The 54,652-nt window shown below is 71.8% G+C and carries 58 protein-coding genes and 1 rRNA gene (1 of these 59 cut by a window edge); 31 read left to right on the plus strand and 28 right to left on the minus strand.

What is annotated here, in order from left to right:
- Positions 1-81 (plus strand): 5S ribosomal RNA (rrf, locus tag ACZ6IM_RS33485); the annotation flags it as partial.
- Positions 82-165: 84 nt separating this feature from the next.
- Here rrf and ACZ6IM_RS33490 read toward each other — a convergent pair.
- Together ACZ6IM_RS33490 and ACZ6IM_RS33495 are read right to left on the minus strand one after the other, a co-directional pair.
- Positions 166-834 (minus strand): response regulator, encoded by a 669-nt coding sequence (locus ACZ6IM_RS33490; RefSeq protein WP_052842990.1) that lies wholly within the window; start codon positions 832-834, stop codon positions 166-168.
- Entirely contained in the window at positions 831-2,105 is a 1,275-nt protein-coding gene (locus ACZ6IM_RS33495; protein ID WP_469561827.1) for a sensor histidine kinase, read from the minus strand. The genes ACZ6IM_RS33490 and ACZ6IM_RS33495 overlap by 4 nt, the downstream gene beginning before the upstream one ends.
- A 94-nt stretch (positions 2,106-2,199) precedes the next feature.
- On the opposite strand from ACZ6IM_RS33495, the gene ACZ6IM_RS33500 reads away from it, so the two are divergent.
- Positions 2,200-2,760 (plus strand): GNAT family N-acetyltransferase, encoded by a 561-nt coding sequence (locus ACZ6IM_RS33500; protein WP_469561830.1) that lies wholly within the window; start codon positions 2,200-2,202, stop codon positions 2,758-2,760.
- 17 nt (positions 2,761-2,777) lie between these two features.
- Here ACZ6IM_RS33500 and ACZ6IM_RS33505 read toward each other — a convergent pair whose 3' ends face one another.
- The 6 genes from ACZ6IM_RS33505 to ACZ6IM_RS33530 all read right to left on the minus strand — a co-directional run bounded on the left by ACZ6IM_RS33505 (position 2,778) and on the right by ACZ6IM_RS33530 (position 9,915).
- On the minus strand, positions 2,778-4,298 hold the full coding sequence (locus tag ACZ6IM_RS33505; RefSeq protein WP_469561833.1) for a type IV secretory system conjugative DNA transfer family protein: 1,521 nt from the start codon (positions 4,296-4,298) through the stop codon (positions 2,778-2,780).
- Positions 4,299-4,325: 27 nt separating this feature from the next.
- On the minus strand, positions 4,326-5,738 hold the full coding sequence (locus tag ACZ6IM_RS33510) for an ATP-binding protein (protein WP_052842987.1): 1,413 nt from the start codon (positions 5,736-5,738) through the stop codon (positions 4,326-4,328).
- A 12-nt stretch (positions 5,739-5,750) separates the two neighbouring features.
- The gene (locus ACZ6IM_RS33515) at positions 5,751-7,310 is read right to left on the minus strand and encodes an SCO6880 family protein (protein WP_052842986.1); all 1,560 of its coding nucleotides are present in this window, start codon (positions 7,308-7,310) and stop codon (positions 5,751-5,753) included.
- Positions 7,307-8,650, minus strand: coding sequence for an energy-coupling factor transporter transmembrane component T family protein (locus tag ACZ6IM_RS33520; protein WP_469561837.1), 1,344 nt, complete (start codon positions 8,648-8,650; stop codon positions 7,307-7,309). Before ACZ6IM_RS33520 ends, ACZ6IM_RS33515 begins: the two co-directional genes overlap by 4 nt.
- Positions 8,640-9,440, minus strand: coding sequence for a DUF8175 domain-containg protein (locus ACZ6IM_RS33525; protein ID WP_469561840.1), 801 nt, complete (start codon positions 9,438-9,440; stop codon positions 8,640-8,642). The genes ACZ6IM_RS33520 and ACZ6IM_RS33525 overlap by 11 nt, the downstream gene beginning before the upstream one ends.
- 166 nt (positions 9,441-9,606) lie before the next feature.
- On the minus strand, positions 9,607-9,915 hold the full coding sequence (locus ACZ6IM_RS33530; RefSeq protein WP_019526682.1) for a hypothetical protein: 309 nt from the start codon (positions 9,913-9,915) through the stop codon (positions 9,607-9,609).
- A gap of 362 nt (positions 9,916-10,277) precedes the next feature.
- Between ACZ6IM_RS33530 and ACZ6IM_RS33535 the strand changes: the two genes are divergently transcribed.
- Together ACZ6IM_RS33535 and ACZ6IM_RS33540 are read left to right on the plus strand one after the other, a co-directional pair.
- Positions 10,278-11,300, plus strand: a complete 1,023-nt coding sequence (locus tag ACZ6IM_RS33535) for a C40 family peptidase (protein WP_469561844.1) — start codon at positions 10,278-10,280, stop codon at positions 11,298-11,300.
- A gap of 206 nt (positions 11,301-11,506) precedes the next feature.
- Positions 11,507-12,223 (plus strand): phosphatase PAP2 family protein, encoded by a 717-nt coding sequence (locus tag ACZ6IM_RS33540; RefSeq protein ID WP_052842983.1) that lies wholly within the window; start codon positions 11,507-11,509, stop codon positions 12,221-12,223.
- A gap of 3 nt (positions 12,224-12,226) precedes the next feature.
- Here the strand turns inward: ACZ6IM_RS33540 and ACZ6IM_RS33545 are convergent, their stop codons facing one another.
- Positions 12,227-13,813 (minus strand): FAD-binding oxidoreductase, encoded by a 1,587-nt coding sequence (locus ACZ6IM_RS33545; protein ID WP_469561847.1) that lies wholly within the window; start codon positions 13,811-13,813, stop codon positions 12,227-12,229.
- A gap of 395 nt (positions 13,814-14,208) precedes the next feature.
- Between ACZ6IM_RS33545 and ACZ6IM_RS33550 the strand changes: the two genes are divergently transcribed.
- Complete coding sequence (locus ACZ6IM_RS33550) at positions 14,209-15,123, plus strand: SCO4651 family lipoprotein (protein WP_052842981.1); 915 nt, start codon at positions 14,209-14,211, stop codon at positions 15,121-15,123.
- Between the two features lie 77 nt (positions 15,124-15,200).
- The gene (locus ACZ6IM_RS33555) at positions 15,201-15,365 is read left to right on the plus strand and encodes a hypothetical protein (RefSeq protein WP_171987290.1); all 165 of its coding nucleotides are present in this window, start codon (positions 15,201-15,203) and stop codon (positions 15,363-15,365) included.
- Here ACZ6IM_RS33555 and ACZ6IM_RS33560 read toward each other — a convergent pair.
- Entirely contained in the window at positions 15,351-15,740 is a 390-nt protein-coding gene (locus tag ACZ6IM_RS33560) for a metal-sensitive transcriptional regulator (RefSeq protein ID WP_052842980.1), read from the minus strand. The genes ACZ6IM_RS33555 and ACZ6IM_RS33560 overlap by 15 nt on opposite strands.
- Before the next feature lie 206 nt (positions 15,741-15,946).
- Between ACZ6IM_RS33560 and ACZ6IM_RS33565 the strand changes: the two genes are divergently transcribed.
- Positions 15,947-16,567, plus strand: coding sequence for a DUF47 domain-containing protein (locus ACZ6IM_RS33565; protein ID WP_003974832.1), 621 nt, complete (start codon positions 15,947-15,949; stop codon positions 16,565-16,567).
- 7 nt (positions 16,568-16,574) lie between these two features.
- Positions 16,575-17,573 (plus strand): low-affinity phosphate transporter PitH, encoded by a 999-nt coding sequence (gene pitH / locus ACZ6IM_RS33570; protein ID WP_052842979.1) that lies wholly within the window; start codon positions 16,575-16,577, stop codon positions 17,571-17,573.
- Between the two features lie 115 nt (positions 17,574-17,688).
- On the opposite strand, the gene pstB is transcribed toward pitH, so the two are convergent.
- From pstB to ACZ6IM_RS33605, 7 genes are all read right to left on the minus strand, one after another.
- Entirely contained in the window at positions 17,689-18,465 is a 777-nt protein-coding gene (gene pstB, locus ACZ6IM_RS33575; RefSeq protein ID WP_003974830.1) for a phosphate ABC transporter ATP-binding protein PstB, read from the minus strand.
- Between the two features lie 54 nt (positions 18,466-18,519).
- Complete coding sequence (pstA, locus tag ACZ6IM_RS33580; RefSeq protein ID WP_052842978.1) at positions 18,520-19,584, minus strand: phosphate ABC transporter permease PstA; 1,065 nt, start codon at positions 19,582-19,584, stop codon at positions 18,520-18,522.
- A complete protein-coding gene (pstC, locus tag ACZ6IM_RS33585) occupies positions 19,581-20,591 on the minus strand; it encodes a phosphate ABC transporter permease subunit PstC (RefSeq protein WP_052842977.1) in 1,011 nt (336 codons plus the stop codon). The genes pstA and pstC overlap by 4 nt, the downstream gene beginning before the upstream one ends.
- Positions 20,592-20,716: 125 nt before the next feature.
- Positions 20,717-21,844, minus strand: a complete 1,128-nt coding sequence (pstS, locus tag ACZ6IM_RS33590) for a phosphate ABC transporter substrate-binding protein PstS (protein ID WP_469561853.1) — start codon at positions 21,842-21,844, stop codon at positions 20,717-20,719.
- A gap of 234 nt (positions 21,845-22,078) precedes the next feature.
- A complete protein-coding gene (locus ACZ6IM_RS33595; RefSeq protein WP_469561856.1) occupies positions 22,079-22,567 on the minus strand; it encodes an NUDIX hydrolase in 489 nt (162 codons plus the stop codon).
- 21 nt (positions 22,568-22,588) lie between these two features.
- Entirely contained in the window at positions 22,589-23,887 is a 1,299-nt protein-coding gene (locus tag ACZ6IM_RS33600; protein ID WP_469561858.1) for a CHAD domain-containing protein, read from the minus strand.
- Positions 23,868-26,108 carry an RNA degradosome polyphosphate kinase gene (locus ACZ6IM_RS33605; RefSeq protein ID WP_052842974.1) on the minus strand — a complete coding sequence of 747 codons (2,241 nt, stop codon included), beginning with the start codon at positions 26,106-26,108 and terminating at the stop codon, positions 23,868-23,870. The genes ACZ6IM_RS33600 and ACZ6IM_RS33605 overlap by 20 nt, the downstream gene beginning before the upstream one ends.
- A gap of 752 nt (positions 26,109-26,860) precedes the next feature.
- Between ACZ6IM_RS33605 and ACZ6IM_RS33610 the strand changes: the two genes are divergently transcribed.
- From ACZ6IM_RS33610 to ACZ6IM_RS33630, 5 genes are read left to right on the plus strand one after another with little or no spacing between them, the layout of a single operon-like run.
- The gene (locus tag ACZ6IM_RS33610) at positions 26,861-27,403 is read left to right on the plus strand and encodes an RNA polymerase sigma factor (protein ID WP_011029464.1); all 543 of its coding nucleotides are present in this window, start codon (positions 26,861-26,863) and stop codon (positions 27,401-27,403) included.
- Positions 27,400-28,263 (plus strand): cupin domain-containing protein, encoded by an 864-nt coding sequence (locus ACZ6IM_RS33615; RefSeq protein ID WP_052842973.1) that lies wholly within the window; start codon positions 27,400-27,402, stop codon positions 28,261-28,263. The genes ACZ6IM_RS33610 and ACZ6IM_RS33615 overlap by 4 nt, the downstream gene beginning before the upstream one ends.
- A 55-nt stretch (positions 28,264-28,318) precedes the next feature.
- Positions 28,319-29,188, plus strand: coding sequence for an ABC transporter ATP-binding protein (locus ACZ6IM_RS33620; protein ID WP_469562020.1), 870 nt, complete (start codon positions 28,319-28,321; stop codon positions 29,186-29,188).
- Positions 29,185-30,714 carry an ABC transporter permease gene (locus tag ACZ6IM_RS33625; RefSeq protein WP_469561863.1) on the plus strand — a complete coding sequence of 510 codons (1,530 nt, stop codon included), beginning with the start codon at positions 29,185-29,187 and terminating at the stop codon, positions 30,712-30,714. The genes ACZ6IM_RS33620 and ACZ6IM_RS33625 overlap by 4 nt, the downstream gene beginning before the upstream one ends.
- Complete coding sequence (locus ACZ6IM_RS33630) at positions 30,702-31,379, plus strand: ABC transporter (protein ID WP_469561865.1); 678 nt, start codon at positions 30,702-30,704, stop codon at positions 31,377-31,379. The genes ACZ6IM_RS33625 and ACZ6IM_RS33630 overlap by 13 nt, the downstream gene beginning before the upstream one ends.
- A gap of 34 nt (positions 31,380-31,413) precedes the next feature.
- On the opposite strand, the gene mshD is transcribed toward ACZ6IM_RS33630, so the two are convergent.
- Positions 31,414-32,340, minus strand: coding sequence for a mycothiol synthase (mshD, locus tag ACZ6IM_RS33635; RefSeq protein WP_052842970.1), 927 nt, complete (start codon positions 32,338-32,340; stop codon positions 31,414-31,416).
- Positions 32,341-32,548: 208 nt separating this feature from the next.
- On the opposite strand from mshD, the gene ACZ6IM_RS33640 reads away from it, so the two are divergent.
- A complete protein-coding gene (locus ACZ6IM_RS33640; RefSeq protein ID WP_052842969.1) occupies positions 32,549-34,375 on the plus strand; it encodes a bifunctional metallophosphatase/5'-nucleotidase in 1,827 nt (608 codons plus the stop codon).
- Here the strand turns inward: ACZ6IM_RS33640 and ACZ6IM_RS33645 are convergent.
- The 5 genes from ACZ6IM_RS33645 to ACZ6IM_RS33665 form a co-directional block, all read right to left on the minus strand.
- Positions 34,369-35,826 (minus strand): sensor histidine kinase, encoded by a 1,458-nt coding sequence (locus ACZ6IM_RS33645; RefSeq protein WP_052842968.1) that lies wholly within the window; start codon positions 35,824-35,826, stop codon positions 34,369-34,371. The two genes, ACZ6IM_RS33640 and ACZ6IM_RS33645, sit on opposite strands and share 7 nt — an antisense overlap.
- Positions 35,823-36,563: a response regulator transcription factor gene (locus ACZ6IM_RS33650; RefSeq protein ID WP_052842967.1), complete on the minus strand. Its 741-nt coding sequence runs from the start codon at positions 36,561-36,563 to the stop codon at positions 35,823-35,825. The genes ACZ6IM_RS33645 and ACZ6IM_RS33650 overlap by 4 nt, the downstream gene beginning before the upstream one ends.
- A gap of 77 nt (positions 36,564-36,640) precedes the next feature.
- Complete coding sequence (locus ACZ6IM_RS33655) at positions 36,641-37,714, minus strand: S1C family serine protease (protein ID WP_052842966.1); 1,074 nt, start codon at positions 37,712-37,714, stop codon at positions 36,641-36,643.
- A gap of 96 nt (positions 37,715-37,810) precedes the next feature.
- Positions 37,811-38,833, minus strand: coding sequence for a LacI family DNA-binding transcriptional regulator (locus ACZ6IM_RS33660; RefSeq protein ID WP_087808575.1), 1,023 nt, complete (start codon positions 38,831-38,833; stop codon positions 37,811-37,813).
- 42 nt (positions 38,834-38,875) lie between these two features.
- Positions 38,876-39,706, minus strand: coding sequence for a winged helix-turn-helix transcriptional regulator (locus ACZ6IM_RS33665; protein WP_052842964.1), 831 nt, complete (start codon positions 39,704-39,706; stop codon positions 38,876-38,878).
- 255 nt (positions 39,707-39,961) lie between these two features.
- Here ACZ6IM_RS33665 and ACZ6IM_RS33670 point away from each other — a divergent pair, with 255 nt between their 5' ends.
- The 7 genes from ACZ6IM_RS33670 (at position 39,962) to ACZ6IM_RS33700 (ending at position 45,217) form a co-directional block, all read left to right on the plus strand.
- Positions 39,962-40,822 carry an alpha/beta hydrolase gene (locus tag ACZ6IM_RS33670; protein WP_469561872.1) on the plus strand — a complete coding sequence of 287 codons (861 nt, stop codon included), beginning with the start codon at positions 39,962-39,964 and terminating at the stop codon, positions 40,820-40,822.
- Positions 40,823-40,858: 36 nt separating this feature from the next.
- Positions 40,859-41,113, plus strand: a complete 255-nt coding sequence (locus ACZ6IM_RS33675; RefSeq protein ID WP_052842962.1) for a MoaD/ThiS family protein — start codon at positions 40,859-40,861, stop codon at positions 41,111-41,113.
- A 3-nt stretch (positions 41,114-41,116) separates the two neighbouring features.
- The gene (locus tag ACZ6IM_RS33680) at positions 41,117-42,343 is read left to right on the plus strand and encodes a hypothetical protein (protein WP_469561876.1); all 1,227 of its coding nucleotides are present in this window, start codon (positions 41,117-41,119) and stop codon (positions 42,341-42,343) included.
- 151 nt (positions 42,344-42,494) lie between these two features.
- Positions 42,495-43,232 carry an LmeA family phospholipid-binding protein gene (locus ACZ6IM_RS33685; protein WP_052842960.1) on the plus strand — a complete coding sequence of 246 codons (738 nt, stop codon included), beginning with the start codon at positions 42,495-42,497 and terminating at the stop codon, positions 43,230-43,232.
- 435 nt (positions 43,233-43,667) lie between these two features.
- Positions 43,668-44,513 (plus strand): sulfurtransferase, encoded by an 846-nt coding sequence (locus tag ACZ6IM_RS33690; RefSeq protein WP_052842959.1) that lies wholly within the window; start codon positions 43,668-43,670, stop codon positions 44,511-44,513.
- A 34-nt stretch (positions 44,514-44,547) separates the two neighbouring features.
- On the plus strand, positions 44,548-44,835 hold the full coding sequence (locus ACZ6IM_RS33695) for a DUF1416 domain-containing protein (protein WP_030187974.1): 288 nt from the start codon (positions 44,548-44,550) through the stop codon (positions 44,833-44,835).
- A gap of 124 nt (positions 44,836-44,959) precedes the next feature.
- Positions 44,960-45,217 carry a DUF3099 domain-containing protein gene (locus tag ACZ6IM_RS33700; protein ID WP_052842958.1) on the plus strand — a complete coding sequence of 86 codons (258 nt, stop codon included), beginning with the start codon at positions 44,960-44,962 and terminating at the stop codon, positions 45,215-45,217.
- A gap of 16 nt (positions 45,218-45,233) precedes the next feature.
- Here ACZ6IM_RS33700 and ACZ6IM_RS33705 read toward each other — a convergent pair whose 3' ends face one another.
- The gene (locus ACZ6IM_RS33705) at positions 45,234-45,890 is read right to left on the minus strand and encodes a TetR family transcriptional regulator (RefSeq protein WP_469561881.1); all 657 of its coding nucleotides are present in this window, start codon (positions 45,888-45,890) and stop codon (positions 45,234-45,236) included.
- A gap of 84 nt (positions 45,891-45,974) precedes the next feature.
- Here ACZ6IM_RS33705 and ACZ6IM_RS33710 point away from each other — a divergent pair, with 84 nt between their 5' ends.
- A complete protein-coding gene (locus ACZ6IM_RS33710) occupies positions 45,975-46,769 on the plus strand; it encodes an SDR family NAD(P)-dependent oxidoreductase (protein WP_052842956.1) in 795 nt (264 codons plus the stop codon).
- A gap of 42 nt (positions 46,770-46,811) precedes the next feature.
- A complete protein-coding gene (locus tag ACZ6IM_RS33715; RefSeq protein WP_469561885.1) occupies positions 46,812-47,576 on the plus strand; it encodes a glucose 1-dehydrogenase in 765 nt (254 codons plus the stop codon).
- A gap of 12 nt (positions 47,577-47,588) precedes the next feature.
- Here ACZ6IM_RS33715 and ACZ6IM_RS33720 read toward each other — a convergent pair whose 3' ends face one another.
- Genes ACZ6IM_RS33720 through ACZ6IM_RS33730 form a run of 3 tightly spaced genes read right to left on the minus strand, consistent with a single transcriptional unit; the run spans position 47,589 to position 48,623 of the window.
- Positions 47,589-47,951 (minus strand): DsrE family protein, encoded by a 363-nt coding sequence (locus ACZ6IM_RS33720; RefSeq protein ID WP_073729730.1) that lies wholly within the window; start codon positions 47,949-47,951, stop codon positions 47,589-47,591.
- Between the two features lie 28 nt (positions 47,952-47,979).
- Complete coding sequence (locus ACZ6IM_RS33725) at positions 47,980-48,234, minus strand: hypothetical protein (RefSeq protein ID WP_052842953.1); 255 nt, start codon at positions 48,232-48,234, stop codon at positions 47,980-47,982.
- Positions 48,231-48,623, minus strand: a complete 393-nt coding sequence (locus ACZ6IM_RS33730) for a hypothetical protein (RefSeq protein WP_052842952.1) — start codon at positions 48,621-48,623, stop codon at positions 48,231-48,233. Before ACZ6IM_RS33730 ends, ACZ6IM_RS33725 begins: the two co-directional genes overlap by 4 nt.
- 172 nt (positions 48,624-48,795) lie before the next feature.
- On the opposite strand from ACZ6IM_RS33730, the gene ACZ6IM_RS33735 reads away from it, so the two are divergent.
- From ACZ6IM_RS33735 to ygfZ, 5 genes are all read left to right on the plus strand, one after another.
- Positions 48,796-49,638 carry a helix-turn-helix domain-containing protein gene (locus tag ACZ6IM_RS33735; RefSeq protein WP_052842950.1) on the plus strand — a complete coding sequence of 281 codons (843 nt, stop codon included), beginning with the start codon at positions 48,796-48,798 and terminating at the stop codon, positions 49,636-49,638.
- The gene (locus ACZ6IM_RS33740; protein WP_052842949.1) at positions 49,620-49,913 is read left to right on the plus strand and encodes a DUF397 domain-containing protein; all 294 of its coding nucleotides are present in this window, start codon (positions 49,620-49,622) and stop codon (positions 49,911-49,913) included. Before ACZ6IM_RS33735 ends, ACZ6IM_RS33740 begins: the two co-directional genes overlap by 19 nt.
- Before the next feature lie 168 nt (positions 49,914-50,081).
- Positions 50,082-50,657 (plus strand): heme-binding beta-barrel domain-containing protein, encoded by a 576-nt coding sequence (locus tag ACZ6IM_RS33745; protein ID WP_052842948.1) that lies wholly within the window; start codon positions 50,082-50,084, stop codon positions 50,655-50,657.
- 15 nt (positions 50,658-50,672) lie between these two features.
- Entirely contained in the window at positions 50,673-51,110 is a 438-nt protein-coding gene (locus ACZ6IM_RS33750) for a Fur family transcriptional regulator (protein WP_052842947.1), read from the plus strand.
- Between the two features lie 21 nt (positions 51,111-51,131).
- Entirely contained in the window at positions 51,132-52,097 is a 966-nt protein-coding gene (gene ygfZ, locus ACZ6IM_RS33755) for a CAF17-like 4Fe-4S cluster assembly/insertion protein YgfZ (protein ID WP_469561892.1), read from the plus strand.
- Between the two features lie 30 nt (positions 52,098-52,127).
- Here ygfZ and dtd read toward each other — a convergent pair whose 3' ends face one another.
- Entirely contained in the window at positions 52,128-52,553 is a 426-nt protein-coding gene (gene dtd / locus ACZ6IM_RS33760; protein ID WP_052842945.1) for a D-aminoacyl-tRNA deacylase, read from the minus strand.
- A 179-nt stretch (positions 52,554-52,732) separates the two neighbouring features.
- On the opposite strand from dtd, the gene ACZ6IM_RS33765 reads away from it, so the two are divergent.
- The 3 genes from ACZ6IM_RS33765 to ACZ6IM_RS33775 all read left to right on the plus strand — a co-directional run.
- Positions 52,733-53,386: an RsiG family protein gene (locus tag ACZ6IM_RS33765; RefSeq protein ID WP_469561897.1), complete on the plus strand. Its 654-nt coding sequence runs from the start codon at positions 52,733-52,735 to the stop codon at positions 53,384-53,386.
- Between the two features lie 89 nt (positions 53,387-53,475).
- The gene (locus tag ACZ6IM_RS33770) at positions 53,476-54,486 is read left to right on the plus strand and encodes an asparaginase (protein WP_469561900.1); all 1,011 of its coding nucleotides are present in this window, start codon (positions 53,476-53,478) and stop codon (positions 54,484-54,486) included.
- A gap of 67 nt (positions 54,487-54,553) precedes the next feature.
- Positions 54,554-54,652 carry the beginning of a GNAT family N-acetyltransferase gene (locus ACZ6IM_RS33775; protein ID WP_469561903.1) on the plus strand. 1,152 nt of this gene lie beyond the right edge of the window, so 99 of the gene's 1,251 nt are visible here — the first part of the coding sequence; its start codon is at positions 54,554-54,556; the stop codon falls past the right edge of the window.

Raw genomic sequence — 54,652 nt, forward strand, 5'->3', positions numbered from 1 at the left:
ATTTCGAACCCGGAAGCTAAGCCTTACAGCGCCGATGGTACTGCAGGGGGGACCCTGTGGGAGAGTAGGACGCCGCCGAACAATTATTACGGGAATGCCCCGCACCGGGAACGGTGCGGGGCTTTCTGCGTTTACGGTGCCGAGGTCGATCACACCCTCAAGTCCTTAACCCACCAGCTTTGTCTCGTAGGCCAGGATGACGGCCTGGACACGGTCCCTCGACCCCGTCTTGGCCAGGATGCGGCCCACGTGCGTCTTCACCGTCGACTCGGCGAGGTGGAGGCGCTCGGCTATCTCCGTGTTGGTCCAGCCCTGGCCCATCACCCGCAGGATCTCGGTCTCGCGTTCGGTGAGTGCGCTCAGGCGCGGATCGGGTGATCCGGGCGCGTCGGCGGCTGCGGCGCCGACCGGCAGGTGGTGGACGTATGCGTCGAGCAGCCGGCGGGTCAGGCTCGGGGCGACCACCGCGTCGCCCGTGGCCACCGCACGGATGCCGGAGAGGAGTTCCTCCGGCTGGGCGTCCTTGACGAGGAAGCCGGAGGCGCCGGCGCGCAGGCCGGAGTAGGCGTACTCGTCCAGGTCGAAGGTGGTGAGGATGAGGACGCGGGTGCGGGCGCCGCCCGCGACGATGCGGCGGGTGGCCTCGATGCCGTCCAGGCCGGGCATGCGGACGTCCATGAGGACGACGTCGGGGCGGAGTTCGCCCGTCATCCGGGTCGCTTCGGCGCCGTTGGCCGCCTCGCCCACGACCGTCATGTCCTCCTGGCTCTCCAGAAGCATGCGGAAGCCGAAGCGCTGGAGTGGCTGGTCGTCGGCGATGAGGACGGTGGTCACTGCGGGGATTCCTCCGGTAGGTGCAGATGGACGCGCCAGCCGTGCTCGGGGGCCGGGCGTGGGCCGGCCTCAAGTGTGCCCCCGTACAGGGAGGTTCGCTCGCGCATCCCGGGCAGGCCGCGGCCGCCGGAGAGAGCGGGGAACGGTACCTGGGCGGCTCGGCCCGTGTCGGTGACGGTGAGGGTGACGGCACCGCCCGCCTCGTAGGACAGCTCGATGTGGGCCGTGGCGTCCGGGCCGGCGTGCTTGAGGGTGTTGGTGAGGGCTTCCTGGATGACGCGGTAGAGCGTGAGCTGGCGACCCTCGGGGAGCGCCGGCTCGCCCTTGATGCTGGTGCGGACGGGGAGACCGGCCCGGCGTACGCCGTCGAGGAGGCGGTCGAGGTCGGTGAGGGCGGGCTGCGGGGCCAGTTCGAGGGTCGGGCCGGTGCCGTCGTGGGTGTCGTCGCGCAGGACGTCCAGGAGGCGGCGTAGTTCGCCCAGGGCCTGGCGGCTGGTGGTGCCGATGGCGTCCAGGGCCTGGGCGGCCCGGTCGGGGGTCTTGGCGGCGGCGTACCGGCCGCCGTCCGCGAGGCCGGTGATGACGGAGAGGTTGTGACCGATGATGTCGTGCATCTCCCGGGCTATGCGCGCACGTTCGGCCGCGGCGGCGAGCCGGACCTGCTGGTCGCGTTCGGTCTCCAGGCGGCGGGCGCGGTCCTCCAGGGCGGCGGTGTAGTCGCGACGGGTGCGCACGGTGATGCCGATGAGGGCGGCCACGCCGATGGAGACGAGTTGTGAGCCCAGCTGTTGGTTCCAGGGGCCCGCGCTGTCTCCGTAGCGGGCGATCGTGACGCCGGCCGGGGCCAGCGTCAGGGGCACCGCCCACCATAGGTTGCGCAGCGGCGTGCGCAGGGCGATGTGGTGGACGAGCAGGAGCTGGAGGAGGGCGGCCTGGAGGGCGGCGCCGGACCAGGCGCTCACCAGTGCCGGAGGCAGAGTGGCGAGGAGGGCGGTTCCGGGGTGGCTGCGGCGCCAGAGGACGGGGACGGAGAGGGCGAGGCTGAGCACGAGGACGAGGCCGATGGGAACGTCGGGGTCGTGGGCGATGGTGCGCCAGCCGCCGCCGGTGGCGTCGATCAAGGCGGCCAGGACCCAGAAGCCCGTGAGATTGAGGTCCCACACGAGCGGATGGCGGTGGTCGAAGGACCGGATCCGCCGGTTGACGCGCTGGACGTACTCGGTGAGGGGTTCGGCGGCTCGGTCTTCCGGCACCGGCTTCACGGGCTCCATCCGACCATGGTCGGGCGTCGGGGCGCGACGGGCGTCCGCCCGGGGGCCGTATATGAGGTGAGGGGCGTAGTACCCGGGTATTACGGTGACCGGCATGAGTGCCTCGGTCCCCGGTGACTACGTGATTCGCTCCATACGCGCCGACGAGTGGCCCGCGGTGAAGGAGCTGCGGCTGCGGGCCCTGCGGGATCCGGTCGCGGACCTCGCGTACCTGGAGACGTACGACGACGCGGCCGCGCGGCCGGACTCCTTCTGGCGGGAGCGGGCGGCCAGGGGTGCCGAGGGGGCCTCCGGGGCCCAGCAGCTCGTTGCCGTGGGGCCCGGCGGGCTGTGGCTCGGCACGCTGACCGTGTTCGTGGAGGAGGCCGGGACGACGGACTGGGCCGGGTTCCCGGTGGAGCGGCGGCAGGGGCACGTCGTCGGGGTGTTCGTGCGGCCCGAGTGGCGGGGGAGCGGGCTGACCAAGGCGCTGTTCGACGCCGGTCTCGAGTGGGCCCGGGCGAACGGCCTGGAACGGATGCGGCTCATCGTGCATCCGGACAACGGGCGGGCGCAGGGCGCCTATCGCAAGGCCGGGTTCGTGCCGAGCGGGCGGACGGTGCCGCTGGTGGGCGGGCCCGGCGACCACGAGTTGGAGTACGTGCTCGAGCGCTGACCCGCCCCGCGCTCCGGTCAGACGGGCAGCTCGTCGTGGGGCCAGCGGGCGCGGCCCTGTTCCCGGGAGCGGAGCAGGGCCAGGGTCGGCATCCCGAGGTCCGAGCCGGCGGCCAGCAGCTCCGGGAGCTGGGGGAGCGGGGCCACGGCCGCGACGTCGTCCAGGACGAGCGTCATTGGTGGGTCGAGGCGACCGGAGGATGACCGTTCGGCCATGCGCCGGCCGCGCTCGACCACGCTGGAGACGAGCGCCGTCAGCAGCGGCATCGCGCCCGGGCTCGTGCGGGGGTCCTCAATGGATTCACCCACCACGTAAAGCGTGCCCTGTTCGTGGACGAAGGAATCCAAGGCGAGGGCATCACTTCGGTTGGGAGTGCACGCCTCGCGGATATTGACCGTGGAGAGTGCGGCCAGGGCCCGGGCGGTCAGCTGCTGGGCCATGTCCCGGCGCTCGGGGTGGGCGGTGAGGGACCCTTCGAGTTCTCCCGCGGAACCGGGGGCGGCCTTGGGATGGGTGCGCAGGATGCGGACGGCGTCCTGGACCTGGAGCCCCTGTGACCAGCGGTGCACGTGGCGTACGGTGCGGCCGTCGATGGCGGCGGCGTGGAGGTAGCTGCGCAGCAGCAGTTCCGCCGTGTCACCGACCGCCTGGTCGAGCCGGGCGGTGGGGCGGACCGGTGTGAGCAGGGCGGCGGCTCTGGCGGTGGCCGTCTCCCTGTCCTCGCAGCCCGCGGTGGGGGACCAGTGGAAGCGGGCGGGGGTGTCGCAGAGGTGGTTCGGGTCGTAGAGGTGGGTGGGGCCGAGTTTCGCGCGGGCGTCCTTGGTCTCCGACCAGAGGGCGGGGTTGGAGGTGATGACGAGGGCGGCGGCCTCCGCGTCGCGCAGGGCGGCGGTTGCGGTTTCGTGGCGGCTGTCCCGAGGGCCGTAGTGCACCGCGCCTTCGACGCGGTGGGTTTCCCACCCGCCCACCCGTTTGCCATTGGCTGCGGGCGCTGAAGGGTCGGCCTGCTGGGACGTGGCCAGGGGAGCGGGCGTGGCCGGCGTGGTGGGTGGGGCCTGTTGCGGGGTCCTCGGGGTGGGGACCTCGTGCACCGGTACGTCTTGGACCCGGGTCTCCTGGACCGGCGTCTCCTGCGCCGTCGGAGCCGGTGCCGGTGCCGGCTCCTCGCGGCGGCGCTGCCGTACGGCTCGCCATCGCGCCACCGTGCCCATCACGAACACCGTCAGCACCACCAGCACCATCAGCTGACCGATGAACAGCCCCCAGAACAGCCCGTATCCGGAGAGTGCCGTCTCGGGGGTGTCCGGCCAGGCGCCGGGGATGTCGTGAGGCTCGGCGATCAGGTGGCGCATGGCCTGCGGGGTGCCGGTGAAGCTGACGCCGTGCGGCCAGGAGCCGTGGGCGAACAGGGCGGACAGGCCGGTCGCCGTCCACACCAGCAGGGTCATGCCGAGGAGGAAGGCCAGCATGCCGATCAGCAGGCCGTCGGGAATGCCGCCCTGGGCCGGCCGCTGATCGCGGCGGTCGTCCGGTGTCATGCGTCCGGTGCCTCTCCGTTTCGCGTCCTACGCCACCGTCGATTCCGACGAGTCGCCGATGTGCTGCTCCATGAACGCCGCCGCCCTCTCCTCCGCCTCCAGCTCCGCGGCGCGCAGGGCGTCGTCGGTGACGTCGGTGGAGGACTCGGTCATCGCGCGGTCGGTGAAGACCAGGGGGCGTTCGGTCTCGGTGATCAGGTGTTTGACCACCTGGACGTTGCCGTTGACGTCCCACACCGCGATGCCGGGGGTGAGGGAGGGGATGATCTCCACCGCCCAGCGGGGCAGGCCGAGGACGCGTCCGGTGGCCCGTGCCTCGTCGGCCTTCTGGGCGTAGATGGTGCGGGTGGAGGCCATCTTGAGGATGGCCGCGGCCTCTCTGGCGGCCGCACCGTCGACGACGTCCGACAGGTGGTGCACCACCGCCACGAACGACAGACCCAGCCGGCGCCCGAACTTCAGCAGCCGCTGGAACAGCTGCGCCACGAACGGGCTGTTGATGATGTGCCAGGCCTCTTCGACCAGGAAGATGCGCTTCTTCCGGTCCGGCCGGATCCAGGTGTGCTCCAGCCACACGCCCACGATGGCCATGAGGATGGGCATCGCGATGGAGTTGCGGTCGATGTGGGAGAGGTCGAAGACGATGAGCGGGGCGTCGAGGTCGATGCCGACGGTCGTCGGACCGTCGAACATGCCGCGCAGGTCGCCGTCGACGAGCCGGTCCAGGACCAGCGCCACGTCGAGGCCCCAGGCCCGTACGTCGTCTATGGCGACGTTCATCGCCTCGGCCGACTCCGGCTCGGGGTGGCGGAGCCGCTCGACGATGTCCGTGAGGACCGGCTGGCGTTCGACGATCGTCTCGTTGACGTAGGCGTGCGCGACCTTGAGCGCGAAGCCGGAGCGCTCGTCCAGACCGTGCCCCATGGCGACCTCGATGATGGTCCGCAGCAGCGCCAGCTGGCCCGTCGTCGTGATCGCCGGGTCGAGCGGGTTGAGGCGGATGCCGTGGTCCAGGGCGGCCATCGGGTCGAGGCGGATGGGAGTTATGCCCAGCTCCTCGGCGATGAGGTTCCACTCGCCGACGCCGTCCTCGCCCTGGGCGTCCAGGACGACGACCTGGCGGTCGCGGAAGCGGAGCTGGCGCAGGACGTACGTCTTCTCCAGCGCCGACTTGCCGTTGCCCGACTCGCCGAGGACCAGCCAGTGCGGGGCCGGGAGCTGCTGGCCGTACAACTGGAAGGGGTCGTAGATGTAGCCCTTGCCGGAGTAGACCTCGCGGCCGATGATCACGCCGGAGTCGCCGAGGCCGGGGGCGGCCGTGGGCAGGTAGACGGCCTGGGCCTGGCCGGTGGACGTGCGGACGGGGAGGCGGGTCGTCTCCACCTTCCCGAAGAGGAAGGACGTGAAGGCGTCGGTGAGGACGGACAGCGGGTCCCGCATCAGGCTCAGCCCCTACCTTCGGATGCCGGTGGCGAACGGAAGAGTGTTCACGAAGGCGCGATGGTGCTCACGGTCGCACCACTCCAGTTTCAGGTACGACTTTCCGGCCGAGGCCCTTATCGTCCGCTTGTCGCGGGCCAGCGCCTCGGGGTTGCGGGAGGAGACGGTGATGTAGCCGACCAGGTTGACGCCGGCCGCGCCGCTGGCGAGGTCCTCGCCGCGCTGGTCGAGGCGGCCGTGGGCGGCGATGTCGCGGGGGTCCACGGTGCGGTTCATCTTGGCGGCCCGGGACGCCTCGGCGTCGTCGTTCGTCTTCTCGGTCAGCATGCGCTCGATGGCGACCTCGGTGGGTTCGAGGTCCATGGTGACGGCGACCGTGCGGATCACGTCCGGGGTGTGGACGAGGAGGGGTGCCAGGAAGTTGACGCCCACCGGGGTCATCGGCCACTCCTTGATCCACGCGGTGGCGTGGCACCAGGGGGCGCGGGTGGCGGACTCGCGGGTCTTGGCCTGGAGGTAGGTGGGCTCCATGGCGTCCAGCTCGGCCGGCCAGGCGTTGCGCTTGGTCATCGCCTGGATGTGGTCGATCGGGTGGTCCGGGTCGTACATGGCGTGGATCAGGGAGGCGAGGCGGCCCTGGCCCAGCGGCTGGCGTACGCGGATGTCGGCTTCCTGGAGGCGCGAGCAGATGTCGGTCAGCTCGCGCGCCATCACGACCGCGAGACCGGCGTCCCGGTCCAGCTTACGTCCGCTGTGGGGGCGGGCGGCGCGGGCCATGGTGTGCGCCTCGGCGGCCAGCTCGCGGTTGTAGTGCATGCAGGCGATCAGATAGGCGCGGTGCTGCTCGCTGCTGGTGGACACCATCGACTGCAACTGGTCGTACGACTGCCGCAGCCACGCCGGTGACCGGTCGTCGCCGCGCTGGGCGACGTCCTTGGCGTGCGCGTCCGGGTCGGCAGGGAGGGTGCGGGCGAGCATCTGGATGCGGGTGACGAAGCCGTCGCCGTTGGCCACGTGCTTGAGCAGGGTGCCGAAGCGGTCGACGAGGGCTTCCTGGTCCTCGGAGTCGCGCAGGCCGACGCCGGGCCCCTCGATCTCGATGGCGGCCGTCACCGTCTTGCGGTCGGCATGCAGCAGTACGGCGATCTCGTCGGGCCCGAAGGGCGCCGCCAGCCAGGAGATGCGGCCGATGCCGGGCGGCGGGCCGACCTCGATCTCCCGGCCGTCGAGCCTGGTACCGGCCTCGATGGCGCCGGAACGGTAGGTGGTGCCCCTGCGGAGCGTGCGCTTGTAGCTGCGGTTGATCTCGAACCAGCGGTAGAAGGTCCGGTGGTTGTACGGCACGTAGACCGCCGCCAGCGCGAGCATCGGGAAGCCGACGAGCAGCACGATGCGCAGGGACAGGACGGGGACGAGGAGCCCGCACATCATGCCGAGGAACGCGCCCGCGACGATCAGCGCGATCTCTCCGGTCTCGCGGTTGCGGCCGACGATCGCGTTCGGCCGGGCGCGGCCGATCAGATACGTACGGCGGGGCGTGACCGTATGGGACACGTGGGACTCGGTCGTCAACGCCCGTCACCTCCTGTGCTCTGGCTGTTACGAGTGTTGCGGGTGTTGCTTGCGTGGGGCGTGTTCACCGGGCTGCCCGAGCGCGGTGCGGGTGCGGCGGAGGGGACATTTCCGCTGCCGCCGTTCGAGGGGCGCGAGCTGTGCGCGGCGACTCCGCCGGAGGCGGGGTTCGAGGGGCGGGCCGCGGCGGACGAGGACTGTCCGCCGCCGCTGTCGCCGTTGTGGCGGGTGCTGTGGGTCCTGATGCCCTGGGCGACCAGGTTCGCCGGGGAGCTGATCACGGCGGCGGCCTTGCCCTCGGCGCCCTGCATGATGCGGTTGTTGCGGCCGTTGGCGATCTCGTCGCCGAAGCCGGGGACGAAGCGGTAGATCATCGCCGAGGCGAAGATCGCGAGCAGGATGATGGCGAGGCCGGACACGATCGCGGCCACGGAGTCGGGCCCGTCCTCCGTGGTCAGCGCGCCCGCGAGGCCCAGCACGATCACGATCACGGGCTTGACCATGATCACCGCGATCATGATGCCGGCCCAGCGGCGGACGTGGCCCCACAGGTTCTTGTCCACCAGGCCCGCGTAGACGACGACGCCGAGCAGGGCGCCGACGTAGAGCAGGACGGCGCGCAGGTACAGCTCCAGGTAGAGGACGCCCGCGGCGACGATCGACACGAACGACACCAGGATCAGCATGATCGGGCCGCCGCCGATGTCGTTGCCCTGTTTCAACGCCTGGGAGAACGTGCCGAAGAACGTGTCCGTCTGGTCGCCGGTGCCCTTGGCCAGGACATCGGTCACGGCGTCGGTGGCCGACACGACCGTGTACAGGATCAACGGCGTGAAGGCCGACGCCAGGACGGTGAGCCAGAGGAACCCGACCGCCTCGGAGAGCGCGGTGGTGAGCGGGACGCCGCGGACGGCACGCTTGGCCACCGCGAGCAGCCAGAGGACCAGGGTCAGGAAGGCGGACGCGGCGAAGACGACGGCGTACTGCTTGAGGAACGTGTCGTTCGTGAAGTCCACGTCGGCGGTGTTCTTCACAGCGTCGCTCAGCGTGTCGACGGTCCAGGCGGCGGCGTCGGCACAGCCCTTGGCGAGGGAGGAGAGGGGGTCGAGGGTGCTGGGGAGGGTGTCGGGGGTGCTTCCCCCACCACCCCCGGAGCCACCGCCTTCGCCTCGTTCGCAGTAGTCCTTGGCGGGGCCGACGATGAGATCGCAGTTGTCGTCCGCCGGGGTCGGCGACGGTGTGGGTGCGGCGGCGGCGCGCGTGGCGAGCAACACGAGCATGGTCTGTACGGCGGTCAAGGCAGCGGCGGCCTTGAGTACGCGGCGCTGGTCAGCGGGCATACGTGAACCCTCCGTACTCCTGGACGGCCTTGGACATCTCGTCGGCGCTGGAGGCCTTGTTGTCGCCCGGCACTGGCGCCGGGCCGTCCTTCTGTGAGAAGGACTCGACCTTCCAGTCGCTGTCCACCCAGCGCAGCTGCAGGGTCATGGTGAACCAGTCGCTGCTGACGGGGGTGGTGGTCTTCTCACCCGCTGTGCCGAACACACCCGTGCACCAGACGTCCACGGTCGTGCTCGTGTCGGAGTACCGCGTGGCCTTGGTCCCGATCGGCATGGTGCGCGAGACGTAGGTGTTGCCACCTGTGGCATTGCCGTTCTTGTCCAGGCCGATGGTGCTGAGGAACTTTTCGCTGTAGACCTTGTCGAACTTGTCGGCGAGAGCGGCCTGTTTGTCAGTCACGAAGACTTGCTGCACGATCTCGGCTCGTCGGGCCGGCTTGAGGATGTCGGCCGAGACGAGCGCCACCGCGTAGTTCGCCGCCGCGCTCTGTGCTCCCTGCTCGTCATGGGCGAAGCCCGACCGTACCGGGCGCGTCCCCGAAGGTGCCGTCGACGACGTCTTCGGCTTGTCCCCGTCGCCGCCCTCCGCGGATGCGGAATCGTCTCCTCCACGGTTCGCGAAGGCGATCGCCGCGATGAGGAGGACGACGACGCCGACCACGGTGACCAGGCTCCGCGAGGAGGAGCGGCCGCCGCGCCGGGGGCCGCCTTCCTCCTCCGGCAGCCGGAGCCGCGTCTGACCGGCGCCGCCGTAATCGCCGGACGAGTGGTGATCGTCTCCGAGACTCATGCCGCGTACGCCCCCTCGACGTCGGGTCGGCCGTGTACGTACGACGGTAGCCGTGCTGGTTCCCGCTCGGGCGCGGTGTTATGACTCGACATCAGGGAAACGCAACCTCAGCCGGTTGGCACGACGGGCGGGTGGGATGGAGGGGGAGGACGGTCGCTGTGCCGGGCTACACGGCCATCCCGTACACGATGGTGAAGAGCGTGCCGAGCGAGCCGATGATGAACACGCCCGTCAGCCCCGCGATGATCAGGCCCTTGCCCTGCTCCGCGCTGAAGGTGTCCCGGAGCGCGGTGGCACCGATGCGCTGCTTGGCGGCGCCCCAGATGGCGATGCCGAGGCAGAGCAGGATGGCGACGGCCATCACCACCTCGATCATCACCTTGGCCTCGTTGCCCAGGCTGCCGAAGGGGCCCCAGTCCGGAGCGATCCCCCCGATGATGGTGTTGATGTCTCCCTCGTCGGCCGCAAAGAGCATGTAAGTCACCGCCCCTGTTGGGTAGTTCCGCACCCTCTGCGGACATGCAGAGGTCAGGCCTCATTGTCGCCGACAATGGCACCGTCGCATGTCGACTTGGCGTCATTGATTGGCGGGTTTCGTACGAATAGCTTGCCACCGGTCCGCGCCGGGCCCTGGCCGGGTGGTGCGGACCGGTGTGCAAAAGAGTCGTATGGTCACTCTGTGTATCACGTGAGGTTACACCGGGCAATGACGCGGGGGCGCAACCTGTCGAGTGGTTGCGTCGTTGGACCCCTCTCGGGTGTTCGCGGCCGTGTCGGGCTGAGGCACAGTCAGGTGCGCTGCGACATGGCCGGGAAACGTCACTGAACGGTGCGCCCATGGGGGATGGTTGGACCATGCGCAAGATGTGGGTCGGTGCCGGTGTGGCGGTTGCCCTGGGGATGGGCTTCGTGATGCTGCTCGTCGTGGGGGTCTACCTCGTCGCGGGGAACCTGGCCGGCGGTGCGGGGGGCGGCGGTGCCAAGAAGCTCGCCAAGGGGAGCGTGCCCGCGGCGTACCAGCCGATCGTGCAGAAGTGGGGCAATCTCTGCCCCGCCATCAACCCCGCGCTGCTCGCCGCCCAGTTGTACCAGGAGAGCGGGTTCAATCCGCAGGCACGGAGCGCGGCGGCGGCGCAGGGGATAGCGCAGTTCATCCCCGGGACGTGGGCCACCCACGGCATCGACGGGGACGGGGACGGGGACCGGGACGTGTGGGACCCGGCGGACGCGATTCCGTCGGCGGCGTCGTACGACTGCTCCCTCGCCTCGTACGTGAAGGACGTGCCCGGCGATCCGACCGAGAACATGCTGGCCTCCTACAACGCGGGGGCCTATGCGGTGATCAAGTACCAGGGCGTGCCGCCGTACAAGGAGACGCAGAACTACGTCAAGGTGATCACGACCCTGGAGAAGAGCTTCGCCGCGCCCACCACCCGTGTCGATCCGTCGGAGCAGGCCGCCGGGGCCATCGCCTACGCGCAGAAGAAGCTCGGGACGCCGTATCTGTGGGGTGGGAACGGGACGGCCGATCAGGGCGGGCGGTTCGACTGTTCGGGGCTGACCAAGGCGGCGTACGAGAGCGTGGGGATCACGCTGCCGCGGGTCGCCAACGACCAGTACAACGCGGGGGCGCATCCCGCGCGGGACGAACTGCTGCCGGGGGACCTGGTGTTCTTCTCGGACGACCTCACCAACTCGCGGGCGATTCGGCACGTGGGCATCTACGTGGGCGGCGGGTACATGATCGACGCGCCGCGGACGGGAGCCGTGATCCGGTTCGACCCGATCGACACCCCCGACTATTTCGGGGCCACCCGGGTCACCGAGGATGGCGCGAAAGCGCTGCCCACCACGGTGTGAATGGGAGGGTGTGAACCCAGCGTGAAACCCTGCCCTGAGCTGCGGCGACGTGTCTCTCTTCGATAACGTCTGCGTGATCATTCAGTGGAGTGTGGAACGTATCAACGGGGGACGTGCGTTCCTGTTGACGTACAGCTGACCACGGGGGTGGCAGAAGAGGCGTGCGCTCGGTGCGCCGGAGGACATGACGAAGGGGCCGCAGCACCATGGCTGGACTCGCCGAATCCGGGTCGAACCCCGACGTCGAGCTGCTCTACGACATCAACGGCCTGGCCAAGGACGCGCCGCACTGGTTCGACCGGGTCATGGAGTTCGTCGGTGAGTACGGACTGCTGTTCGCGATCGTGCTGCTGGTGCTGTGGTGCTGGTGGGGTGTGCGGCGCCGGGGCGGCGAGGACGCGGCCTCGAACGTGGCCGCTCTGGTGTGGGCGCCGCTCGCGGCCGGGGTCGCGGTGCTGGTCAACGTGCCGATACGGGGATTCGTGGAGCGGCCCCGGCCCTTCAAGTCCCATGACGGGCTCGAAGTGCTCGTGGAGGGGAAGAACGACTTCTCCTTCGTGAGCGACCACGCCACGCTCTGCATGGCCCTGGCGGTCGGACTGTTCGTCGCCAACCGGAAGTTCGGGATCGCCGCGATTGTGCTGGCCCTGTTCGGCGGCTTCGCCCGGGTCTACATGGGCGTGCACTACCCGACGGACGTCGTCGGCGGCTTCGCCCTCGGTACGGCCGTCGCGCTGCTGCTGTCGCCGGTCGCCATGGCCCTGCTGACGCCGCTGACCCGGGCCGTCGAGCGCTCGCCCCGGGTGGGCTGGCTGATCAGCGCGCGAGGGCGGTCGGGTGCCGCCGGGCGCGGCGCCGTGATTCCGGGCGCGCGCAAGGAGAGTGCCTCCGAGGCGTCGGGCGAGCGTGATCTCGCCGCCTGACGCTCACAGTGCCTGCGGGAAGGTGAAGACGCGGTCCGGGTCGTACTGGTGCTTGAGACGCGCCAGGCGCGGGGCCGCGTCTTGGTAGTAGGCCTTCCGCCAGTCCTTCAGGGTCGGGTCCGTGTAGTTCTGGTAGGCGGCGCCCGAGGCGTACGGGCGCATCGCGCCGTGAGTGGTTTTCAGCCAGGACTGGGCTGCCGTACCGCTCGTGCCCGGCCGCCACGAGACGATGTACTGGGCCAGCGTCCGGGAGCGCCGGTGCACGAACGCGGTGGCCGTCGGGGAGACGCGGTTCACCGCCCCGCCGAGCGCCGTGAAGGCGATGCTGCCGGCGCCGCCGCGCACCGGGGTCAGGTGGGAGAGCAGGGCCTTGATCCCGGCCTGAGGGATGGGGCGGTCGAAGAAGTCCGAGCGGGCCGCGTAGGTCTCGCGGCCGAGTGAGCCCTCCGGCGAGCGGCCGGGCGCGGAGCCCGGGAGGTGGCAGCGGGCGTCGGTCGGAAACGATGAGCAGCCCGCGTACATCTCCATCGACTCCTCGTACGTACGGCGCTTGAGGGAGACGTGGCTCGCGGGCGAGCCGACGCGGTCGGCGAGACGGTCCACGGCGTTCTGGAGCCCGCTGTAGGTGCCGAGGGAGAAGGCGGCGACCGAGACGGTGGGGGTGCGGCCGGGGGCGGTGGCGAGGTGGAGGGAGGACCAGATCTCGTCGGGCTGGTCCGGGCCCCACTCCTGCCAGGCACGGAGGACCGCGGCCGCCTTTCGCCAGGGCCAGGTCAGGTACGCCGACACCGCCCGGGGTGCCGGGTGGGTGCGGAAGCGGAACTCCGTGACGATGCCGAAGTTGCCGTTGCCCGCGCCGCGCAGGGCCCAGAAGAGGTCCTTGTGCTCGCCTGCCGCGTCGGCGGTGATCTCCTTGCCGTCCGCCGTGATCAGGGTGGCCCGGGTGAGGCTGTCGCAGGTCAGCCCGTATGCGCGGGAGACGACGCCGTGGCCGCCGCCGAGGGTGAGGCCGGAGATGCCGACGGTGGGGCAGGAACCGGCCGGGACGGTCACGCCCTTCCTGGCCAGGGCGCGGTAGACGTCGATCAGCTTGGCGCCGGCGCCGACGACCGCCTCGCCGGAGGAGGCCCGGACGCGGTTCAGCTCCGAGACGTCGATGATCAGGCGGCCGTCGCCCGAGGACCAGCCGGCGTAGGAGTGGCCGCCGTTGCGGATCGCCACGGGGATGTGGTGGGCGCGGGCGTAGGAGAGGGCGGTGCGGATGTCGTCGGGGTGGGCGGCGTAGGCGACGGCGGCGGGCTTCAGGGTGTCGAAGCGGGTGTTGTAGAGCTGATGGGCCGTCTTCCAGGTGCCGTCGCCGGGGCGGATCAGCCGGCCGTCCAGGGACTTGGCGAGGGCGGTCCAGGTGGCGGGGGTGGGGGTTCTGGAGGTGGGGGTGCGAGCGGCGCTGTGGCCGACTGTGGTGGTGGCTCCGGTGGCTCCGGTGGCTTTGGAGTCGGTGCCTGAGGACTGGTCCTCGCCCGTGCAGGCGGTGGTGGTGGCCGCCAGGGCGGCGGCAGTGGTGGTGGTGAGGAATGTGCGCCGGTGCATGTCGCCTCCGCGTCCCGTGGGGGGTCGTGGAGTCAGACGGGGGTGTGGGGGTGCGGGTTCCCGGGACGGGACGGGTGCGGGTGTGTACCGGTGCACAGGTGTACGGGGCCGAGGCCGGCCGGGGTGGGCGCAGCTACGTGGCGGTGTGGGACTGGGCGTCGGTTCGGGCCTGGCTTCTGGCCCTGCGGGCGGGCCCTCGCCAGCCGCAGGTGCAGCGGGCCAGGCAGAAGGGGCCTTGTTCGACCGTTGTCGTGAGGTGTTCCGGGGCGTCCCCGGGGGCTTCGAGACCGTCCTGCTGCGCCACGCCCACAACGTTACCGGGGTCGCCTGCCCCTCGTTAAGCGGGACGGCAGGGCGTCCGGAACGGGCGTGACGGCGTGGGACAGCGGGTGGCGATGGACGGGCGGGAGCGGGAGCTGCGGAGCGGGGGGCCGGGCGGCGGTCTCGCCCTCGCGGGCGGTGTGGTCTGCGTGTGTCTGGCCGCTGCCGGGTGCTCCGGTCCCGGGCAGGGGGCCTCCGTCCAGGGAGCCGGTGGCGGCGAGCCGGTCGCCGTGCTGCACGGGGCAGCCGACCGGCTGGTGGCCGCCGGGAGTGCCAAGGCGCGTACCGCGATGCAGATGGCCAGCGGCGGGACGCGGGTGACCATCCGGGGCGAGGGCGTGTACGACTTCGAGGAGCGCCTCGGCCGGTTGAAGGTGCGGCTGCCCCAGGACCCGGCGGGGTCGAGCGAGCACCGGCCGATCACCGAGCTGCTCGCCCCGGGGGCCCTGTTCATGAAGAACCGGGGCGCCGGTGTCCCCGACGACAAGTGGGTGCGGGTGGAGACCGAGTCGCTGTCCGACGGGAACCTGGTGACCGGCGGGGCGACGGACCCGTTCGCCGCCGCCGAGGTGCTGCGGGGTACCCGTACGGCCACGTTCGTGGGGCGCACGGAGCTGGCCGGCACCGAGGTGCGGCACTACCGCGGGACCGCCGATCTGGCGCGGGCGGCCCGCGGTGCCTCGGAGGGCAACAGGAAGGCGCTGGCCGCGGCGGCCGAGGGGTTCGCCACCGCCGAGGTGCCGTTCGACGCGTACCTCGACGACGAGGGCCGTATCCGCAAGGTCCGGCACCGCTTCAGTTTCGCCAACGGGCGGGAGGACGGCACCGGCATCGTGGACGTCGCCTCGACGACGCTGCTCTACGACTTCGGCGCAGCCGTGCGCGTACGGCTGCCCGAGGAGCAGGACATCTACGCCGGCAAGATCGCCGCGGAGCCGGGCGAGGGCTCGGGTGGGGGCTCGGGTGGGGCGGTCGACGGCAAGAACTAGCCCTTCCGTGCCATGCGCGGTGTGTAGGCCGCTCCCTACTCTAGGAAGTCGGTGACGGCAGAGACGAGGTGACGCGTGTGGCTCCGGTCGGCGGTACGGCGGTTCAGGACCACGTGGCCCTCGCCGAGATCGAGCTGTGCGGTGAGCTGATCATCGCGGCGTCGGCCGCCCGGGAGCGGCTCAGCCTGGAGAGCATCGACGAGGTGCTGCGGGTGGCCGAGGAGCGCTCACGTACGCAGTAGGCGGCCGATGGCCTTCGTCGCCTCTTCCACCTTCGCGTCGATCTCGGTGCCGCCCTTGAGGGCCGCGTCGGCGACGCAGTGCCGCAGGTGCTCCTCCAGCAGTTGCAGCGCGAAGGACTGCAGGGCCTTCGTGGAGGCGGAGACCTGGGTCAGTATGTCGATGCAGTAGACGTCCTCGTCGACCATCCGCTGCAGGCCGCGGATCTGCCCCTCGATGCGGCGCAGGCGCTTGAGGTGCTCGTCCTTCTGCTTGTGGTACCCGTGCACGCCGCGGTCGTGGTCGGTCACGATGTCCGTGCCGTCCGTCTCCACCTGGTCCGCCACCTGGTCCACGGCGGAGGAGGGCGCACCCGCGCCGGCCTCGGTGGTCGTCATCGCGTCCTCCAATAACGGACATATACCCCTGGTGGGTATATGGTAACGAACTTTCCCGGGTAGGGGGGCCTTGCCGGAGCGCCGACGTCGCCCCCCTGCTCATCACTCTGCCTGATGGGCGACACTGGGGGACGGCCCGTTAGCAGTGGCCGGATGATGCGCCTAGCATCAGCCTGACCGAAACCGATGCACCCCGAGGACCCCACGTGCGCTTTCGTCTGACCCCCAGGGAGACGAGCTTCTACGACATGTTCGCCGCCTCCGCGGACAACATCGTCACGGGCTCCAAGCTCCTGATGGAACTGCTCGGGGCGGACGCATCCGCCCGGGCCGAGATCGCAGAGCGTATGCGGGCCGCCGAACACGCGGGTGACGACGCCACGCACGCGATCTTCCACCAGCTGAACTCCTCGTTCATCACGCCCTTCGACCGCGAGGACATCTACAACCTCGCCTCCTCCCTCGACGACATCATGGACTTCATGGAGGAGGCCGTCGACCTCGTCGTCCTCTACAACGTGGAGGAGCTGCCCAAGGGCGTCGAGCAGCAGATCGAGGTGCTGGCACGGGCCGCCGAGCTGACCGCCGAGGCCATGCCGAACCTGCGCACCATGGACAACCTCACCGAGTACTGGATCGAGGTCAACCGGCTGGAGAACCAGGCCGACCAGATCCACCGCAAGCTGCTCGCCCACCTCTTCAACGGCAAGTACGAGGCCATCGAGGTGCTGAAGCTGAAGCAGATCGTGGACGTGCTGGAGGAAGCGGCGGACGCGTTCGAGCACGTGGCGAACACGGTGGAGACCATCGCCGTCAAGGAGTCCTGAGCCGTTCATGGACACCTTTGCTCTGGTCGTGACCATCGGGGTCGCGCTCTTCTTCACCTACACCAACGGCTTCCACGATTCGGCCAACGCGATCGCCACCTCGGTGTCGACGCGTGCGCTGACGCCCCGGGCGGCGCTCGCCATGGCGGCGGTCATGAACCTGGCAGGCGCGTTCATGGGATCCGGGGTCGCCAAGACCGTCAGTGAGGGGGTGATCCAGACCCCCGAGGGTTCGAAGGGGATGGGGATCCTCTTCGCGGCGCTCGTGGGCGCCATCGTCTGGAACCTCATCACCTGGTACTTCGGGCTGCCGTCCTCGTCCTCGCACGCCTTGTTCGGCGGCATGGTCGGCGCCGCGCTGGCCGGGAGCACGACCGTGTACTGGCACGGGGTCGTCGACAAGATCGTCATCCCCATGTTCGTGTCGCCGGTGATCGGTCTGCTCGCCGGTTACCTGGTGATGACCGCGATCATGTGGATCTTCCGGCGGGCCAACCCGCACAAGGCGAAGCGCGGCTTCCGCATCGCGCAGACCGTGTCGGCGGCGGGCATGGCGCTGGGGCACGGCCTGCAGGACGCGCAGAAGACGATGGGCATCGTGGTGATGGCGCTGGTCATCGCCGACGTCGAGGACTACGGCGACCCGATCCCGGTGTGGGTGAAGCTCGCCTGCGCGCTGATGCTGTCCGCGGGGACGTACGCCGGTGGCTGGCGGATCATGCGGACGCTGGGGCGGAAGATCATCGAGCTGGATCCGCCGCAGGGGTTCGCCGCGGAGACGACGGGGGCGTCGATCATGTTCGGCTCGGCGTTCCTGTTCCACGCGCCGATCTCCACGACGCATGTGATCACCTCGGCGATCATGGGTGTGGGGGCCACGAAGCGGGTCAACGCCGTGCGGTGGGGGGTCGCGAAGAACATCATCATGGGGTGGTTCATCACGATGCCGGCTGCCGCGCTGGTGGCCGCGGTGTCGTTCTGGATCGTGAATCTCGCGGTCCTGTAGCGGCGATCCCGTACGGCGATGGGCCCGCCCCCCGGTTCCGGGGGGCGGGCCCTTGTGCTCCTCGCGGTGGCACCGCCATGCAGCACCGCGAGGGGTTCGGTGGGGCGGGGCCGGTCTAGCCGAAGCGGCCGGAGATGTAGTCCTCCGTGGCCTGGACCGACGGGTTGGAGAAGATGCGCTCCGTCTCGTCGATCTCGATCAGCTTGCCGGGCTGCCCGACCGCCGCCAGGTTGAAGAACGCCGTACGGTCCGAGACGCGCGCCGCCTGCTGCATGTTGTGCGTCACGATGACGATCGTGAAGCGCTCCTTCAGCTCGCCGATCAGGTCCTCGATCGCCAGGGTGGAGATCGGGTCCAGGGCGGAGCAGGGCTCGTCCATGAGCAGGACGTTCGGCTCGACCGCGATCGCCCGCGCGATGCACAGGCGCTGCTGCTGGCCGCCGGAGAGGCCGGAGCCGGGCTTGTTCAGGCGGTCCTTGACCTCGTTCCAGAGGTTGGCGCCCCGCAGCGACTTCTCGACGACGTCGTCCAGCTGGGACTTCTTGTACTTGCCGTTCAGGCGCAGGCCCGCCGCCACGTTGTCGTAGACCGACATGGTCGGGAAGGGGTTGGGGCGCTGGAAGACCATGCCGACCTCGCGGCGCACGGCCACCGGGTCGATGCCGGCGCCGTAGAGGTTCTCGTCGTCCAGCATCACCTTGCCGTCGACGCGGCCGCCCGGGGTGACCTCGTGCATGCGGTTGAGCGTGCGCAGGAAGGTGGACTTGCCGCAGCCGGAGGGGCCGATGAAGGCCGTCACGGAGCGGGGCTCGACGGTCATCGAGATGTCCTCGATGGCCAGGAAGGAGCCGTAGTAGGCGTTGAGGCCGCTGACATCTATGCGCTTGGCCATGGGTATCACTGCTTCTTTCGGTCCGAGTCGCTGACTGTTCGTGCGCCGGTCGCGTCAGCGACCCGTCTGCGGGGCCTTCCAGCGGGCGATGCCGCGGGCCGCGAGGTTGAGGATCATGATGAAGGCGATGAGCGTGAGGGCCGCCGCCCAGGCACGGTCGTAGGCCGCGTCGGAGCCCGCGCCGTACTGGAGGTAGATGTACATCGGCAGCGACTCCTGCGGGTCCTGGAAGGGATTCGCGTTGATGAAGTCGGTGCCCCAGACCAGCAGCAGCACGGGGGCCGTCTCGCCGGTGATGCGGGCGACGGCCAGCATGACGCCGGTGACGATGCCGCCGATCGAGGTCGGCAGGACCACCTTGAGGATCGTGCGCCACTTCGGCACGCCCAGGGCGAGGGACGCCTCGCGCAGCTCGTTCGGGACGAGCTTGAGCATCTCCTCGGTGGAGCGGACGACCACGGGGATCATCAGGATGCACAGGGCGAACGAGCCGGCCACGCCGGACGGGCCCATGTCCAGGATCAGCACCCAGAGGCTCAGCACGAACAGGCCCGCGACGATGGACGGGATGCCCGTCATGACGTCCACGAAGAAGGTGACGGCCTTGGCGAGCCGGCCGCGGCCGTACTCGACCAGGTAGATCGCGGTGAGTACGCCGATCGGCACGGAGAACAGCGTGGCGAGGCCTACCTGCTCCAGCGTGCCGAGGATGGCGTGGTAGATGCCGCCGCCGGGCTCGCTGTCGCCGACCACGCCCATCGAGTGGGTCAGGAAGTAGCCGTCGAGGACCTTCACGCCCTGCTTCACGGTCTCCCAGATCAGGGAGAGCAGCGGGATCAGGGCCAGCAGGAAGGCGACCCACACCATGCTGGTCGCGACCCGGTCCTTGGCCTGCCGGCCGCCCTCGACGCTCGCCGAGATGCCGTACGAACCGGCGACGAAGAGGACCGCGGCGATCAGGGCCCACTGGATGCTGCTGTTCAGCCCGGCGGCGGCGCTGATGCCGAGGCCGAGGAGGACCGAGCCGGCCGCGACCGCCCACGGGAACCACTTGGGCAGGGTGGCGGCGCGCAGGGAGCCGCGGTTCTCGGGGGCGGGGGTCAGGGTGTCGTTGCTCATGCGTTGGCCCCCGAGTACTCCTTGCGGCGGGCGATGATCATGCGGGCGCCGCCGTTGACCAGCAGGGTGATGACGAACAGGACCAGACCGGAGGCGATCAGGGCGTCTCGGCCCATCTGGGTGGCCTCGTTGAACTTGCTGGCGATGTTCTGGGCGAAGGTGCCGCCGCCCGGGTCGAGCAGGCTCGGGGCGATGTCGAAGGTCGGGGAGAGCACCATGGCCACGGCCATCGTCTCGCCGAGCGCGCGCCCGAGGCCGAGCATCGAGGCGGAGATGACGCCGGAGCGGCCGAAGGGCAGCACCGACATCCGGATGACCTCCCAGCGCGTGGCGCCGAGGGCCAGGGCGGCCTCCTCGTGCATGCGCGGGACCTGCCGGAAGACCTCACGGCTGACGTTGGTGATGATCGGCAGGATCATGATCGCCAGCAGGATGCCCACGGTGAGCAGCGAGCGTCCCGCGCCGCCGTTCCACTCGAAGATCCCGGTCCAGCCGAGGTACTCGTCGAGCCAGCCGTACAGCCCGTTCAGGTGCGGCACGAGGACGAGCGCGCCCCACAGGCCGTACACGATCGAGGGCACGGCGGCGAGCAGGTCGATCACGTAGCCGATCAGGCCGCCCAGCTTGCGCGGCGCGTAGTGCGTGATGAACAGCGCGATGCCGACCGAGACCGGGACGGCGATGGCCATGGCGATGATCGACGACACGACGGTGCCGTAGGCCAGGACCGCGATGCCGAACTCCGGCGGGCTGCCGGTCGGGTTCCATTCGAAGGTGGTGAAGAAGTTCGCCTCGTCGTCGCCGATGGCGAGGACGGCGCGGTAGGTGAGGAAGGCCGCGATGGCGGCCATGATGACCAGCACCAGGATGCCGGACCCGCGGGAGAGCCCGACGAAGATCCGGTCGCCGGGGCGGGTGACGCCACGGGTGGCGCGCGTGTCCTTGGCGGCGGGCGGCTGGGGTGTGCGGGAGGGGGCGGGCTTCTGGGTGTCCGTTGTTATGTCCATCGGGTTCTCCGGTCTGCGGAGCCGTCGTGGTCGGCGGCTCGGGCGGAGCCCCGGTCGGGGGGCTCCTGGCGGCGGTGCACCGGACGGTGCGGTCCGGCCCCCGTGGGGACCGGACCGCACTCGGGTCAGCTCAGGCCCGAGATGGTCTCGCGGACCTTGGTGATGATCTCGGTGGGCATCGGGGCGTAGCCGGCGTCCGCCAGCAGGCCCTGGCCGTCCTCCGAGGCCATGTAGTTCAGGAAGGACTTGGTGGCGGGCAGGGTGTCGGCCTTGTTGCCCTTGTCGCAGGCGATCTCGTACGTCACCAGGACCAGCGGGTAGGCGCCGGCCGCGTCCGGGGTGTAGTCCAGCTCAAGGGCGAGGTCCTTGCCGGTGCCGACGACCTTGGCCGCGCCGATGGCGGCGGTGGCGTTCTCGACGGTCGCCTTGACCGGCTCGGCGGCCGCGGTCTTGACGTCGACGGTCTTGATGCCGTCCTTGGCGTAGGACAGCTCGAAGTAGGAGATGGCGCCGGGGGTCTGCTTCACCTGGCCGGCCAGGCCCGAGGAGCCCTGCGCGGACTGGCCGCCCTTGGCCTCCCAGGACTTGCCGCCCTCGTACTTCCAGTCGTCGGGCGCGGCGGCCTTCAGGTACTTGGTGAAGTTGTCCGTGGTGCCGGACTCGTCCGAGCGGTGGAAGGCCTGGATCTTCAGGTCGGGCAGCTTGGCATCGGGGTTGAGCTTCTTGATCGCCTCGTCGTTCCAGTTGGTGATCTTGCTGTCGAAGATCTTCGCCATGGTCGGCGCGTCCAGGACGAGCGAGTCGACGCCGGTGACGTTGAAGCCGACCGCGATCGGGCCGCCGACCATCGGCAGGTCGATGGCCTGGCCGTCCTTGCAGACCTTCTTCGAGGCCTCGATCTCCTCCGGCTTCAGCGCGGAGTCCGAACCGGCGAACGCGGTCTGGCCCTGCGTGAAGGCGGTGATGCCCGCGCCGGAACCGGTCGGGTTGTAGTTGATCTGCACGCCGTTGCAGGCCGCGACGTACTGCTTGACCCAGGCGTCGATGGCGTTCTTCTGGGCGGACGAGCCGGAGGCCTGGAGCTGGCCCTTGGCGTCGTCGCACTTGATGTTGCTGTTGGCGGAGGCGGAGCTGGAGTCGCTGCCGCTGTTGCCGCCGGTGTCGTCCGAGCCGCACGCCGTGAGGGCCAGGGCGCCGGAGACGGCGAGAGCACCGAGAGCGAGGGCCCGCCGGTTCATGCGCTGAAGCTTCACTTGAGGGAGTTCCTTCCAGGAGCCGCCGTCCTGAATTCGGCGGCGTGCGAGGAGTGGTAAGGCCGAAATTAGGCAGATCAGATGAAGGCGCCGAAGGGCGTAAATGAACGCGGGGTGAACCCCTGTGGACGGTGCGGTGAGGTCACGGAACGCTTACGTCGAGGACACGGGGCGGTTCCGGGAGCGGGTCCGGGACGGTTCCGGGGCGGCTCGGAGGGTGGCTGGAGGGGTGGTTCAGCCAGTGGTCCCGCGCGGGCGCGTCGCGAGCAGTGCGTCGACGAGGGTCCGGTCCCGCGGCTGGGTGAGGCGGGCGCGGGCGGCCGCGGGGGCCAGCCACAGGATGCGGTCGACCTCGTCGGAGGGGACGAAGGCGCCGGTGGTGGCCGCCGCGGCCCAGTAGCGGACCACCTTGGGACGGCCGTTCGCGAGGTAGCGCACGGTGGGCAGCTCCACGCCCGGCTCGGCGGCGAACCCCGTCTCCTCCGCGACCTCGCGCAGGGCGCCCGCGAGCGGGTCCTCGCCCGGTTCGAGCTTGCCCTTCGGATGCGACCAGTCGTCGTACTTCGGACGGTGTACGAGGCACAGCTCCAGGCCGGAGGCGGAAGCGGAGGTGGCGGTGGCGGTGGCAGCGGACGCGGAGGCCGCGCTCGGCGGGGCCGGGCGCCACAGGACGCAGCCTGCCGCGCGGACGGGGGCCGGGCCGGTTCCGTGCTCGGGGCTCATGGGGTCCCCCCTTCCGTCGTCCTACGGCAGCCTGATCGGTTCCTTGCGCCAGCAGTGCTGGAACGCGTACCGCGCCGCCTCCACCTCATGCCGCTGGTCGGCGTGGAGCACGCCCAGCGCGTACGCCGTCGCCGGGGCGATGCGCGGGGTACGGGCGGCCTGGGCGGCGGCCGCGGCGGCCTCCGCGGCGTCGCGGTGGCGGTTCAGGGCCTCGCCGGCGGCCAGGAGGCGGACATCCACCGCCTCCTCGGCGGCCCCGTCGCCCCCGGCATCCGCGCCGGCCAGCGCCTCCAGGGCGTAGCGGTGCAGGCGCAGCAGCAGGCGGACCTGGTGCCACGGGGCGTCCTGGGGGTGCGGGGCGGGGTCCGGCGACAGCCCGTGGGCCAGTGCCTCGGCGTTGTACGGACTGCCCGCGGTGACCAGCGGGAGGGCGGCCACGGCGTCGGTGAGGCGCTCCTGCGCGGCGGTGGCGAGCGGGCGGAGGTCGACGGGCGCGGTATCGGGGGCGGCGGCGGAGGCGGCCCTGCGTCCCGCGCCGCTCAGGGGTACTTCGCTCGCCAGTAAGGCGACCTTGTCGGCGACGGCGTGGAAGCGGCTGCTGCCCAGTGCCTGGAGGGCGGTGGAGTGCGCCCGGGTGCGGGCCAGGGTCAGCTGCCGGTCGAGCAGCGCGCCCGCCTTGGCCGCGCCCACCGTGAGGTTGCCGCGGTTCGCGGATGCCGGGTGGGTGGTGGCGGGCACGGGGGACACGGTGGGCGGCACGGTGGCGGTGGCGGTGGTCCGGCCCGTCGTCGGGCGGGGGGCCGGGAACGCCGTGGAACCGGAGAGCCGGTGCAGGGCCTGGAGCAGGCGTTCCAGACGGGACGCGTAGGCGTGCTCCATCGCCAGCGTGCCGGACAGCCAGGCCAGCTCGGGGCGCATCTCCTCCGCCCAGTCGGCGTCCAGCAGCGGCTGGAAGGTGTGCAGGGTGGCGCTGATGCGGCGGGCGGCGCGGCGCAGGGCGCGGGCCGCGTCCACGTCGTCGGCGGGCGGGGCCGGGCGGTCCGGGCCGCCGTACGCGCGGTTCGTGCCCGCCGTATCGGTTCCGGCCCCTGCTCCCGCGCCTGTCCCCGACTCCCGGTGCCGGCGCAGTGCGCGCAGGAACTCCGTGGCCTGGGCGCGCAGGTAGCCCACGAGTGCGTCGGTGCCCGCGTCGGTGCGCGGGCCCGCACCGGTGTGACCGCGCGCGGTCGTGGCCGTGGTCGCGGGAGCGGTCGCGTTCGCGGGTTGCGGCGGGCCGGCGCTCGCCATGGGTTCCGTCGGGTCAAGGTGTCGCTGTGCCACGCCGGCGCCTCCGGGCGTCTATGAGCATCTCCTGGACGTTGCGCAGGGGCTGGCCGTCCGCGTCGGTCGCGTGCCGGGTCCACTCGCCGTCCGGGCCGAGGTGCCAGGAGGCGGTGCCGTCGGACATGCCGTTCTCGAGGAGCCGGTTCAGGGCTGCCCGGTGGGCCGGGTCGGTGACCCGGACCAGGGCCTCTATCCGGCGGTCGAGGTTGCGGTGCATCATGTCGGCGCTGCCGAGCCACACCTCGGGTTCCCCGCCGTTGCCGAAGGCGAAGACCCGCGAGTGCTCCAGGAAGCGGCCGAGGACGGAGCGGACCCTGATGTTCTCCGAAAGACCCGGCACGCCCGGGCGCAGCGCGCAGATGCCGCGCACCCACACGTCGACCGGCACTCCTGCCTGGGACGCCCGGTAGCAGGCGTCGACCACGGCTTCGTCGACCATCGAGTTGACCTTGATGCGGACGTGGGCGGGACGCCCGGCGCGGTGGTGCTGGATCTCCTTGTGGATGCGGGAGACGAGGCCGTCGCGCAGCGACTTGGGCGCGACGAGCAGACGGCGGTACGTCTCGCGCCGGGAGTAGCCGGAGAGGCGGTTGAACAGGTCGGAGAGGTCCGCGCCGACCTGCGGGTCCGAGGTGAGCAGGCCCAGGTCCTCGTAGAGGCGGGCCGTCTTCGGGTGGTAGTTGCCGGTGCCGACGTGGCTGTAGCGGCGCAGCGTCTCGCCCTCCTGCCGTACGACCAGGGAGAGCTTGCAGTGGGTCTTCAGGCCCACCAGGCCGTAGACGACGTGGCAGCCGGACTCCTCCAGCTTGCGGGCCCACTTGATGTTGGCGGACTCGTCGAAGCGGGCCTTGATCTCGACCAGGACGAGGACCTGCTTGCCGGACTCGGCCGCCTCGATGAGCGCGTCGACTATGGGGGAGTCGCCGGACGTCCGGTACAGCGTCTGCTTGATCGCCAGGACGTCGGGGTCGGTGGCGGCCTGCTCCAGGAACGCCTGCACGGAGGTGGAGAAGGAGTCGTACGGGTGGTGGAGCAGGACGTCCTTGGTGCGCAGGGCGGCGAAGATGTCCGGCGCGGACGCGGACTCGACCTCGGCCAGGTCGCGGTGGGTGCCGGCGACGAACTTCGGGTACTTCAGCTCGGGCCGGTCGATGCTGTGGATGCGGAAGAGGCCGGTGAGGTCCAGGGGGCCGGGGAGCGGGTACACCTCCGCTTCGCCGATCTTGAGCTCGCGCACCAGGAGGTCCAGGACCTCGCGGTCGACGGACTCCTCGACCTCCAGGCGGACGGGCGGGCCCAGGCGGCGCCGCATCAGCTCCTTCTCCAGGGCCTGGAGGAGGTTCTCCGTGTCGTCCTCCTCCACCTCCAGGTCCTCGTTGCGGGTGAGGCGGAAGGTGTGGTGCTCCAGCACCTCCATGCCCGGGAACAGCTCCTCCAGGTGGGCGGCGATGACGTCCTCGACGGGGACGTAGCGGCCCGGGGAGGCCTCAAGGAAGCGGGAGAGCAGCGGGGGGACCTTGACGCGGGCGAAGTGGCGGTGGCCCGTGACGGGGTTGCGGACGACGACCGCGAGGTTGAGGGAGAGGCCCGAGATGTACGGGAAGGGGTGGGCCGGGTCGACCGCGAGCGGGGTGAGGACCGGGAAGATCCGGTGCCGGAAGAGGGTGAACAGGCGGGCCTGCTCCTTCTCCGCCAGCTCGTTCCAGCGGACCAGGTGGATGCCCTCCTCGGCGAGGGCCGGGGCGACGTCCTCGTGGAAGCAGGCGGCGTGGCGGGCCATCAGCTCGCGGGAGCGGGCCCAGATCATGTCCAGCACCTCGCGGGGCTGGAGGCCCGAGGCGGAGCGGGTGGCGACGCCGGTCGCGATGCGGCGCTTGAGGCCGGCGACGCGGACCATGAAGAACTCGTCCAGGTTGCTGGCGAAGATCGCGAGGAAGTTGGCCCGCTCCAGGAGGGGGGTGTTCGGGTCCTCGGCGAGTTCGAGCACGCGTTCGTTGAACGCGAGCCAGCTGCGTTCCCGGTCCAGGAAGCGGCCCTGCGGGAGCCGGGCGCTGCCGTCCTGGGACTCCTCCGACTCCTCGTACGCGTCGAGGTCGGCGTCGATGTCCGGCTCCAGGCCGGAGACCGTGGCGGCCACGGTGTCGGGGCGGTGCGCCGCGATGGAGCCCACGGAGGGCTGCGTGTGCTGGACCTCTGCCTGGGTGTTCGGCTGCCTCATGAACCCATTCTTCCGCGCCGCGCGCGTCTCAGGCGCGTCGGAGGGCACGGAAGGCCCGGAAGGCTGTGGCTCGCTCGGCTTCATTCGGTGAGCCTCGCAAGGCTGTCTGAATCGATGGTTACGGGGACATGACGTGCGGGATAGCGGGGGGCCTCTGGGGGGTGCCTGCGGCGGGCTGTGCGGCTTGGGGTGCGGGGTGCCTGCGGCGCCTGTGCGGGTTCGGTGGGGGTGGGGGGTGCCTGCGGCGCCTGTGCGGGTTCGGTGGGGGTGCGCGGTGCGCGGTGCGTTGTGGGTGGGTCGGGGCCGTGCCGGGGGGTGTCCGTCCTCGGAACGGCGCGGAATCGGTCGGCCACAGATCTCCCCCGGCGTTGACGCGCCAACCGCTGCGGGCGGACACCCCCCGACACGGCCCCTTCTCGCCGTACGCGGCTGCGGGCCGCCGACGCCGCGCTGCCCCGGCCCGCCGTACGCGGCTCTCCCGCCGCGTCGCCATGCCGCCCCGGCTGCGGGCCGTCGCCCTCGCTGCGGGCGGTCGCCATGCCGTGTAGCTGCGGGCAGTCGTGCCGCTGGGGCGATGGGGGAGAGTGGGCGCAGCGGCACCCCGTAAGCGCCGGGCCGCCGCTCGACCGGCACCGCGCCCGCACCCGCGCCGGGTGCCCGCGTAGCTCGCCTCGCCGCACCCCCTACGCTCGCGAAAGTCCCGGCCAGGAGATCGTGTGAACCGGTTGGGCGGGCTCGTGCGATGAGGAGATGTGAGCGAAACGAGAAGCGACGGGGAGCTGCTGCGGGCCGTCGCGGCGGATGCCGACCGTCGCGCCTTCGAGGAGCTGTACCGCCGGTACGCACCCTGGCTGACCGCCCGTATGCGCAGCCGCTGCGCCGACGCCGCCGTGGTCGACGACGTCGTGCAGGAGACCTTCCTCGCGGTATGGCGCGGCAGCGCGCGCTACCGGGAGGAAGGGGATGTGGCGGGGTGGCTGTGGCGGATCGGGTCGCGGCGGCTGATAGACGCGCTGCGCGGTGAGGGGGCGCGCGGACGGCTGCGGCAGGCGCTGGCGCGGCTGCGGCACCGGGACGAGGTCTCGGCGGAGGAGCGCGTCCTCGCCGGGGTCGAGCACGGGGATCTCGCCGGCGCGCTCGTGAGGCTCTCGCCGGAGCTGCGCGCGGTGCTCCAGGCCACCGTCGTCGACGGGCTGACCACCCGTGAGGCGGCCGTCCTGCTCGGCATCCCGCCGGGCACGGTCAAGACGCGGGCGATGCGGGCCCGCCGGCAGCTGAGGGAGGCGCTGGCATGAGGATCGAGGAAAGCCGTCCCCGGGACGCCTGGCACGTGGACGAGGACGACCTGCGGGCCTACGCCCGGGGCGAGCTCGCGGCGCCCGCGCTCTGGTCCGTCGACGCCCATCTGACCGCCTGCGCCGCCTGCCGGGGCGTCCTCGCCGAGGTGGGGGACGCCGCCGCGCTGGACGCGGGGTGGGCACGGCTCGACGCCGAGCTGGACGTCCCCCGGCCGGGCCTGCTCGAGCGGCTGCTGGTGCGGTGCGGCGTGGGCGACGGCACCGCGAGACTGCTCGCGGCCACTCCCATACTGCGCCGGTCCTGGTTCGGCGCGCTCGCCGCCGTGCTGATCACCACCTTCCTCGTGGCCGTCTCGGCCGGTGCCGCCGGCCGGCCCACCCTGTTCCTGGTCTGCGCCCCGCTGCTGCCGCTGGTCTCGGTGGCGCTCGCCTACGGGCCCACGCTGGACCCCACGCACGAGATGGCCGTCGTCTCGCCCATGCACGGCTTCCGGCTGCTGATGATCCGTACGGTCGCGGTGCTGGTGGTGGCGCTCGGGGTGGGCGGCCTGGCCAGCCTCGCGCTGCCCGGATTCGGACCGGCCGCCCTGGCCTGGCTGCTGCCCGGGCTCGCCCTCACCGCGACCGGGCTCGCGCTGACGCCCCGGCTGGGCCCCGTGCTCGCGCCGTCCGTGCTCGTGTGCGCCTGGGCGGCCGTGCTGCTGGCCGCGGACGCGGCCCGCGCGTCCACGGAGGGCCCGCTGGCGCCGTTCACCGCGGCCGGGCAGGGCGTGTCCGGGTGCGTGGCTGTGCTGGGCGCCGGGCTGCTGTTCCTGTTCCGCGACCGGTTCGACGTCTCCGCGCGCGGCGTCGCGTGAGCCCCTCCCTCTTCTTCTTGACCCTTCTCATGTACGGAAGTGCCGTATGACCTCCCTGCCACCCACCGTCTCCGCGTCCGGGCTCAGCCTCCACTACGGGCGCACCCGCGCCCTCGACGACGTGTCGCTGCGGCTGACCCCGGGCGTCACCGGGCTGCTGGGGCCCAATGGCGCCGGGAAGACCACGCTGCTGCGCGTGCTCGCCACCGCGGTGCCCGCCGACCGGGGGGCCTTCACCGTCCTCGGGCACGACCCCGGGAGTTCGCGCGGCCGGCAGGAGGTGCGGCGGCGGCTCGGCTATCTGCCGCAGACGCCCGATTTCCACCCGGACTTCACCGCCTTCGAGTTCGTCGACTACGTGGCGATCCTGAAGGAGCTGGCGGACCGCCGGGAGCGGCACCGCGAGGTGCGGCGCGTACTGGAGGCGGTCGACCTCGGGGAAGTGCGCGGACGCCGGATCAAGAAGCTGTCCGGGGGCATGCGGCAGCGGGTCGCGCTCGCCGCCGCGCTGGTGGGCGACCCGGGGTTCCTGGTGCTGGACGAGCCGACCGTCGGTCTCGACCCCGAGCAGCGGATGCGGTTCCGGGAGCTGATCGCCGAGGCGGGGGAGGGGCGCACCGTCCTGCTGTCCACCCACCAGACCGAGGACGTGGCGATGCTCTGCCACCGTGTGATCGTCATGGCGGCCGGGGCGGTGCGGTTCGACGGGACTCCGGCCGAGCTGACCGCGCGGGCCGCCGGGCGGGTGTGGAACAGCGCGGAGAAGGACCCCGGCGCCAAGGCCGGATGGCGCACCGGCACCGGCTCCTTCCGGAACGTGGGCGACCCGCCCCCCGGCGCCGAGCCCGCCGAACCCACCCTGGAGGACGGCTACCTGCTCGTCCTCGACGGCGCGGGCACCGCCGGCACGGAGGTGGCCGCGTGAGCGCCGTACTGACGGAGGAAGCCGTGCCCGCGGGGACGCCGGCCCACGACGGGCGTGACCGCGGGGCGCGGGCCGTGCTCGCGCTGGCCCGGTTCGAGGCCCGCAGGCTGCTGCTGAGCATCCCCGTCCTCATCGCCTTCGCGGCCCATGTCGCGTGGATCGTCTGGCGCACGAGGACTTCCTGGGACGGCAGCCCCGCCCTCCAGGACGCCGACCGCGCCACCCAGTCCATGCCGATGCTCGTCGGCCTGGCCGTCCTGCTGTACGCCAACTACGCGGTCGTACGCGCCGAGCGGCACGGCACCGAGCCGCACTTCTCGACGCTGGTCCTGCAGCCCTGGCGCCGTACGGCGGCCCACGCGCTGTCCGTCGTGCCGGCCGCCCTGCTCACCGCCGTGTGCGTGGCCGGTCAGTTCACCTGGGAGGCGCTCAAGCCGGGTGCGATCGGACACGGTTCACCGGCCGAGCTCGCGGTGGGGCCGCTGACGGTGCTGGCGTTCGGGGTGCTCGGGGTACTGCTCGGCCGGCTGGCGCGGTGGCCGTTCGCCGCGCCGCTGCTGGTGGTCGTGCTGCTGTTCACGTTCGTCCTCGGCACTGGGCCGAGCGAGATGAGCGGGCTGTCCTGGCTGGCACCGGTCGTCTCCGAGGCCGGTCCCGACACCCTGCCCTCCGACCTCCTGGGGCGCCCCGCCGCCTGGCACGCCCTGTACCTGGCGGGTGCCGCCCTGTGCGTCGCCCTCCTCGCGGTGGTCGTCGCCGGCGGGCGGAGCGCGACCGTCCGGGCGGGTCTCGCCCTCGGCATCGCGGCGACGGTGACGGGCGGGGTGCTCCAGGCCGGGGGCGCGACGCCGTCGCCGGAGCTGACCGCGGCCCGTGAGCGTGCCTCGGTGCGCCCCGAGCTGACCTGTACCGAGCACGGCCGGTCGAGGTACTGCGCGTTTCCCGAGTGGGGGCCGCGCACCGGTGCCTGGGCCTCGGTCGTGGACCACGTCCAGTCCCTGGCCGGCGGCCCCGCGCACGAACGGCCCCTCGTCGTGCGGCAGCGGATAGACGCCCGGTACGGGCCGGGGACCGACACCGCGATCCCCTCACTGACCGACGCCCACCAGGTGACCGTGGGCACCGCCTGGGGCGGCAACCGGGTTCCCGAGTTCTCCAGTGCCGTCGCCGCCGTCCTCGTCGCGGGCACGGAGGCGGCGGGGAGCGAGATGTGCGACGGGCGGATGGTCACCGTCATGTGGCTCTCCCTGAGCTGGCAGGACGACCCGATGGCCGCCCTGCGCCGGGTCCGCCTGGACGACAGTGTGAAGGGCTCCGCGATCGTCCTGTCGCCCACCAACCCGCTCTCCATGACGGAGGGCCAGACGGACGTCGTGCGGCATCTGCTGGAGAACCCGCCCGCCGGTGTCGGGGCGCGGGTGAAGGAGCACTGGGCCGAGCTGACCGCGCCGGGCGTCACGACCGCCCGCGCCGCCGAGCTGCTCGGCGTGGCCGGACCGGCGAAGGCGGACTCGTGCGAGGAGTGACGACGGTCCGAGGAGTGACGGCGGACCTGGTCGGCCCGCTGTGGCGCACCCTCCCGTGGCAGGGACTGGCGGCGGCGGGGGCCCTGGGCCTGCTGGTCGCCGCCGTCCCCCTCGCCACCGGAGCCGAACCGGCACCCTGGCAGACGCTGTTGCTGCTGCGGGGCACCGCCCTGATCGGCGCGCTCGGCCTGGCCTTCCTGCTGGACGACCCGGCCCGCCACCTCACCGCGCCCGTGCCGACGCCGAGGCCCGTCCGGCAGGCGCTGAGGGTGGCCCTGGTCGCGCCGCTCGCCGCGCTGTGGTGGACGGCCGTACTGCTCCTGACCCCCTCGGCGTCCAGGCCCCCGGTCGGCGGGGTCACCCTGGAAGCGGTGGCGGCGGGCGTCCTGGCACTCGCCGCCGCTGCCCTGGCGGTACGGCTGACGGACGAGGCGCGTCCGGGGCCGTTCGTCGCGGCCTGCCTGCTGCTCACGGCCGTCCTCGCGCCCCTCCTCGCACCGGAGGGGTGGGCGCTGTTCGTCCAGGGCGAGGACCCGCGCTGGTCCGCCGCGCACGACCGGTGGGCGGTGCTGGCCGCGGTGGCGGCCGCGGTGGCGGCACTGTGCGGGCCGGAGCCCCTGGGACGCGGGGCCCGGCGGACGAGAGCGGCCGGCGGGCCGGGGTGACCGGGCGGGCGGCCGGGGCCGGGGGCCGCGGCGCTCAGGTCTCCGTGCGGTACATCAGGTCCGTTTCGTGGGTGGTGAATCCGAGGCGCTCGTAGACGGCCACCGCCGCCTTGTTGTCGGCGTCGACGTACAGCATCGCCGTGGGCAGCCCCTGGTCCTCCAGGTGGCGCAGGCCGATCGTGGTCAGGGCCTTGCCCAGGCCGCCGCCCTGGGTGTCGGGGCGGATGCCGAGGACGTACACCTCGCCCAGCCGCTCCTCGGCGTGCACCTTCGTCCAGTGGAAGCCGATCAGTTCGCCGTCCCGCTCGGCGAGGAAGAACCCGGCCGGGTCGAACCAAGGCTCGGCCTTGCGGTCGTCGAGGTCGCGCTGGGTGAGCGAGCCCTGTTCGGGGTGGTGGGCGAAGGCGGCCGCGTTCACGGCGAGCCAGGCCGCGTCGTCCCGGCCGGGCACGAAGGTGCGCACGCTCACGCCCTCCGGCAGCACCGGGTCCGGCAGGTCCAGCCCCGCCAACGGGCGCCGCATCTGCCGAAGTTCGCGGAAGAGGGACAGCCCCAGCACCTGCGCGAGGTGCCGGGCGGCCGAGTGGCCGCCGTGCGCCCAGACCCGCAGCCGCTTGCCGGAGGCGGCGAGCAGCGCGGCGCCCAGGGCCCGTCCGTGGCCCTGACCGCGGTGCGAGGGGTGGACGACCAGCTCGGCGGCCGGTGGTTCGACCGGGTCGGTGCCCTCCAGCTGGGCGTAGCCGACGAGTTCGCCGTCGACGGTGAGCAGGAGGTGCGCGACGCCCTCCCGCGCGGGACCGCGCAGTTGCAGCCGGCCCTGCTCGGACACGGCGTGCTGCCCGTCGTTCCGGGCCGCCTCGGCGAGCAGGGCGAGGACGGTGTCGGTCTGCTCCGGCGTGAGTTCGGCGAGGGTCTCGATCGAGCGGGGGCGGCCGGGCCGCACGGTGTCGTCGCTGGTCATGCGTACGAGAGTAAAGGGCGGGCACGGCAAAGCGGCGGCAGCTGACGCGGGCGGAGACGAAGGCGGAGACGAGGGCGAACAAGGGGGCGAAGTTAAACCAGGCTGTAACCCGGAAGCCCCTGTCGCGCTACGCGCGTTGACTCTAGGCTGCTGCGCCGACGAGCCGTCTCCTCAGCGGCTCGCGCCACGCACACCCACAGGGGGGCGCATGCCAGCCACAGCACAGTCGCACCAGCCGCGTCGCAGACGCCGTACCAGCCGTCTTCTCGTCGCGGCCGCCACCGTCGTCACCGCCGGGGCGCTCGCCGCGGCGGCGCTCCCGGCCTCGGCGAGCGCGGGCGGAACCGGCCGCGGTCACGGCGGCCACGGCCACGGTCAGGGCCGCTACCAGGACGTCCAGCTCCTCTCCTTCAACGACCTGCACGGCAATCTGGAGCCGCCCGCCGGTTCCTCCGGCCGGGTCACCGAGGTCCAGCCGGACGGCACGACGAAGACGATCGACGCGGGCGGCGTGGAGTACCTGGCCACCCACCTGCGCGAGGCCCGCAAGGGCAACCGCTACTCCATCACCGCCGCGGGCGGCGACATGGTCGGCGCCTCTCCCCTCCTGTCCGGCCTCTTCCACGACGAGCCGACCGTCGAGGCGCTGAACAAGCTCGACCTGGACGTGACGAGCGTCGGCAACCACGAGTTCGACGAGGGGGCCAAGGAGCTGGCCCGCCTCCAGAACGGCGGCTGCCACCCCACCGAGGGCTGCTACTCGGACAAGGAGTTCAAGGGCGCCGACTACCCCTACCTCGCGGCCAACGTCCTGGACGAGAAGACGGGCAAGCCCCTCCTCAAGCCCTACTGGGTGTGGAAGCAGCGGGGCGTCAAGGTCGGTTTCATCGGCGTGACCCTGGAGGGCACCCCGGACATCGTCTCGGCGGAGGGCGTCAAGGGCCTGAAGTTCAAGGACGAGGTCGAGACGATCAACAAGTACGCCAAGGAGCTGCAGCGCCAGGGCGTGAAGTCGATCGTCGCGCTCATCCACGAGGGCGGCTTCCCGGCCTCGTCCTCCTACAACTACGACTGCGACTCCCCGGGCGCGGGCGACGGCATCTCCGGCCCGATCGTCGACATCGCGAAGAACATCACGCCGCAGGTCGACGCGCTGGTCACCGGCCACACCCACAACGCGTACGTCTGCACGATCCCCGACCCGGCGGGCAACCCGCGCATGGTCACCTCGGCCTCGTCCTTCGGCCGCCTGTACACGGACACCACGCTGACGTACGACCGCGCGACGGGTGACATCGCCCGCACGTCGGTGAAGTCGGCGAACCACGTGGTGACGCGGGACGTCCCGAAGGCGCCCGACATGACCCGGCTGATCGGCAAGTGGAGCACCCTGGCCGCCCCGATCGGCAACCGCCCCATCGGCTACGTCTCCGCCGACATCAACCGCGACGGCACCGAGTCCCCGCTGGGCGACCTGATCGCCGACGCGCAGTTCGCGTACGGCAAGGCGCAGGACCCGGAGACCGACCTTGCCCTGATGAACCCGGGCGGCATCCGCGCCCCGCTGACCTACGCGGCCTCCGGCGCCGAGGGCGACGGCGTGGTCACCTACGCCGAGGGCTTCACGGTCCAGCCCTTCGCCAACACGGTGAACCTGAAGGACTACACGGGCGCGCAGCTGGTCCAGGTCCTCAAGGAGCAGGTGAGCGGCCCGAACGAGGCGGCCCCGAAGATCCTCCAGATCTCGTCCGGCCTCACCTACACCCTGGACCTGACCAAGTCGGGCGCGGACCGCGTCGTCACGGACTCCATCCGCCTGAACGGTTCGCCCCTCGACGAGAACGCCACCTACCGCGTCGCGTCCAACAGCTTCCTCGCGGGCGGCGGCGACGGCTTCACCACGCTGGGCAAGGGCACGAACGAACTCGTCGGCGCGGACGACCTGACGGCGTTCGAGCAGTACCTGACGGCCAACTCCTCGGCGACCGCCCCGATCGCTCCGCCGGCGGCGGACCGGATCACGGTCGTTCAGTAGCCGGCACCCGGCTCCGGCGGGGGCGCGCCCTGCACGACCTCGGGCGGCGGCGTCGGCGCGCCCGGCAGCCGCACGGTCGCGGTCGTGCCGTCGCCCTCCGCCGGGGTCAGGCTGACCGTGCCGCCCGCCTGCTGCACCGTCCGCGCCACGATGGACAGGCCCAGGCCAGAGCCGGGCAGGGCGCGGGCGCTCGGGGAGCGCCAGAAGCGGTCGAAGACGTGCGGGAGTTCGTCGGCGGGGATACCCGGGCCGTGATCGCGGACGGTCAGGACGCCGTCGGCGAGGCGGACGTCGATGGTGCCGCCCTCCGGGCTGAACTTCACCGCGTTGTCCAGGATGTTGACGACCGCGCGTTCCAGTGCGGCGGGTTCCGCCCGTACGTACCAGGGGTGGACGTCCGCGTCGATCGCCAGCTCCGGGCCGCGCAGGCGGGCGCGGCGCAGGGCCGACTCGACGACGTCGTGCCAGGCGAGGATGCGGGTGCGGCCCTCGTGCTGGCCGGTGTCGGGGCGGGAGAGCTCCTGGAGGTCGCCGATGAGCGACGCCAGCTCCGTCATCTGTGCCTTCACCGAAGCGAGCAGCGCCTTGCGGTCGGCCTCCGGGATCGGACGGCCCGTCTCCTCGCTGCGGGTGAGCAGCTCGATGTTGGTGCGCAGCGAGGTGAGGGGCGTGCGCAGTTCGTGACCGGCGTCGGCGATCAGCTGTTGTTGCAGATCACGGGAGCTGGCCAGGGACGAGGTCATGCTGTTGAAGGACCGGGAGAGGCGGGCGATCTCGTCGTCGCTGTCGTCCTCGACGGGGATGCGGACGGTGAGGTCCTCGGTGCGGGCGACGTGTTCGACGGCCTCGGTGAGTTCGTCGACGGGACGCAGGGCGGTCCGGGCCACCCAGAGCCCGGCGGCGCCGGCGCCGACGACCCCCGCACCCGCGACGAAGACGAGCACCAGCGCGAGATTGCTGAGGGAGCTGTTCACCTCGCTCAGCGGACGGGCGGCGGAGACGGCCACCCCGGACAGGCCCGGCACGGTGTATGTGAAGACGCGGTACTGGGTGCCGTCCGAGCCGGTGGCGTCGTGCAGGGTGTTGGCGGACGAGCCCTCGGCCACGGCGCGGTCGGCGTCGGTGAGCGGGACCTCCTCCGTGCCGATGATCAGGCAGCTCGAGTTCTGCCGGGCCACCAGCTGTACGGACGAGCCGTACGGGTTCTGCTCGTGCGTGAGCGGGTCGTGGGCACACAGGCCGGTGCGCAGGTCGACGTACTGGCTCACCTGGTCCCTGTCCATGCGGTTCGCCTTCAGGGCCTCGTCCAGCGAGCTGACCAGCACGCTCTTGACGACGAACCAGCAGGCGACCGCCGCCGCCGCCACCGCGAACGCCACCGCCGCCGCCACCAGCAGCGACAGCCGCGCCCTGATGGGCAGGGACCGGACCCGGCGGACGACGCCTCTCACTCGGCGCCGCCCTGCCGCAGGACGTAGCCGACGCCGCGGACGGTGTGCACGAGGCGCGGCTCGCCGCCCGCCTCGGTCTTGCGGCGCAGGTACATGACGTACACGTCGAGGGAGTTCGACGACGGCTCGAAGTCGAAGCCCCAGACGGCCTTCAGGATCTGCTCCCGGGTGAGTACCTGGCGCGGGTGCGCCATGAACATCTCCAGCAGGGTGAACTCCGTGCGGGTCAGCTCGACCGGGCGCCCGGCCCGCGTGACCTCCCGGGTCGCCAGGTCCATGGTCAGGTCGGCGAAGCGCAGGGTGTCGTCGTCCTCGGTGGTGGCCTCCACCGCCGCCGCGTAGGAGCTGCGGCGCAGCAGCGCGCGGATGCGGGCGAACAGCTCGTCCAGCTCGAACGGCTTGACCAGGTAGTCGTCCGCCCCCGCGTCCAGGCCGGTCACCCGGTCGCCGACCGTGTCGCGGGCCGTCAGCATCAGGATGGGGGTCAGGTCGCCCGCGCCGCGGATGCGGCGGGCGGCGGTCAGGCCGTCCATGCGGGGCATCTGGATGTCCAGGACGACGAGGTCGGGCCGGTACGCCGCGGCCTTCTCCAGCGCGTCGGCGCCATCGACGGCGACCTCGGTGTCGTACCCCTCGAAGGCGAGGCTGCGCTGGAGGGCTTCGCGGACCGCCGGCTCGTCGTCGACGATCAGGATGCGCTGGATCTCGCGGTCGCGGTCGGCGTCTGCGGGGCTCATGGGCTCGGGTCCTCGGGTGCGGTCGGGTACGGGTACGGGGTGTCAACGCGTTCAGCGTCGCACGTCTTCGCGCCCGCTCAGTTGCTCGCGCCCGCCCGCAGCTCGGGCAGGTCGGCCTTCACCGTGTTGATCGGGATGGCGAAGCCGAGGCCCACGCTGCCCGCGCTCGCGGAGGACTCGGTCGCCGAGTACATCGCGGAGTTGATGCCGATGATGTTGCCGTTCATGTCGATCAGCGCGCCGCCGGAGTTGCCCGGGTTGAGGGAGGCGTCGGTCTGGATGGCCTTGTACGTCGTCGTGGACGAGCCGGTGTCGCCGTTGAACTGCTGCCCGCCGAACTCGAACGGCCACTGGCCGCCCTGCCGCTGCTGCTGTTGCTGCTGGCCCTCGTCCGTCGAGACGGTCACGTCCCGGTCAAGGGCGGAGACGATGCCGCTGGTCACGGTGCCGGTCAGGCCCTCGGGGGAGCCGATGGCGACGACCTGGTCGCCGACCCCGATGCCGTCGGAGTCGCCGAGGGTGGCGGCGTTCAGGCCGGAGGCGTTCTCCAGCTTGATCAGCGCGAGGTCCTTCTTGCTGTCGGTGCCGACGACCTCGGCGGTGTACTGCTTGCCGTCGCTGGTCGTCACCTTGACGGACGAGGCGCCGGACACGACGTGGTTGTTGGTGATGATCTCACCGTCGTCGGTGATGATCACGCCGGAACCGGTGGAGGAGCCGGCGTTCGAGGTGGCGTTGATCTCGACGATGCTCGGGCTGACGGCCTTCGCGACGCCGGAGACCGTGCCCTTCTGGCTGGAGGGCACCACGTTGGTGCTGGTCGAGCTGGAGGCGACGGTGTCGCTGCCGGTCAGCTCCTGGATGCCGTACGCGGTGCCGCCGCCGACGGCCGCCGCGACGATCGCCACGGCCACCAGCAGGGCGGCGGGGCCCCGCCGCCGGGCCGGTCGCTCGCCGTGCGGCTGCTCGGGCGGCTGTCCGGGCTGCTCCGGCTGCATGGCGGGCAGGGGCTGCGTGGGGTTCCCGGGCGGCTGCGCCGGCGGGGGCGGCCACTCCGGGTTGACGGGAGAGGAGGCGTGCTGGTGGGGTCCCTGGTACGGGTTCGCGTGCTCGTACTCGCCGTTGGGGCGGAGGCTCTCGGTCATGTCCATGAGCTTCCCGCCCTCGTATGAGAGCGGCCTGAGCGCCGCCTGAGAAGCCCGGCAGAACCTCGTATGCCCGATGTAAAGACGTCCGTCGGGTGATCGCTACGCGCAGCCGCAGGACTGCCGTACGACCAGCTGGGACGGGAACACCTTCAGCCGCTCGCGGCGGGAGCCCGCCACCCGCAGGCCGTCGTCCAGGACCAGGTCCACGGCGGCGCGTGCCATCGCCGACCGGTCCGAGGCGACCGTCGTCAGGGGCGGGTCGGCGAGATCCGCTTCCTTGATGTCGTCGAACCCGGCCACCGCCAGCTCGCCGGGGACGTCGATGCGCAGCTCGCGGGCCGCGCGCAGCAGGCCGATCGCCTGGTCGTCGGTGGAGCAGAAGATCGCGGGCGGGCGCTGCGGTCCGGAGAGCAGCTCCAAGCCCACGCGGTAGGCGTCGTAGCGGTTGTACGGCGCCTCGAAGAGCCGGCCCTCGGTGGAGAGTCCGGCCTCCTTCATCGCGCGCTTCCAGCCCTCGACGTGGTCGGAGACCGGGTCGCCGACGGACGGCGTCTCGGCGGTGCCGCCCATGCAGGCGACGTACGCGTACCCGTGCTCCAGCAGGTGGCGTACGGCGAGCTGGGCGCCGCCGAGGTCGTCGGTGACGACGGCGACGTCGTCGATGGCCTCGGGGCGCTCGTGCAGCAGGACCACCCGGGCGTCCCAGGCGTCGATCTCGGCGGCGGCGTTGTCGTTCAGCGCGTGGCTGACCAGGATCAGGCCGGAGACCCGCATGCCGAGGAAGGCGCGCAGGTAGTGCACCTCGCGCTCGCCGACGTAGTCGCTGTTGCCGACGAGCACCATCTTGCCGCGCTCGGAGGCGGCCCACTCGACCGCGTGGGCCATCTCCGCGAAGAACGGCTGGCGCGCGTCCGGCACGATCAGGCCTATGAGGTCGGTGCGCCGCGACGCCATCGCCTGGGCGACCCGGTCCGGGCGGTACCCCAGTTCCTTGATCGCGGCGAGGACACGCTCGCGCGTGGCCGGGGCGACCGGCCGGGGTCCGTTGTTGATGACGTAGCTGACGACGGCGGTGGAAGTCCCCGCCAGTCGCGCCACGTCATCCCGAGTCACCTTGGCCACGCGCGGAGTCTACGCGGATGGACCCGCCCCGGGCAGGGCGTATCACACCTTGGATGACCTCGCGCCCGCCGCCTCGGCCGGGTCGGCCGCCTGTCCGGCCGCCGGATCGGCCGGGGCGTCGGAGCCCTCGGACTCCGCCCGGTCCGGATTGTCGCCCTTCTCGCCCTTCGCGCCCCTCTCGGCCGGCTCCGGCTTCTCGGGCTTCTCCGGCGTCACGAAGCGGTAGCCCACGTTGCGGACGGTGCCGATGAGCGACTCGTGCTCGGGGCCGAGCTTGGCGCGCAGCCGCCGCACGTGCACGTCGACCGTGCGGGTGCCGCCGAAGTAGTCGTACCCCCACACCTCCTGGAGCAGCTGCGCGCGGGTGAAGACGCGGCCGGGGTGCTGGGCGAGGTACTTCAGCAGCTCGAACTCCTTGAAGGTCAGGTCCAGGACCCGGCCCTTGAGCTTCGCGGAGTACGTCGCCTCGTCCACCGACAGGTCGCCGTTGCGGATCTCCATGGGGGAGTCGTCGCCGCCGAGCTGCTGGCGGCCCGTGGCGAGCCGCAGCCGCGCCTCGACCTCCGCCGGACCGGCGGTGTCGAGGAGTACGTCGTCGATGCCCCAGTCGGCGGTGACGGCGGCGAGGCCGCCCTCGGTGACCACCAGGACCAGCGGACAGCTGAGGCCCGTGGAGCGCAGCAACTGGCACAGGCTGCGGATCTGGGGGAGGTCGCGGCGGCCGTCGACGAGGATGACGTCGGCGCCCGGGGTGTCGACGAGGGCGGGGCCCTCGGCGGGAGCCACGCGTACGTTGTGCAGCAGCAGGCCGAGAGCGGGAAGCACCTCCGTCGACGGCTGGAGGGCGTTGGTCAGGAGCAGCAGAGAACTCATCGCGCCCCACCTGCCTGGGACGGATCGTGGTCGTGCCCGGTTCGCTCGCCCATAACGTCTGGTTCCTCCTGGGTCCCTGCGAGGACGTTTACGGCACTGCTTCGTACAGGTCGTGCTGGTGCGGGTCCCGTGCCCGTGGGTCCCGCCGCGCGTCCGGGAGGTGAATGCCCGGCGACTGCCCGGCATCGCTCCCGAAAGCACAAAAGGACCCGGGGGCTACGTTGCCCGAGTCCTCTGCCCAGCAGAATAGCCGATATGAGCAACCGACCGCCGGGTCATGTGGCGCGTTCCACCCGTGGTCCAGGCAATCGTCCGCATCCCGAGACGCCCCGGGGAGCGCCGCGCCGCCCGTCGGCGCGCACCTTCCTCCGTACGGCCGACGGGGTGCCCATCGACGCCGTGTACGAGCCGGGACCGGCCGGACGCGACCCCTCTGACCTGGTATTCGTCGTCGCCCACGGGTTCACGGGCGACGCCGACCGGCCGCATGTACGGCGGATCGCGGGGGTGTTCCAGCGGTATGGCGCCGTGGTCACGTTCTCCTTCCGGGGGCACGGCGCGTCCGGCGGACGGTCCACCGTCGGGGACCGCGAAGTGCTCGACCTGGCGGCGGCGGCCGCCTGGGCGCGCGGCTTCGGGCACGCGCGCGTGGTGACCGTCGGCTTCTCCATGGGCGGCTCGGTGGTCCTGCGGCACGCCGCGCTGTACGCCGAGGACGCCGCGGCGGGCACGGACGCCGTCGTCTCGGTCAGCTCCCCGGCCCGCTGGTACTACCGGGGCACGGCACCCATGCGCCGGCTGCACTGGCTGGTGATGCGCCCCGCCGGGCGCCTGGTGGGCCGCTACGGCCTGCGCACCCGGATCCACCACCGCGACTGGGACCCGGTGCCGCTGTCGCCGGTGGAGGCGGCGCGGCGGATCGCGCCGACGCCGCTGCTCGTCGTGCACGGCGACCGGGACGGCTACTTTCCTCTCGACCACCCCCGGATGCTGGCCGAGGCGGCCGGTGACCACGGCGAACTCTGGCTGGAGCCCGGCATGGGCCACGCCGAGAACGCCTCCGGCGAGGCGCTCCTGGACCGCATCGGCGACTGGGCCGTGGCGAGGGCGGGCTAGCCTGACGTTGTTCATCGCCGACGACGAAGGAACGAGATGGCAAAGGTCACGGTGCGCTACTGGGCCGCCGCGAAGGCCGCGGCGGGGGTGGCCGAGGAGCCCTGCGACGCGGCGACGCTCGCCGACGCGCTCGCCGCGGTCCGCGAGCGCCACCCCGGCGAACTCACGCACGTGCTGCTGCGCTGCTCGTTCCTCGTCGACGGCGACCCCGTGGGCACCCGCGGGCATGAGACGGTACGGCTGGCCGAGGGCGGCACGGTCGAGGTGCTCCCGCCGTTCGCAGGAGGGTGAGCGATGACCGACCAGCCGCAGCAGCCGTACCGGCAGTACGACCCGCATCAGCAGTACGACGGGAATCCGCAGTACGACGCGCATCAGCCGTACGGCCGAAATCAGCAGTACGAGGGATACGACGCGCAGGCGTGGCCCGGGCAGCAGCCGTACCAGGGCCCCGGGGAGCAGCAGGACCCGAACGCCGGCCAGTACACGCAGCAGTGGCAGGGGCAGACCTGGGAGACACAGGTGCAGCCGCCGGTCTCCGCGGAGGAGACGGCGTACCTGCCGCCGCACGTCCAGCCCCAGCCCCAGCCTGAGCCGTACCCGTCGCAGGGGTACGGACAGCCGCAGCCGTACCAGTCCCAGCCGCAGCCGTACGCGCCCCAGCCCCAGCCCCAGCCGTACGAGCCCCCCGCCCCCGCACCCGCGCCCTCCTCCGCCTCCCCCTCCGACGAGCCGGGCTACGGCCCCGCGACCGTCGTCGGGAACACGCGGATCACGGACGCGCAGCGGGCCCGGGCCGAGGGGCGCTCGCCGATCATCGACCCGGGCATGCAGCCGGCCGGTCTCACCGCGCTGCTAGGGCTGCTGCTGTCCGGCGCGGCGGCGCTCGGCACGTACGCCCTCCTCGTGCCGCTCGTCGTCCTCCAGGCGGTCACCGCGGCCGGCTGGTTCCGGCTGAACGGCATGTGGCCGGCCCGGCAGGGCATCGCGCTGGGCTTCGCGGGCGCGCTCGCCGCCGACGCGGCGCTGCTGGCGTCGGACCGCTCCCCGGCGGCGATCCTCGGCACCCTCGGGGTGTGGGTGCTGCTCTCCCTGGTCCTGCAACTGCGCTCGCACGCCGACCCCGACGAGCGGATGTACGGCCTGATGGCGACCATCGCCGCGGCCGCCCTGGCCGTCGTCGCGGGCGGGTACCTCGCCGCCGACGCGGACGCGGTGGCGGTCGGCGGGATCGCGGTGGCCGTGGCCGCCGTGGCCCGCGCGCTGCCGCTGCCGACCGCGGCGTCCGTGGTCGTCGCGCTGCTCGCGGCGGCCGGTGCGGGGGTCGCGGTCGGCTCGATGACGGACTTCGGGGCGTCGGGCGCGCTGCTCGGCGCCGGTGCGGCGGTCTGCGCCCTGATCGGCCTGCGGGTGGCGGCCTACGACTACCCCTCCCGCTTCGTCCACTTCACGGCGGGCGTGGCCCTGCCCCTCGCGGCGGCGGCCCCGGCCGTGTACCTGCTGGGCCGGGCCCTGGCCTGAGCCCCGGCGCCGCCTGTCACAGGTGGCGGCACCCCCTGTCACAGCTGTTCGACAAAACCCGGGGGGTGCCCGGGGGCCGGGTTACGCTCGCGCTGGACGGCCGCCGGTCGTCGGGTCCGCCGCCGAGCGTCCAGGGTTGGGGAAACACCGCATGCGCGCACTGCGAATACTGTTGATCGTCGTCGTGATCCTGGGCGGCCTCTTCGTGATCGCCGACCGTGTCGCCGTCAACTTCGCCGAGGACGAGGCCGCGGACAAGCTGCGCAGCACCGAGAACCTGGCCTCGACGCCGGACGTCTCCATCAACGGTTTCCCCTTCCTCACCCAGGTCGCCGGCGGTGAACTGGACGACGTGGAGATCGGCATCGACGACTACGAGGCGTCCACCGGCAACGCGAACGAGAAGATCCGCATCGCCCACCTGCGTGCGCACATGAAGGGCGTCGAGTTCTCCGGCGACTACAGCTCCGCCACCGCGGCCACCGCCACCGGCACCGCGACCGTCGGTTACGACGAGCTGATGAAGGCCACCAGGTCCGAGCCCACGGAGATCGCGCCGGGCATCGACGCCAAGGTCGTCGGCCTCTCCGACGGCGGCAACGGAAAGATCAAGGTGTCGCTCCAGGCCACGGTCCTCGGTGTCGAGGTGCCCGAGCCGGTCGAGGTGCTCAGCTCGGTCAAGGTCAAGGACGACGACGTCGAGGTCGTCGCCGACGGACTGCCGAGGATAGGCGGCAGGCAGCTGGCCGAGTCCCGGATCCGGGCCATCACCGACTTCCAGCAGACCATCGACGAGCTGCCCGGCGGCATCGAGCTGGACAAGGTCGAGGCGGCGAAGGACGGCGTAGAGATCACGGTGAAGGGTTCGAACGTCAAGCTGGCCGGGTAGGACGAAGGGCGGCGCCACGCGGGGTGGCCGAGCGATGTCCGACAGGCGAGACGGGGCTGTCCGTACCGCAGATGCGAAGACACCCGGCCCGGCCCCGCAGGCCTTCCGGGCCGGACCGATGAGCCTCTCCATCCCGCACTCCGGACGATCGTGTCTCATCATGCGACACGTCGGTGACACGGCCCGCCCTCAATCCCTACGATCGGGACCTATGAAGCGACAGGCGGATCTCACGAAGCGGCGGGCAGTGGACCTGTGCCGCGTTGCCGCCATGCTCTGTCGCACCTTCTGAGGTGGGCGGCGACGTCGCCGCCCGTGTCCCCTCGTCCCCCGCCCGCCCCGGCCTGCCCCGGGCACCAGCGCGCCGCCGCACGGCCCGAGCGCGCACACCCTCTCATCGCACGCCCCGCCGCCAACTGCCCCGGAGGAGAAAACATGAGCCGCAGCGACGTCCTGGTAGACGCCGACTGGCTGCAGGACCACCTGGACGACCCGTCCATCGCGATCGTCGAGGTGGACGAGGACACGTCCGCCTACGAGAAGAACCACATCAAGAACGCGATCCGGATCGACTGGACCCAGGACCTCCAGGACCCGGTCCGCCGCGACTTCGTCGACCAGGAGGGCTTCGAGAAGCTCCTGTCGGCCAAGGGCATCGCCAACGACACGCTGGTGGTCCTCTACGGCGGCAACAACAACTGGTTCGCGTCGTACGCCTACTGGTACTTCAAGCTCTACGGCCACGAGAACGTCAAGCTCCTCGACGGCGGCCGCAAGAAGTGGGAGCTGGACGCCCGCGAGCTGGTCCCGGGCGACGAGGTACCCCAGCGCCCCGCCACCGACTACAAGGCCAAGCCGCAGAACACCGCGATCCGCGCCTTCCGCGACGACGTCGTCAAGGCGATCGGCGCGCAGAACCTGGTCGACGTCCGCTCGCCCGACGAGTTCTCCGGCAAGCTGCTCGCCCCGGCCCACCTTCCCCAGGAGCAGTCGCAGCGTCCGGGCCACGTCCCGTCCGCCCGCAACATCCCGTGGTCGAAGAACGCCAACGACGACGGCACCTTCAAGTCGGACGAGGAGCTGAAGCAGCTCTACACCGACGAGCAGGTCGACCTGGCGAAGGACACCATCGCCTACTGCCGCATCGGTGAGCGCTCGGCCCTGACCTGGTTCGTCCTGCACGAGCTGCTGGGTGTGGAGAACGTCAAGAACTACGACGGCTCCTGGACCGAGTACGGCTCCCTCGTCGGCGTGCCGATCGAGCTCGGCGCCAACAAGTAAGCCCGCCCCCCTCTCAACCCCTCAGGAGTACGACATGTGCGGAGCGAAGGCCGGCGGCCCCGACGCCTCGACGATCAAGCCCGGTGAGACCACCATCCAGGGTCAGGTGACCCGCGACGGCGAGCCGGTGACGGGTTACGTCCGTCTGCTGGACGCCACCGGCGAGTTCACGGCGGAGGTCCCGACCTCCGCGACGGGCCAGTTCCGCTTCTACGCGGCCGAGGGCACCTGGACCGTGCGCGCGCTCGTCCCGGGCGGCACCGCCGACCGCACGGTCGTGGCCCAGCAGGGCGGCCTGGCGGAGGTCGCGATCGCCGTCTGACGGCAGGCGGCACAGCACAGCGCGCACGGCGCGCCGGCCGAGGGGCCGCACCCACCGGGTTGGACGCCTGGGGTGCGGCCCCTTCGGCGTGTCCGGACGGGATGTCCGGACCTACCCTGGAGTCATGTACGCGCGGCGGCGGCATGTCTACTTCGCCATGATGGGGACCTGCATCGTGCTCTTCGTCCTGGCCTGGGGAGTCGTACGCCTCTGGTCCGTCCCGGCGGCCGTGGGCCTGTGCGTGTTCGCGATGCTCATCCCGCCGGTGGCCGCGATGATCGCCAACCGGCGCGGCCCGGACGACCGCTGGTGGGACGACCCGTCGGGCGACGCGCAGTCCGACGAGTGGTGGGACGAACTGGACGGCAAGAAGCGCCACTGAGTCCGCAGGACGCCGGCTAGCGGGCGCCGCCCCCGTCCTCCGGTGTGTCCATGCCGCCCAGGAGGCGCCGCAGGCAGCGCACCGCGAGGTCGGCGGGGGAGCCGGGGCCCTGGGTCGCCGCCTCGGTGCCGGACCAGGTCTCCAGGGCGATCCGGATGGCGTCGGTGGCCGCGGCGGCTACCAGGCGCACCTCCAGCGGGTCCCGGTGGCCGTCCGTCAGCCGGGCGATCACCGGGACGAGCAGCTCCTCCGACTCCTGGTTCACGCGGTACCAGACGGCGCGCAGCGCCGGATCGTCCGCGGCGGCGCGCAGCAGACCGCGCGTGCGCAGGAGCGCCTCGGTGGCCTGCGGGTCCGGCGTGGCCAGCGCCTGCTCGACCGCGCCGCGCAGGGCCGGACCGAGCGCGGTACCCGGCCGGGCCTCGGCCAGCAGCGCGCGCCAGTGGTCGGCGCCGACCGTGAGCAGCGGGCCCACGGCGTCCTGCTTGGAGCGGAAGTACCGGTAGAAGGTCCGCAGCGCGACCCCCGCCCGCCGGGCGATCTCCTCCGCCGTCGTGGCCTCCGGGCCCCGGGTGGCGAAGAGTTCTGCCGCTGCGTGGGCGATGTCGAGCTGGGTGGCGGCCTTGCGGCGCTCGGTCAGCGTCGGGGGCGGTGGCGGTGGCTCGGTGCTCACCCCAGAAGCGTACGGCCTGCGACCGCCCGGCGGCACGCCGTGACGTCATGGCAAAACGTGCCACTCAGGCGTAAGGTGACGGGCATGAACCACTTGAATCGTTACGAAGGCCGTCGCGCCCTGGTCACCGGCGGCGGCTCGGGCATAGGCCAGGCCACCGTGCTGCGGCTGCTCGCGGAGGGCGGCACCGTCGTCGCGGCGGACGTCAGCGAGCCGGGCCTGAAGGACACCCGGGAGAAGGCAGGGGCCCACGCGGACCGGCTCACCACGCTCGTCGTCGACATCGCCGACGAGACCTCGGTGCGCGAGGGCGTCCGGGCGGCGACGGAGGCGCTGGGCGGCCTGGACGTCCTCGTCAACGCGGCCGGCATCCTGCGCTCCTCGCACACCGAGGAGACCGGCCTCGCGGACTTCACCCGGGTCCTGACCGTGAACCTCGTCGGCACCTTCCTGGTGATCCGCGAGTCGGTCCCGGCGCTCCTGGAGGGCAGGGACGCGGCGGTGGTCAACTTCAGCTCGACCTCGGCCACGTTCGCGCACCCGTACATGGCGGCCTATGCGGCGAGCAAGGGTGGCATCCAGTCCATGACCCACGCCCTGGCCGCCGAGTACGCGGGACGCGGCATCCGCTTCACCGCCGTACAGCCCGGCTCCATCTCCTCCGGCATGACGGACGGCAGCGGGGTCAGCGGGCAGAGCGTCGGACCCGGGCTGCCCGAGGACGCCGACATGGCCCTGTTCGCGAAGCTCTCCCCGGCGCTCGGCCAGGGCTTCGCCGGTCCGGAGACGGTGGCGTCGGTCGTGGCGATGCTGGCCTCGGAGGACGGCCGGTTCATCACGGGCACGGAGATCCGGATCGACGGCGGCACGCACTTCTGAGGGCGCCCGCCCCCGGAACTCCACTGAGGAAGAGAGCACACCATGCACGACCTGACCGGCAGGAACGTGATCGTCACCGGCGGCGCCCGCGGCCTCGGCGCGGAAGCCGCCCGGCAGGCGGTCGCCGCCGGGGCACACGTCCTGATCACCGATGTCCTGGACGACGAGGGCGAGCACGCGGCCCGCGAACTCGGCGACCGCGCCCACTTCCTGCACCACGACGTGACCTCCGAGGAGGACTGGCGACGGGTCGCGGACTTCGCCGTCACCGAGTTCGGCGCGCTGCACGGCCTGGTGAACAACGCCGGCATCTCGACCGGTACGCCGCTGGAGTCGGAGTCCGTCGAGCACTTCAGGAAGGTGCTGGACGTCAATCTCACCGGCGTCTTCATCGGCATGAAGACCGTGTTCCCCGCGCTGAAGGAGGCCGGCGGCGGATCGATCGTCAACATCTCGTCCGCGGCCGGTCTGATGGGCCTCGCCCTCACGGCCGGCTACGGCGCCTCCAAGTGGGGCGTACGCGGGCTCACGAAGATCGGCGCGGTGGAGTGGGGCACGGCCCGCGTCCGCGTGAACTCCGTGCACCCGGGGATGACGTACACCCCGATGACCGCGGCCGTCGGCATCGAGCGGGGCGAGGGCAGGTACCCGAACACGCCCATGGGCCGGGTCGGCGAGGCCCACGAGATCGCCGGCGCGGTCGTCTTCCTGCTCTCGGACGCCGCGTCCTACGTCACCGGCGCCGAACTCGCCGTGGACGGCGGCTGGACCACGGGCCCGACCGTGGCGTACGTCATGGGGCAGTGAGCGCCGGCGCCGTCAGTAGACGAGGGCCTGGGTGTCGTCGGCCAGTGCCTCCTGTACGAAGACCTGGGCGCCCGCGATCCGTACGCCCTCGATGACGTCCTTCTCGGTGAGGTCGCGCCGGGCCGCGCACTGGGTGCACAGCGTCACCCGGCCGCCCGCCAGGAGCGAGTCCAGCAGGTCCGGCAGCGGCGCGGCGTGCGGCAGCTCGAACTCGGCCGCACGCCCCGGCACCGCGAACCACGCGGACTCACCGGTCAGCCACAGCGACACCTCGACCCCACTGGCCACGGCCACCGCCGCCACCGTGAACGCCTGAGAACACCGCTCGGGCGCGTCCGCCCCCGCCGTCACCTTGATCACGAGCTTCTTCGCCATGCCGGAAGCGTAGCCCTCGCGGGCGGCTTCAGACCGCGAAGGTGATCGTCACCAGCAGCGTCGCGACGCACAGCACGGTGAGCAGGCCGCTGACCGTGGCGCCGTCCAGCCGGGTGCGCCGCCGGGGCCGGGCGGCCTTGTGCTTCGGCGCGGGCCTCGGCGGGTGGCCCGGGTGGAAGGGCGGCATCGCGAAGCCGGGCGAGAGGGGCGCCCGGTCCCGTCGTGGCGCGAGCCGCTGGGCCCGCCGGCACTCCTCGTAGGGCAGTCCGCCGTCGTACGTCATCCGTCGTGCTCCTTGCGCTGGTGCTGGCGCAGCAGGACGTTCGCGTCCGTCACCGCGCTGTGGTCGAACGCCGCACGTGCGGTCTCCCGCCGGTCCGCCAGCCAGGCGCATGCCTCGCAGCCCGGCACCGGCAGGGGCGGTCGCTCCAACTCGCCGGGGGCCGGGGGCGTGGCGAGGGTGCGGTCGTTCGCGGCGCGCAGGCTCGCCCCGAGGCGCTCGCGGTCGGTCGCCGGGCGCAGTGCGGCCGGTTCCGCCTCCCACTCCCGGCCGCCGCCGAGGGAGCGGAGCAGCACGCGCGCCCCGCTGCGGCCCCGGTACTCACCGACCTTGGCGGCGGCGGTGTCGTAGAGCACCGTGCCGGGCTCGTAGGTGGCCGGTTCTGTTCTCACGGGTCCGCTCCCTTACGTCAACGTCTGTACGGAATGTGACAGTTGCCCTACTCTGCGTAGTGGTGGGCAGTTACGAGCATGACCCACGGCGGGGGTCGCCAAGCCCGGAACGGCCGCTAGTGCCACATCGGGCGCTCCAAATTCCACAAATTCCACAGCCGGGAGGGGTGCGGTGCCGCAGCGGAGGGCGATCACGGGGCGCAGTCAGGAACCGAGGGCGCGGTTCGCGGAGGAGCTGCGGCTGCTCCGCCACGGGCGGGGCGTGTCCCTGCGGGGCGTCGCGGAGGTGGTGGGCTGGGACGCGTCCCAGTTCGGAAAGATGGAGAACGGCCACACGCTGGGCGGCCCGGAGATCGTGGAGGCGCTGGACCAGTACTACGGCACGGGCGGAATGCTGCTCACGCTGTGGGAGCTGGCGGTGGCCGATCCGACGCAGTTCAAGGAGCGGTATCGGCGGTACATGGTGCTGGAGGCCGAGGCGGTGAGTATGTGGCACTACGCCACCTCGAATCTTCCCGGCGTGCTCCAGACGCCCGAGTACGCGGCCGAGTTACTCAAGGCGGGCGGGCTGGCCGGGGCGGAGCTGGAGGCTCAGGTGGCGGCCCGCGTGGGAAGGCGTGAGTTGCTGCTGGCGCCCGACGGTCCGCAGTTCCGCACGATCCTCTCCGAGGCGGTGCTGCGCAGTCCGTTGAGCGATCGGAGCGAATGGCGAGCGCAATTGAGCCATCTCGCCGCGATGGGGCAGCGCACCAACATCATCATCCAGGTGCTGCCCTGTAGCGCGGGGCTGCACGGGCTGACGAACACCGACGTCATGTTCCTGCGAGGTCCAGGCGGTCGGACCGTCGCCTGGGTCGAGACGGGCTACGCGGGCGAACTGGTCCAGGAAACAACAACAGTCGACCAGCTCCAGCTCCGATACGATCGAGTGCGCGATACGGCCCTGTCTCCGGGCGAGTCGCGGGAGTTCATCGAGCGGATGCTGGAGGAAGCGCCATGCGAGCCATCGATCTGAGCACGGTCACCTGGCGCAAGAGCAGCTACAGCAACCAGGACGGCGGTCAGTGCCTAGAGGTCTCCGACGACCTCCTCCGCGCCGCCGACTGGCGCAGGAGCAGCTACAGCAACGCGAGCGGCGGCGAGTGCGTCGAGGTCGCCCCCAACCTCCCCTCCCTCGTCCCCGTCCGGGACAGCAAGGACCCCGCTCGCGGCGCCCTCCTGTTCGCCGCCCCCGTGTGGGCCGCCTTCCTGGACGGAGTCCGGCGAGAAGAGCCGGGACGGGCCGCGTAAGCTGAGGCCGGCCCTGTTTATGCCCCCCGCTCAAGGAGCACCCCGTGGAGATCTTCTTCGAAGCCCTGCTGGTCCTGGTCTGCGTCGGCGTTCTCGCCTTCGCCGGTCTGACCGTGAAGAAGCTGTACCAGGGCCAGCGCTGATCACCGACGCCAGGAAGTACCGCTCATGATCGAGATCCCGTCCGACCTGCACAAGGACCTTGTCCCGCTCGTCTTCCTGCTGGGTGACTGGGCCGGCGCGGGCGTGCACGACTTCCCCGGTGCCGAGAAGTGCAACTTCGGCCAGGAGGTCTCCTTCACCCACGACGGCCGGGACTTCCTGGAGTACCAGTCCCACACCTGGGTGCTGGACAACGACGGCAACAAGGTCCGCCCGCTGGAGTCCGAGCACGGCTTCTGGCGCGTCGACGCGAACCGCAAGGTCGAGGTCACGATGACCCGCGACGACGGCGTCATCGAGATCTGGTACGGCGAGCTGGCCGACCAGAAGCCCCAGATCGACCTGGTCACGGACGCGGTCGCCCGCACCGCGGCCTCGCGCCCCTACACCGGCGGCAAGCGGCTGTACGGCTACGTCAAGAGCGACCTGATGTGGGTCGGCGAGAAGCAGACCCCCGAGGTCGAGCTGCGCCCCTACATGTCGGCGCACCTGAAGAAGGTCGTCACCCCGGAGGACGTCGAGCGCTGGGCCAAGGCCCTGCCGGACGACATGCCGGACGACGGGATCGCTTTCTTCAAGTAGTCCTAGACTCGTGGTGTGGTGAGCACCGACTGGAAGAGCGACCTCAGGCAGCGCGGCTATCGGCTGACGCCTCAGCGGCAGCTGGTGCTGGAAGCCGTCGACACCCTCGAGCACGCGACCCCCGACGACATCCTCGGCGAAGTACGGAAGACGGCGTCGGGGGTCAACATTTCCACCGTGTACCGCACGCTGGAGCTGCTGGAGGAGCTGGGGCTGGTCAGCCACGCCCACCTCGGGCACGGTGCGCCCACCTACCACCTGGCCGACCGCCACCACCACATCCACCTGGTCTGCCGGGACTGCACCAACGTGATCGAGGCCGACCTGTCGGTGGCCGCCGACTTCACCGCCAAGCTGCGCGAGCAGTTCGGCTTCGACACCGACATGAAGCACTTCGCGATCTTCGGCCGGTGCGAGAGCTGTTCCCTGAAGGGTTCAACTACCGAGTCGTAAGCGAGTCGTAGGCTGGGGAGTATGAAGAGCCCCCTGCTGTCCCTGCCCGGCGCCGTTCCCGCCGAGGGCGTGGACGAAGGCGTCGCCGCCCACTACGGCGACCTGTTCCGCGAGCAGCGTGCCCTCGCCGACGGCACCGGCTTCGTCGACCTCTCCCACCGCGGTGTCGTCACCGTCACGGGCGACGACCGGCTGAGCTGGCTGCACCTGCTGCTCACCCAGCACGTCAGCGACCTGCCGACCGGCCAGGCCACCGAGGCGCTGATCCTCTCCGCGAACGGCCACATCGAACACGCCCTGTACCTCGTCGACGACGGTGCGACCGTCTGGGCCCACGTGGAGCCCGGCAGCCAGGAGGCGCTGATCGCCTACCTGGAGTCGATGAAGTTCTTCTACCGGGTTGAGGTCGCCGACCGCACCGCCGACACCGCCGTCGTGCACCTGCCTGCCGGGTCGATCGCCCAGGCCCCCGCCTCCGCCGTGGTCCGCGAGACGCCGTACGGCCGCGATCTCTTCCTGCCGCGGGAGGAGCTGGAGACGTTCGCCGCCGAGGCCAGGCCGGCGGCCGGGATCCTCGCCCACGAGGCGCTGCGGGTCGAGCAGCACCGCCCGCGCCTCGGCTTCGAGACCGACCACCGGACCATCCCGCACGAGCTGGGCTGGATCGGCACGGCCGTGCACCTCCAGAAGGGCTGCTACCGCGGGCAGGAGACCGTCGCCCGGGTGCAGAACCTCGGCAAGCCGCCGCGCCGGCTGGTCTTCCTGCACCTGGACGGCAGCGAGGTCCACCTGCCGCCGAACGGGGCGGAGATCCGCCTCGCGGACGACGGGCCCGACGGCCGGAAGATCGGGTTCATCACCACGTCCGCGCGCCACCACGAGCTGGGCCCGGTCGCCCTCGCCCTGGTCAAGCGGAACGTGCCGGTGGACGCCCGGCTCATGGCCGAGGACACCGCGGCCGCGCAGGAGACGGTCGTCGAGCCGTAGGGCCCGTCCAGCGCCCGTCCAGGGCCCGCCTCAGACCTCCACGAGGACCGTGAACGGGCCGTCGTTGGTCAGCGACACCCGCATCCGCGCGCCGAAACGTCCCGTCGCCACCGTCGCGCCCAGCGCGCGCAGCTGTGCGACGACCTCGTCGACCAGCGGTTCGGCGACGTCGCCGGGCGCGGCGGCGTTCCAGGTGGGGCGGCGGCCCTTGCGGGCGTCGCCGTAAAGGGTGAACTGGCTGATCACCAGGAGCGGGGCGTCGAGGTCGCTGCACGACTTCTCGTCGTGCAGGATCCGCACCGACCAGAGCTTGCGGGCCAGCTGGGCCGCCTTCTCCTTGGTGTCGTCGTGGGTGATGCCGACCAGGACGCACAGGCCCTCGCCGTCGATCGCGCCCACGGTCTCGCCGTCCACGACGACGCTCGCGCCGTCCACCCTCTGTACCACTGCACGCATCCCGTCATGATGCCGTGCGCCCCCAGGGTGTGGACGGGCGGGGCCGTACGGGGTTTCTTTTCGCTGCGAACCCCCCATCTGGGGCCGATCGGGGCCGATCGGGGGCACTCGGTCACATAGCGGCCACTTGGGGTGGCACGATGCTCTCCAGACGCCGGGCGAGGGGACGGTTGAGGCACATGAGCACACCGAGTACGGGGCGGTCGTTCGGGACTGCCGCGTTGACATCTCCGAGTGGTCGGGGCGGTCCGAGCGGTCCGGGTGGTCTGGAGGCGCCCCGGCCGCCCGTGCAGCGCACGGACAGCCCCGAGCTGCCGGCCGGCCCTCCGGAGCGGGACCTGACCGAGCTGAGCCTGCCGGAGCTGCGCACGCTGCGCCGGGACGCCCAGCGCGAGGAGGCCGACCTCAGTTACGTACGGCGGCTGCTGCAGGGCCGTATCGACATCCTGCGCGCGGAGCTGGCGGGGCGCGGGCCGGCCTCGTCGTCTTCCGTGGTCACCGCGGCGACCGGGTCGGTGGTGGAGCGGCTGTCGGAGATCCTCGCCGACGCACCGGCCCGGCAGCGCTCCTCCGCCCGCCATGTGACGCTGGGCACCCCGCGCAGCGAGGAGTGCCGGCGGCTGGCCGCGGAGATGCTGGGCGAGGTGGAGCTGTCCGACCTGACGGCCCGCACCGATGTCGAGCTGACCGCGGGCATGGGGCGGCTCGTGCGCTACGAGCAGCAGGTCTCCCGGAGGCGGCAGCGGCTCCAGCGCACGGCGGACGGCTGCGGCGCGGAGATCGCACGCCGGTACCGTGAGGGGGAAGCACAAGTCGACGACCTGCTCGTGTGACACGGGGGCGGCCATCCGCGCCGCCTCCGGGGCCCGGTGATCCCGGGCCGTCGCCGCGGGGGGTCGCCCGTTCCGGAAGGCCACCGCCGATGCCCGCGCCCCAGCCGTCGCAACCGTCGCACGCGAACCAGTCCGCGCCCACGTCCGCCCTCTCGCCCGTCGTGCCGCCCGTCCTCGCCGAGGTCGTGCGGTCCGGATTCGTCGAGGGGCGGCACCGGGGCAGCCTGGTGGTGCTGGGCGCCGACGGGGCGGTGGAGCTGGCGCTGGGCGAGGTGACGGCGCCGGTCTTCCCGCGCTCCTCGAACAAGCCGATGCAGGCGGCGGGTGTCCTGCGGGCGGGTCTGGACCTCGCAGGAGAGCGGCTGGCGCTGGCCGCCGCGAGCCACTCCGGAGAACCGTTTCACCGCGATCTGGTCCGCAAGATGCTCGCCGAGTACGGCCTGGACCCCGCGCTGCTCCAGTGCCCGCCGGACCTGCCGCTGGACGCGGAGGAGCGGGAGACGTACCTGGCGTCGGGCGCCGTGCCCGACCGCGTCACCATGAACTGCTCCGGCAAGCACACCGCGATGCTGGCGGTCTGCGCGCAGCGGGGCTGGCCGCTGGAGACCTACCTCGACCCGGAGCACCCGCTCCAGCGGATCATCCACCGGGTGGTGGAGGACGCGGCGGGCGAGCCGGTCGCCGCCGTCGGCACCGACGGGTGCGGGGCGCCGCTGATGGCGGTCAGCCTGGTCGGCCTGGCCCGCGCCTTCCGCTCCTTCGTCGCCGCCGAGCCCGGGTCGGCCGAGCGCCGGGTCGCCGACGCGATGCGTGCGCACCCCGAGTACGTGGCCGGCAGCCGCCGCGCGGACACCTGGCTGATGCGCGAGGTGCCGGGCACGCTCTCCAAGATGGGCGCGGAGGCCGTCCAGGCGGTGGCCCTGCCCGACGGCCGCGCCCTCGCCTTCAAGATCGAGGACGGCGCGACCCGCGCCCTGGGCCCGGTGCTGGCCCGCGCCCTGACACTGCTGGGCGTCCAGGGCCCGGTCGTCGACCGCATCGGCCACGCGCCCCTGCTGGGCGCCGGCCGTGAGGTGGGGGAGATCCGGGCGTCCTTCTGACATTCTGACGTCCGGGGCGGGGACAATTCCCGCGACGCGGGTGGGGGCGTCGGCCTACGGTGAGCGTATGAGCCGCCGCACCGAGATAGACGTACGTCCCATCACCGAGGCCGAGTTCCCGGACTGGAACCGAGCCCTGAACACCGGGTTCCTGCAGCCGCCCGCC

The organism is Streptomyces sp. NPDC042336 (genome assembly GCF_055581985.1).

Coding starts and splice junctions, on each gene's coding strand:
- ACZ6IM_RS33495 (WP_469561827.1), bottom strand. CDS start 2,105: ATGGAGCCCGTGAAGCCGGTGCCGGAAGACCGAGCCGCCGAACCCCTC.
- ACZ6IM_RS33500 (WP_469561830.1), top strand. CDS start 2,200: ATGAGTGCCTCGGTCCCCGGTGACTACGTGATTCGCTCCATACGCGCC.
- ACZ6IM_RS33505 (WP_469561833.1), bottom strand. CDS start 4,298: ATGACACCGGACGACCGCCGCGATCAGCGGCCGGCCCAGGGCGGCATT.
- ACZ6IM_RS33510 (WP_052842987.1), bottom strand. CDS start 5,738: ATGCGGGACCCGCTGTCCGTCCTCACCGACGCCTTCACGTCCTTCCTC.
- ACZ6IM_RS33520 (WP_469561837.1), bottom strand. CDS start 8,650: ATGCCCGCTGACCAGCGCCGCGTACTCAAGGCCGCCGCTGCCTTGACC.
- ACZ6IM_RS33525 (WP_469561840.1), bottom strand. CDS start 9,440: ATGAGTCTCGGAGACGATCACCACTCGTCCGGCGATTACGGCGGCGCC.
- ACZ6IM_RS33530 (WP_019526682.1), bottom strand. CDS start 9,915: ATGCTCTTTGCGGCCGACGAGGGAGACATCAACACCATCATCGGGGGG.
- ACZ6IM_RS33535 (WP_469561844.1), top strand. CDS start 10,278: ATGGGGGATGGTTGGACCATGCGCAAGATGTGGGTCGGTGCCGGTGTG.
- ACZ6IM_RS33540 (WP_052842983.1), top strand. CDS start 11,507: ATGGCTGGACTCGCCGAATCCGGGTCGAACCCCGACGTCGAGCTGCTC.
- ACZ6IM_RS33545 (WP_469561847.1), bottom strand. CDS start 13,813: ATGCACCGGCGCACATTCCTCACCACCACCACTGCCGCCGCCCTGGCG.
- ACZ6IM_RS33550 (WP_052842981.1), top strand. CDS start 14,209: ATGGACGGGCGGGAGCGGGAGCTGCGGAGCGGGGGGCCGGGCGGCGGT.
- ACZ6IM_RS33560 (WP_052842980.1), bottom strand. CDS start 15,740: ATGACGACCACCGAGGCCGGCGCGGGTGCGCCCTCCTCCGCCGTGGAC.
- pitH (WP_052842979.1), top strand. CDS start 16,575: ATGGACACCTTTGCTCTGGTCGTGACCATCGGGGTCGCGCTCTTCTTC.
- pstB (WP_003974830.1), bottom strand. CDS start 18,465: ATGGCCAAGCGCATAGATGTCAGCGGCCTCAACGCCTACTACGGCTCC.
- pstA (WP_052842978.1), bottom strand. CDS start 19,584: ATGAGCAACGACACCCTGACCCCCGCCCCCGAGAACCGCGGCTCCCTG.
- pstC (WP_052842977.1), bottom strand. CDS start 20,591: ATGGACATAACAACGGACACCCAGAAGCCCGCCCCCTCCCGCACACCC.
- ACZ6IM_RS33595 (WP_469561856.1), bottom strand. CDS start 22,567: ATGAGCCCCGAGCACGGAACCGGCCCGGCCCCCGTCCGCGCGGCAGGC.
- ACZ6IM_RS33605 (WP_052842974.1), bottom strand. CDS start 26,108: ATGAGGCAGCCGAACACCCAGGCAGAGGTCCAGCACACGCAGCCCTCC.
- ACZ6IM_RS33615 (WP_052842973.1), top strand. CDS start 27,400: ATGAGGATCGAGGAAAGCCGTCCCCGGGACGCCTGGCACGTGGACGAG.
- mshD (WP_052842970.1), bottom strand. CDS start 32,340: ATGACCAGCGACGACACCGTGCGGCCCGGCCGCCCCCGCTCGATCGAG.
- ACZ6IM_RS33640 (WP_052842969.1), top strand. CDS start 32,549: ATGCCAGCCACAGCACAGTCGCACCAGCCGCGTCGCAGACGCCGTACC.
- ACZ6IM_RS33650 (WP_052842967.1), bottom strand. CDS start 36,563: ATGAGCCCCGCAGACGCCGACCGCGACCGCGAGATCCAGCGCATCCTG.
- ACZ6IM_RS33655 (WP_052842966.1), bottom strand. CDS start 37,714: ATGGACATGACCGAGAGCCTCCGCCCCAACGGCGAGTACGAGCACGCG.
- ACZ6IM_RS33665 (WP_052842964.1), bottom strand. CDS start 39,706: ATGAGTTCTCTGCTGCTCCTGACCAACGCCCTCCAGCCGTCGACGGAG.
- ACZ6IM_RS33670 (WP_469561872.1), top strand. CDS start 39,962: ATGAGCAACCGACCGCCGGGTCATGTGGCGCGTTCCACCCGTGGTCCA.
- ACZ6IM_RS33675 (WP_052842962.1), top strand. CDS start 40,859: ATGGCAAAGGTCACGGTGCGCTACTGGGCCGCCGCGAAGGCCGCGGCG.
- ACZ6IM_RS33680 (WP_469561876.1), top strand. CDS start 41,117: ATGACCGACCAGCCGCAGCAGCCGTACCGGCAGTACGACCCGCATCAG.
- ACZ6IM_RS33685 (WP_052842960.1), top strand. CDS start 42,495: ATGCGCGCACTGCGAATACTGTTGATCGTCGTCGTGATCCTGGGCGGC.
- ACZ6IM_RS33690 (WP_052842959.1), top strand. CDS start 43,668: ATGAGCCGCAGCGACGTCCTGGTAGACGCCGACTGGCTGCAGGACCAC.
- ACZ6IM_RS33695 (WP_030187974.1), top strand. CDS start 44,548: ATGTGCGGAGCGAAGGCCGGCGGCCCCGACGCCTCGACGATCAAGCCC.
- ACZ6IM_RS33700 (WP_052842958.1), top strand. CDS start 44,960: ATGTACGCGCGGCGGCGGCATGTCTACTTCGCCATGATGGGGACCTGC.
- ACZ6IM_RS33710 (WP_052842956.1), top strand. CDS start 45,975: ATGAACCACTTGAATCGTTACGAAGGCCGTCGCGCCCTGGTCACCGGC.
- ACZ6IM_RS33715 (WP_469561885.1), top strand. CDS start 46,812: ATGCACGACCTGACCGGCAGGAACGTGATCGTCACCGGCGGCGCCCGC.
- ACZ6IM_RS33720 (WP_073729730.1), bottom strand. CDS start 47,951: ATGGCGAAGAAGCTCGTGATCAAGGTGACGGCGGGGGCGGACGCGCCC.
- ACZ6IM_RS33725 (WP_052842953.1), bottom strand. CDS start 48,234: ATGACGTACGACGGCGGACTGCCCTACGAGGAGTGCCGGCGGGCCCAG.
- ACZ6IM_RS33740 (WP_052842949.1), top strand. CDS start 49,620: ATGCGAGCCATCGATCTGAGCACGGTCACCTGGCGCAAGAGCAGCTAC.
- ACZ6IM_RS33745 (WP_052842948.1), top strand. CDS start 50,082: ATGATCGAGATCCCGTCCGACCTGCACAAGGACCTTGTCCCGCTCGTC.
- ygfZ (WP_469561892.1), top strand. CDS start 51,132: ATGAAGAGCCCCCTGCTGTCCCTGCCCGGCGCCGTTCCCGCCGAGGGC.
- dtd (WP_052842945.1), bottom strand. CDS start 52,553: ATGCGTGCAGTGGTACAGAGGGTGGACGGCGCGAGCGTCGTCGTGGAC.
- ACZ6IM_RS33765 (WP_469561897.1), top strand. CDS start 52,733: ATGAGCACACCGAGTACGGGGCGGTCGTTCGGGACTGCCGCGTTGACA.
- ACZ6IM_RS33770 (WP_469561900.1), top strand. CDS start 53,476: ATGCCCGCGCCCCAGCCGTCGCAACCGTCGCACGCGAACCAGTCCGCG.